39 protein-coding genes and 5 pseudogenes (2 of these 44 running past the window's edge) are annotated in these 57,671 nt (G+C 30.3%); 30 read left to right on the forward strand and 14 right to left on the reverse strand.

Annotated features, from left to right (window positions below):
• A protein-coding gene (locus MPTP_RS00825; protein WP_013773113.1) for a valine--tRNA ligase crosses the window boundary here: on the forward strand, positions 1-2,315 show its 3' portion. It extends 340 nt beyond the left edge of the window; only the last 2,315 of its 2,655 coding nucleotides appear in the window; its start codon lies beyond the left edge, outside the window; it ends in the stop codon at positions 2,313-2,315.
• 145 nt (positions 2,316-2,460) lie between these two features.
• Here the strand turns inward: MPTP_RS00825 and MPTP_RS00830 are convergent, their stop codons facing one another.
• Together MPTP_RS00830 and MPTP_RS00835 are read right to left on the reverse strand one after the other, a co-directional pair.
• On the reverse strand, positions 2,461-3,051 hold the full coding sequence (locus MPTP_RS00830) for a TVP38/TMEM64 family protein (RefSeq protein WP_013773114.1): 591 nt from the start codon (positions 3,049-3,051) through the stop codon (positions 2,461-2,463).
• 5 nt (positions 3,052-3,056) lie between these two features.
• Entirely contained in the window at positions 3,057-5,633 is a 2,577-nt protein-coding gene (locus MPTP_RS00835; RefSeq protein ID WP_013773115.1) for a YfhO family protein, read from the reverse strand.
• 287 nt (positions 5,634-5,920) lie between these two features.
• On the opposite strand from MPTP_RS00835, the gene MPTP_RS00840 reads away from it, so the two are divergent.
• The 4 genes from MPTP_RS00840 (at position 5,921) to MPTP_RS00855 (ending at position 9,130) form a co-directional block, all read left to right on the forward strand.
• A complete protein-coding gene (locus MPTP_RS00840; protein ID WP_041363459.1) occupies positions 5,921-7,237 on the forward strand; it encodes a bifunctional folylpolyglutamate synthase/dihydrofolate synthase in 1,317 nt (438 codons plus the stop codon).
• On the forward strand, positions 7,230-7,922 hold the full coding sequence (locus MPTP_RS00845) for an HAD family hydrolase (protein WP_013773117.1): 693 nt from the start codon (positions 7,230-7,232) through the stop codon (positions 7,920-7,922). The genes MPTP_RS00840 and MPTP_RS00845 overlap by 8 nt, the downstream gene beginning before the upstream one ends.
• Before the next feature lie 159 nt (positions 7,923-8,081).
• Positions 8,082-8,801, forward strand: a complete 720-nt coding sequence (gene radC / locus MPTP_RS00850) for a RadC family protein (RefSeq protein WP_013773118.1) — start codon at positions 8,082-8,084, stop codon at positions 8,799-8,801.
• A 128-nt stretch (positions 8,802-8,929) separates the two neighbouring features.
• Entirely contained in the window at positions 8,930-9,130 is a 201-nt protein-coding gene (locus MPTP_RS00855) for a cold-shock protein (protein ID WP_013773119.1), read from the forward strand.
• 323 nt (positions 9,131-9,453) lie between these two features.
• On the opposite strand, the gene rnjA is transcribed toward MPTP_RS00855, so the two are convergent.
• Positions 9,454-11,130, reverse strand: coding sequence for a ribonuclease J1 (gene rnjA, locus MPTP_RS00860; RefSeq protein WP_013773120.1), 1,677 nt, complete (start codon positions 11,128-11,130; stop codon positions 9,454-9,456).
• Position 11,131: 1 nt separating this feature from the next.
• Positions 11,132-11,345, reverse strand: a pseudogene (locus tag MPTP_RS00865) (DNA-directed RNA polymerase subunit epsilon).
• A 436-nt stretch (positions 11,346-11,781) separates the two neighbouring features.
• On the opposite strand from MPTP_RS00865, the gene MPTP_RS00870 reads away from it, so the two are divergent.
• From MPTP_RS00870 to MPTP_RS00890, 5 genes are all read left to right on the forward strand, one after another.
• The gene (locus MPTP_RS00870) at positions 11,782-13,512 is read left to right on the forward strand and encodes an ABC transporter ATP-binding protein (protein WP_013773122.1); all 1,731 of its coding nucleotides are present in this window, start codon (positions 11,782-11,784) and stop codon (positions 13,510-13,512) included.
• Positions 13,509-15,269 (forward strand): ABC transporter ATP-binding protein, encoded by a 1,761-nt coding sequence (locus MPTP_RS00875; RefSeq protein WP_013773123.1) that lies wholly within the window; start codon positions 13,509-13,511, stop codon positions 15,267-15,269. Before MPTP_RS00870 ends, MPTP_RS00875 begins: the two co-directional genes overlap by 4 nt.
• A 443-nt stretch (positions 15,270-15,712) precedes the next feature.
• Positions 15,713-16,228 carry a gamma carbonic anhydrase family protein gene (locus MPTP_RS00880; RefSeq protein ID WP_013773124.1) on the forward strand — a complete coding sequence of 172 codons (516 nt, stop codon included), beginning with the start codon at positions 15,713-15,715 and terminating at the stop codon, positions 16,226-16,228.
• Complete coding sequence (gene wecB, locus MPTP_RS00885) at positions 16,215-17,243, forward strand: non-hydrolyzing UDP-N-acetylglucosamine 2-epimerase (RefSeq protein ID WP_013773125.1); 1,029 nt, start codon at positions 16,215-16,217, stop codon at positions 17,241-17,243. Before MPTP_RS00880 ends, wecB begins: the two co-directional genes overlap by 14 nt.
• Positions 17,206-17,508 (forward strand): iron-sulfur cluster biosynthesis family protein, encoded by a 303-nt coding sequence (locus tag MPTP_RS00890; RefSeq protein WP_048589691.1) that lies wholly within the window; start codon positions 17,206-17,208, stop codon positions 17,506-17,508. The genes wecB and MPTP_RS00890 overlap by 38 nt, the downstream gene beginning before the upstream one ends.
• A gap of 860 nt (positions 17,509-18,368) precedes the next feature.
• Here MPTP_RS00890 and MPTP_RS00895 read toward each other — a convergent pair.
• The gene (locus tag MPTP_RS00895; RefSeq protein WP_013773127.1) at positions 18,369-19,550 is read right to left on the reverse strand and encodes a hypothetical protein; all 1,182 of its coding nucleotides are present in this window, start codon (positions 19,548-19,550) and stop codon (positions 18,369-18,371) included.
• Positions 19,551-19,904: 354 nt separating this feature from the next.
• Positions 19,905-20,501 (reverse strand): recombinase family protein, encoded by a 597-nt coding sequence (locus MPTP_RS00900; protein WP_013773128.1) that lies wholly within the window; start codon positions 20,499-20,501, stop codon positions 19,905-19,907.
• Positions 20,502-22,133: 1,632 nt separating this feature from the next.
• On the opposite strand from MPTP_RS00900, the gene MPTP_RS00905 reads away from it, so the two are divergent.
• The 7 genes from MPTP_RS00905 to MPTP_RS00935 all read left to right on the forward strand — a co-directional run bounded on the left by MPTP_RS00905 (position 22,134) and on the right by MPTP_RS00935 (position 31,583).
• Positions 22,134-22,709 carry an Ig-like domain-containing protein gene (locus MPTP_RS00905; protein ID WP_013773129.1) on the forward strand — a complete coding sequence of 192 codons (576 nt, stop codon included), beginning with the start codon at positions 22,134-22,136 and terminating at the stop codon, positions 22,707-22,709.
• Complete coding sequence (locus MPTP_RS00910; RefSeq protein ID WP_148267220.1) at positions 22,669-23,484, forward strand: hypothetical protein; 816 nt, start codon at positions 22,669-22,671, stop codon at positions 23,482-23,484. Before MPTP_RS00905 ends, MPTP_RS00910 begins: the two co-directional genes overlap by 41 nt.
• Positions 23,485-23,580: 96 nt before the next feature.
• On the forward strand, positions 23,581-25,539 hold the full coding sequence (locus MPTP_RS09545) for a Cna B-type domain-containing protein (RefSeq protein WP_231849648.1): 1,959 nt from the start codon (positions 23,581-23,583) through the stop codon (positions 25,537-25,539).
• A 31-nt stretch (positions 25,540-25,570) separates the two neighbouring features.
• Entirely contained in the window at positions 25,571-25,993 is a 423-nt protein-coding gene (locus MPTP_RS09550) for a Cna B-type domain-containing protein (protein WP_231849667.1), read from the forward strand.
• Positions 25,994-26,378: 385 nt separating this feature from the next.
• Positions 26,379-27,650, forward strand: a complete 1,272-nt coding sequence (locus MPTP_RS00925; RefSeq protein ID WP_013773133.1) for a PcsB-like coiled-coil domain-containing protein — start codon at positions 26,379-26,381, stop codon at positions 27,648-27,650.
• A gap of 221 nt (positions 27,651-27,871) precedes the next feature.
• Positions 27,872-30,523 carry a glycoside hydrolase family 127 protein gene (locus MPTP_RS00930; protein ID WP_013773134.1) on the forward strand — a complete coding sequence of 884 codons (2,652 nt, stop codon included), beginning with the start codon at positions 27,872-27,874 and terminating at the stop codon, positions 30,521-30,523.
• A 73-nt stretch (positions 30,524-30,596) separates the two neighbouring features.
• Positions 30,597-31,583, forward strand: coding sequence for a family 20 glycosylhydrolase (locus tag MPTP_RS00935; protein ID WP_013773135.1), 987 nt, complete (start codon positions 30,597-30,599; stop codon positions 31,581-31,583).
• Positions 31,584-31,765: 182 nt separating this feature from the next.
• Here MPTP_RS00935 and MPTP_RS00940 read toward each other — a convergent pair whose 3' ends face one another.
• Positions 31,766-32,542 carry a glycyl-radical enzyme activating protein gene (locus tag MPTP_RS00940; RefSeq protein ID WP_013773136.1) on the reverse strand — a complete coding sequence of 259 codons (777 nt, stop codon included), beginning with the start codon at positions 32,540-32,542 and terminating at the stop codon, positions 31,766-31,768.
• Between the two features lie 155 nt (positions 32,543-32,697).
• Between MPTP_RS00940 and MPTP_RS00945 the strand changes: the two genes are divergently transcribed.
• The 6 genes and pseudogenes from MPTP_RS00945 to MPTP_RS09820 all read left to right on the forward strand — a co-directional run bounded on the left by MPTP_RS00945 (position 32,698) and on the right by MPTP_RS09820 (position 41,131).
• Positions 32,698-33,441 (forward strand): DeoR/GlpR family DNA-binding transcription regulator, encoded by a 744-nt coding sequence (locus MPTP_RS00945; protein WP_013773137.1) that lies wholly within the window; start codon positions 32,698-32,700, stop codon positions 33,439-33,441.
• Positions 33,442-33,604: 163 nt separating this feature from the next.
• Positions 33,605-35,978: pseudogene (locus tag MPTP_RS00950) on the forward strand (glycyl radical protein).
• Between the two features lie 210 nt (positions 35,979-36,188).
• Positions 36,189-36,875: a fructose-6-phosphate aldolase gene (locus MPTP_RS00955; protein ID WP_013773141.1), complete on the forward strand. Its 687-nt coding sequence runs from the start codon at positions 36,189-36,191 to the stop codon at positions 36,873-36,875.
• Positions 36,876-37,237: 362 nt separating this feature from the next.
• Positions 37,238-40,363 carry an endo-alpha-N-acetylgalactosaminidase family protein gene (locus MPTP_RS00960; protein ID WP_231849649.1) on the forward strand — a complete coding sequence of 1,042 codons (3,126 nt, stop codon included), beginning with the start codon at positions 37,238-37,240 and terminating at the stop codon, positions 40,361-40,363.
• A 15-nt stretch (positions 40,364-40,378) separates the two neighbouring features.
• Positions 40,379-40,957 (forward strand): annotated as a pseudogene (locus tag MPTP_RS10330) (endo-alpha-N-acetylgalactosaminidase family protein); the annotation flags it as partial.
• A 27-nt stretch (positions 40,958-40,984) separates the two neighbouring features.
• Entirely contained in the window at positions 40,985-41,131 is a 147-nt protein-coding gene (locus MPTP_RS09820; RefSeq protein WP_013773142.1) for a hypothetical protein, read from the forward strand.
• A gap of 398 nt (positions 41,132-41,529) precedes the next feature.
• Here the strand turns inward: MPTP_RS09820 and MPTP_RS00965 are convergent, their stop codons facing one another.
• The 4 genes from MPTP_RS00965 to MPTP_RS09330 form a co-directional block, all read right to left on the reverse strand.
• Positions 41,530-43,122, reverse strand: a complete 1,593-nt coding sequence (locus tag MPTP_RS00965; protein ID WP_013773143.1) for a response regulator transcription factor — start codon at positions 43,120-43,122, stop codon at positions 41,530-41,532.
• 29 nt (positions 43,123-43,151) lie between these two features.
• Positions 43,152-43,817, reverse strand: coding sequence for a sensor histidine kinase (locus MPTP_RS09320; protein WP_013773144.1), 666 nt, complete (start codon positions 43,815-43,817; stop codon positions 43,152-43,154).
• Between the two features lie 121 nt (positions 43,818-43,938).
• Positions 43,939-44,256, reverse strand: a complete 318-nt coding sequence (locus MPTP_RS09825; RefSeq protein ID WP_013773145.1) for a hypothetical protein — start codon at positions 44,254-44,256, stop codon at positions 43,939-43,941.
• On the reverse strand, positions 44,244-44,567 hold the full coding sequence (locus MPTP_RS09330) for a hypothetical protein (RefSeq protein ID WP_013773146.1): 324 nt from the start codon (positions 44,565-44,567) through the stop codon (positions 44,244-44,246). Before MPTP_RS09330 ends, MPTP_RS09825 begins: the two co-directional genes overlap by 13 nt.
• Before the next feature lie 1,096 nt (positions 44,568-45,663).
• On the opposite strand from MPTP_RS09330, the pseudogene chvE reads away from it, so the two are divergent.
• From chvE to MPTP_RS10165, 6 genes and pseudogenes are all read left to right on the forward strand, one after another.
• Positions 45,664-46,723, forward strand: a pseudogene (chvE, locus tag MPTP_RS00975) (multiple monosaccharide ABC transporter substrate-binding protein).
• Positions 46,724-46,872: 149 nt separating this feature from the next.
• On the forward strand, positions 46,873-48,411 hold the full coding sequence (gene mmsA, locus MPTP_RS00980) for a multiple monosaccharide ABC transporter ATP-binding protein (RefSeq protein WP_013773150.1): 1,539 nt from the start codon (positions 46,873-46,875) through the stop codon (positions 48,409-48,411).
• Positions 48,411-49,613, forward strand: coding sequence for a multiple monosaccharide ABC transporter permease (gene mmsB, locus MPTP_RS00985; protein ID WP_013773151.1), 1,203 nt, complete (start codon positions 48,411-48,413; stop codon positions 49,611-49,613). The genes mmsA and mmsB overlap by 1 nt, the downstream gene beginning before the upstream one ends.
• A 269-nt stretch (positions 49,614-49,882) precedes the next feature.
• Positions 49,883-50,818, forward strand: a complete 936-nt coding sequence (locus MPTP_RS00990) for an ABC transporter ATP-binding protein (RefSeq protein WP_013773152.1) — start codon at positions 49,883-49,885, stop codon at positions 50,816-50,818.
• A complete protein-coding gene (locus MPTP_RS00995; protein WP_013773153.1) occupies positions 50,811-51,581 on the forward strand; it encodes an ABC transporter permease in 771 nt (256 codons plus the stop codon). Before MPTP_RS00990 ends, MPTP_RS00995 begins: the two co-directional genes overlap by 8 nt.
• A gap of 788 nt (positions 51,582-52,369) precedes the next feature.
• Positions 52,370-52,498, forward strand: coding sequence for a hypothetical protein (locus tag MPTP_RS10165; protein ID WP_013773155.1), 129 nt, complete (start codon positions 52,370-52,372; stop codon positions 52,496-52,498).
• A gap of 104 nt (positions 52,499-52,602) precedes the next feature.
• On the opposite strand, the gene MPTP_RS01000 is transcribed toward MPTP_RS10165, so the two are convergent.
• Positions 52,603-52,851 carry a DUF1648 domain-containing protein gene (locus tag MPTP_RS01000; protein WP_013773156.1) on the reverse strand — a complete coding sequence of 83 codons (249 nt, stop codon included), beginning with the start codon at positions 52,849-52,851 and terminating at the stop codon, positions 52,603-52,605.
• Between the two features lie 486 nt (positions 52,852-53,337).
• On the opposite strand from MPTP_RS01000, the gene MPTP_RS01005 reads away from it, so the two are divergent.
• A complete protein-coding gene (locus tag MPTP_RS01005) occupies positions 53,338-53,649 on the forward strand; it encodes an SdpI family protein (protein ID WP_013773157.1) in 312 nt (103 codons plus the stop codon).
• Between the two features lie 2,039 nt (positions 53,650-55,688).
• Here the strand turns inward: MPTP_RS01005 and MPTP_RS09830 are convergent.
• Together MPTP_RS09830 and guaA are read right to left on the reverse strand one after the other, a co-directional pair.
• Positions 55,689-56,010, reverse strand: a pseudogene (locus MPTP_RS09830) (IS30 family transposase); the annotation flags it as partial.
• Between the two features lie 446 nt (positions 56,011-56,456).
• Positions 56,457-57,671, reverse strand: partial view of a glutamine-hydrolyzing GMP synthase gene (gene guaA, locus MPTP_RS01015; protein WP_013773159.1) — the 3' portion only. 351 nt of this gene lie beyond the right edge of the window; only the last 1,215 of its 1,566 coding nucleotides appear in the window; the start codon falls outside the window, past its right edge — the gene reads right to left on this strand; it ends in the stop codon at positions 56,457-56,459.

Consider the following 57,671-nt stretch of genomic DNA (forward strand, 5'->3'; position numbering starts at 1 on the left):
ACTTTATTGAAAAAGTTTGGCAGTGGAAAGACGAATACGCAGAACAAATTCATGAACAGTGGGCAAAATTAGGTCTTTCGCTTGATTATAGGCGCGAAAGATTTACCTTGGATGAAGGTCTTTCTCAAGCTGTTCGTAAGGTATTTGTTGATTTATATGAAAAAGGATTAATTTATCGAGGCGAGTACATTATTAATTGGGATCCAAAAGCATGTACTGCTTTATCGGACATTGAAGTTATTCATAAAGATGTTGAAGGAGCCTTCTATCACATTCGCTATCCACTGGTAGATGGCGAGGGCAATGATGCGGTTGAGATTGCTACAACCCGTCCAGAAACAATGCTGGGAGACGTAGCTATTGCTGTTCATCCTGAGGATAAAAGATATCAAACCTTGATTGGTAAAAAGGTAATTCTTCCTTTATTAAATAAAGAGATACCTATTATTGCTGATGAGTATGTGGATAGGGAATTCGGAACAGGTATAGTTAAAATTACACCTGCACATGATCCAAATGATTTTGAAGTGGGTAATCGCCATGGATTACCTCGTATTAATGTTATGAATGCAGATGGTACTATGAATGAACTAGCTGGCGATTATCAAGGAATGGATCGTTTTAAAGCAAGGAAAGCAATTGTTGCTGATTTAAAAGAGCAAGGATACTTAATTGAAATTGAGACAATGACACATAGTGTAGGACATTCAGAACGTACAGATGTGATTGTTGAACCACGTCTGTCTACACAATGGTTTGTCAAAATGGCTCCCTTGGCAAAACAGGCAATTGAAAATCAAGCGACAGGAGATGCCGTAGCCTTTTATCCACCACGATTTAATCAAACTTTTTTACGATGGATGGAAAATATTCATGATTGGGTTATTTCTCGTCAATTATGGTGGGGACATCAGATTCCTGCATGGTATCATAAAGAAACCGGTGAAATGTATGTAGGCATGGAAGCACCGAAAGATAATGAAAATTGGATACAAGATGAAGATGTATTGGATACTTGGTTTAGCTCTGCTTTATGGCCATTCTCGACATTAGGATGGCCGGATACAAATAGCGAAGATTATCAACGATATTTTCCTACAAATACATTGGTTACTGGTTATGATATCCTACCATTTTGGGTAAGTAGAATGATTTTTCAAAGTTTGGAATTTACAGGTAAACGTCCATTTGAAAATGCTCTGATTCATGGATTGATTCGAGATGAAAAAGGCAGAAAAATGAGTAAATCTCTAGGAAATGGCATTGATCCAATGGAGGTAATCGAGAGTTATGGTGCAGATGCTTTACGTTGGTTTTTATGTACTGGATCTTCACCTGGTCAAGATACACGTTTTAGTTATGAAAAAATGGATGCTGCTTGGAATTTTATTAATAAAATATGGAATGCTAGTCGTTTTGTTATTATGAATATAGAAGAAGAGACGAGTTTTACAGATATTGATCTTAGTGGTCAAAAAACAATGGCAGATCAATGGATTTTGACACGTTTAAATGAAACGATTGAACGAGTAACCACTTTGTCTGATCAATTTGAATTTGGTGAAGTTGACCGTCAATTATATAATTTTATTTGGGATGATTATTGTGATTGGTACATTGAAATGAGTAAAGAAGTTCTCTATGGGAATGAAGAAGAAACAAAGAAAACAACAAAGAATATTTTAATCTATACATTGGATCAAATTTTACGACTATTACATCCAATCATGCCATTTGTGACTGAAGAAATTTGGTTAACGATTCCTCATCAAGGCGAATCATTAGTTCTTGCTTCATATCCGGTTATTAAGAAAGAATTAATGAACAAAACGGCCAAAGAGGGAATGGAAATTTTAAAAGAAGTGATCCGTTCAGTAAGAAATATTCGATCAGAAGTGAATACACCTCTATCTAAACCAATTACCTTATTAATTAAAACAACAGAAACAACAGTTAATAGGTTCCTAGTTGAAAATAAAACCTATCTTGAACGTTTCTGTAATCCAGAAGAGCTAGTCATTAGTAGTGATATCATTCCGCCAGAACTTGCAATGTCTACTGTAGTTACTGGTTGTGAAATCTACTTACCTTTAGCTAATTTGATTAATGTTTCAGAAGAAATTACACGTTTAGAAAAAGAACTAGCAAAATGGACAAAAGAAGTGCAACGTGTCCAAGGAAAATTAGCAAACGAAAAATTTGTTGAAAATGCACCAAAGGCAGTAATTGATACAGAAAGAGCTAAAGAAAAGGATTATCTAGAAAAAGAAAGAAGTGTTACTGAAAGGATTCAGCAATTAAAAACTATTCAGTAAATAAGGTGATTTTTAGTAAATTTAGTGGAAATAATTTTAAGCTCTCTAGACAAATTTTATATAAGAAAAAATAAAGTATCCACCAGCCATTAAGCAAAAATATAAATGGTTGGTGGATACTTTGTTGATAGATTATTTTAATTAATTATAGAGCAGTTAAAAAATAAAAAATGATATAACTGTAAGTAGTTACAGACCAAATTTTTAATAATAAAATAATTTTAGTATATTCTTTTAAAGAAATATTTGTTAAACCAGCAATTAAACAAACCAGATCATCTGGTGCAAAGGGAATTAGCATTGTTACAATGAGTAATCTTTTGATATTGCGACCTTGTTGTTCTAATAACCTTTCAAATTTATTATATCTACTTGGAGATAGAACGATTTTAACGAAGTTCCTTCCATAATGCCGAACAAGTAAAAAACCTAAAATTTCACCAATAATCAAACCAATATAACTATAAATTAGGCCTTGAACATTGCCAAACATTAGCATACCAGCAACAGATGAAATTCCACCCGGTATAATTGGAATGATGACTTGAATGATTTGTAAAATAATGAAGAACAAGATTGCATAATCATTAAACTGTTTAATAAAATCCTGTAACGAATGAACAGAACGAAAAATTCCTAAATAATAACCATAAATAACTAATATAGCAAAAAAAGCAATACCAACTATAGGTAGAAAATGAATTATTTTTTGTAAAAGGTTAGTTTTTTTATTCATTTGTATTATCTCCTTTGTTGGTTGTTTTTTCGTCGTTTGGCTAATTGATAATAAAGAATGCCAACAAATACAGTTATAATAACGGTAACGCCATAATAAAAGCTTTTTGGTTGATAACCAAATGTAATTGTATGTTTTCCACCTTTCACATTTATTCCAATAAAATTATTTAGTATTTTCTGTGCTTTAACGGGTTTGCCATCAATAAAGACTTGCCAATTTTGATTATAAGGAATTGAGACATATAATAATTGTTTTTTCTTACCTTTTACCTGAAGTGTACCTTCATAATTACTCCCCCGTTGTCTGATTAACTTTAAAGATTGCTCTTTTAAAGAAGACACTAAGGTATCAAAAGCTTGTTGATCCAATGTTTTTAATTCTAATGTATCTAAATCAATAGGTTGATTTGTTATAAATTCAAGTTGAATAGGTGTATTTTCTTTATAATATCCTAAATTTTCCAATTGGTTTGTATGAATGGCAATTGGATGAGTAATTTTCTTACCATTTACTTTTATTTTTTTCATATTATCCCATGAAAAGTTTGGGATATACAGATGTAAATCACCAGTAGTAGTGGTTCGGATAGATAGTTTTATATGATTCTTAGTTTGTTTATTTACTTTCACGATCTTTGCAGATGGAAAATAAGGTTCATCAATTTCTTTAATTGATTGAAGTACATGCTCTTGATTTAATAAAGGTTGTTTACTGATCAGATTTAATTTTTTAAAATTAGGATCTACCAAAAAGCCCATACCAATTGCTTCAGGATTTTTATAGATATATATATTATCTTGAAGCATGGGTTTAATTCTTCGTTGTTCTTTTTTAAAAGAAAATTGGTTTTTAACATTAAATAATAGATTTACAACTTTCGAATTGTCCACATAAGTTATTCGACGACCATTTTTGGAATAAAGTCCTAAATCGGTGAGTGAACTTTGCGTATTAGCATTTAATGTTGAAGAGTAGCTAGATATTCCTGCATAGTTATAAAGTAAGGGATCATTATACCCATTATTAATCTCACGAAATCCGGTTTTTTTGGTATTTAGTGTTTGTTTTAACCGAAATAATGATGGATCTTCTTTAAAAGTTTGTTGAATCAATTTTTGCTGTGTTTTATAAGTCTTAGAGAAAAGTGCTTGATCGCCATAAGGAGTATTTTTAAAGGCAATCCAAAAATTTCCACCCAGTTCTAAAAATACAAAGAAAAACAATAAAATAATTTCTATGCTGTGTTTATAATTCTTCTTTGGTGTCATGAATAAAAGATTTATTAAAAAATAAAAACACCAAATAAACAAAATACTTATCCAAAGAAAATGATAAGACAACACAAATTCTAATCTATTTTCATAAAGTAATGACCAAATTCCAACAATTAATAACAAGGTAATAAGTATTGGAGCTTTGATGGATATCTTTTTTTCTTTTTGCATTTTTAGAAACCCTTTATAAGCAAATGAAATAACTAAAAAGCTAAAAATAAATGAATTACGATAAGGAAAACCGGCAGGTAATTGAAACATATGCCAGATAGTATTCATATTTTGTAACCAAAAACTAATAAAAAGGGTTAAGATCAATAAAAATGCTGCCCATTTTTCCTTTTTTGTCTCGTTAGGTACAAAGAAATAAGCAAAACAAAGCAATGTCATCAGTAAACCAGAAAAGATAGAAGGTAAATGGTTTAAACGTATAGCATAATCAAGTGTACCTAAGCCAAATTGTGAGAAGAAAGCTAAATTAAACTTAGGAATGAAAGCAAACGAACTCAGATTAAATTCAGTTTTCTTTGTTTGGAGCATTTCTTCCAATGTAGGTAGTAAAACAAAACAAGTAGAAATACCTGATAAGAAAGAAGAAACGATAAATAAGCGACTATTTAATAAAAATTTTTTAAGCAGTTGCGTCCCCTTTTCAACATGAACTTGTTTGAAATACCAATAGACACTATAACAAACAGAAAAAATGCAAAGCATGTATCCCATATAATAATTGGTTATAATGGCAGCTGTTAAGCTAAAGCTATAAAGCCAATATCGTTTGCTATCCCAAAGTATCTGAATTCCTAAAGTAATCAATGGAAGTAAAATCAAGGCATCTAACCACATAAAATTTAAACTATAGATTGTGACAAATCCACAAAAACTATAGGACGTAGAAAATAGAAGGGTAAAATAAGTCATTGAACGATAAGTCTTCGTTAAATAGTACATCATAGATGTTCCCATCAACGAAATTTTTAAAGTAATAATGAGCAAAACTGCCAATGGCAATTGATCATAAGAAAACAACATGGTAATAAAGTTAAAGGGACTTGAGAGATAATAAGCACTTAAAGCCAGGATTGAGTCTCCAAGTCCATTAAAAAAAGAATAAGTGGAAAGAAAATTCCCCTGATATAAATGCTTAAGCAAACTTAAAAAAGGCATATATTGTGTGCCTAAATCACTAATTAATAAATTATTATTACCAAAAGGTGCCAGATGTAAAATGATCCAAAGAGTTGTCAATAATCCACAAGGAATTAAAAAACTCATACACCAAAGAATCGATTTTTTATTGGACAAAATAACATTCACCTCATACGAATTATCTTCATTTTTTATAAATTATAAAAACAAGTTAATATTAGTTTAACCGATCATACTAAACTTTTCTAAAATAAATATTTTGAACAACTAATGTAATTAATAAAATTTCTTTCAAACAACTAATTTACCATATTTTTAATCATTTATACACCCTTAATAAAAATTTAATAATTGTCCAATTGCTAGACAAATGAGAGCAACCCATATTTATGGATGAAAATAAGCAAGGAATTCGATATAATATGATAAAAGAGGTGAAAAGGATGGAATTAACGATAGAACAGACGCTTGAATGGTTGCATAAACGATTACTCTTTGGCCCGAGACCTGGATTGAAAAGGGTAGAAGCCTTACTTGAAAAGCTAGATAACCCACAATGTAAAGTATCGACTATTCACATCGCTGGAACAAATGGAAAAGGATCAACAGTAACCTATCTGCGTTGCATGTTAGAAGAATTAGGATTGAAAGTTGGAACATTTACCTCACCTTATATTGAAACTTTTAATGAACGTATTTCGGTGAATGGACAACCCATTTCAGATGAAATTTTAATAAAATATATAAAAAAGTACCAACCAATAGTTGCATCTTTAGACCAAGAGAAAGAAACAACTGGCATAACAGAATTCGAAATTTTGACAGCATTAGCTATGGATTATTTTTTGGATGAAGCTGTTGATATCGCAATTATTGAGGTTGGATTGGGCGGCCTTTTAGATAGCACAAATATCGTTCATCCAATGTTGACAGCAATTACTACTATTGGTAAGGATCACACAGAAATATTGGGAGATACACTAGAAGAAATTGCTTATCATAAAGCGGGAATTATAAAACAAACGATTCCATTGGTAACAGGAAATATTGAACAGGCAGCCTTACAATCTATTGAACAAGTGGCACAGGAAAAAAATAGTCCCATTTATCGTTATCAAGAAGAATACCAAATAAATTATGTAGGGCCAACAAAAGATTGGCAAGAAGTTTTTGATTTTTACGGTGAAATGGGCAAACTTGATCGGTTGAAAATTCCTTTATTAGGAAAACACCAAACAGAAAACGCAGGCGTTGCCATTCAACTATTTTATCTCTATTGCCAAAAACAATCACTCAATTTTCAAGAAAAAGATGTCTATCAAGGTCTACTAAATGCAAAATGGCCAGCACGTATGGAGCGAATGAGTGAAGAACCATTAATTATAATAGATGGGGCACATAACGTACATGCAATGAAACAGCTTGTAGAGAATTTTAAAAGAGAATTCACCGGGTATTCTGTTCATATCTTATTTTCCGCATTGGCAACAAAGGATATTGAGAAGATGATCTTTTATTTAAAACAAATACCCAACAGTCATTTATCTATTACTAGTTTTGATTATCCAAAAGTACTTGAATTATCAACAATGGAAAAGTATGTAGATGAAAAAACAGAAGTAGTTTCACTTTGGCAATTCGGGTTAGGCGAAATATTAGAAAAAATGGCAACCGGAGATATTTTGTTGGTCACTGGTTCCCTTTATTTTGTTTCACAAGTCAGAGAATTATTATTATCTATAGGAGGCAATAATGAATAATATAGAAGGTATTATTTTTGATATGGATGGTCTACTTTTTGATACGGAAAAGATGTGTTATGAGATAACACAATCAATAGCTGATCAATTAGAACTACCATATACAAGAGAACGTTATTTAAATTATATCGGTGTTTCAGATAAAGAAATACAAGCAAGTTATTATGAAATTTATGAAAATTATGATCAAGAGATAGTTACAAATTTTATTCGTTATACCCATGAGCAGATTCATCAACAATGTGAAAGAGGAGATGTCCCTTTAAAACCAGGTGTTTTAGAGTTGTTAGATTATTTGAAAGTAAAAAATATTCCAATGGTTATTGCTTCTAGCAATTTGCGTCCAATTATCAAACTGTTAATTCAAAAGGCAGGTATTGATACTTATTTTTCAGCAATTATTTCTGCCGAAGATGTTCAATTGGCAAAGCCAAATCCAGAAATATTTCAAAAATCGGCTGGTATTCTAAAAAAACCATTGGAAAATATTTTGATCTTTGAAGATTCTTTTAATGGCATTTCTGCTGCCTATCAAGCTGGAATACCAGTCATTATGATACCTGACTTGATTAAACCAACCGCCGAAATAGAAAAGATGACAGTGGCAATTCTTGATAGTTTGTTACAAGTACCTGCCTATTTAACAGAAAATTTAAAAACAAAAAATAATAAGATTGAAGCTTAGTTTAATGACCATTTAACATTACCTATTTAATTTTTATAACAGAAATTTATAAAAATAGTTTGCTTTTTATTTGATCATCTAAAATTAATTAAAATTCTTTCTCTTTATTAAATACATAAAAAATGTTTTTACGTATTTTAATGATAGAGAGGTGAAGAAATGAATTTTTCGAAAAAATTACTCGTTCGTGAAGTTCCAAAAGATTGTTTACCAAGAGAACGAATGGAAACAGTTGGTGAAAAGTCTTTATCCAATCAAGAGTTATTAGCTATTTTATTAAGAACAGGCTCAAAAGATAAACATGTAATGAAACTTTCCTTGGAAATCCTAACTTATTTTGAACATATGCATCGACTAAAAGAAGCCAGTTTAAATGAAATGATGAAAATTAAGGGTGTTGGAAAAATAAAAGCTATTGAACTTCGAGCAGCCATTGAATTTGGTTGTCGTATTTATCAAAGCACACAGATAAAATATGGTAAAATTTCTTCTAGTCATCAAATTGCTCAGGTGCTAATCCATGAACTAAGAGGAATGCAACAGGAACATTTAATTTGTATGTATTTAAATACAAAAAACGAAGTAATCAAAAAGGAAACTATTTTTAAAGGTTCATTGAATCAGAGTATTGCTCATCCAAGAGAGGTTTTCAAGGGAGCTATGAAATATTCTGCAGCGAGAATTTTAATTGCTCATAATCATCCTTCTGGCGATCCGGTTCCTTCAAATCAAGATATTCAATTTACAAAAAGAATTGAATATTGTGGAAAAATGATGGGTATTGAGTTATTAGATCACTTAATTATTGGTGAAAAAACATATATCAGCTTAAGAGAGGAACAATTTTTTGGAGAAAAGCAACAATTCTTGCAAAATTAAAAATCCACGTGTAAAATAAATATGTAATTTTGTTTGGAACTACGTAGAATTTTTAACTTTTAATTAAAAATCCTCTATCCAATGAGCAAGTTACAATTATTTAGTGCATAGCACGAGGAGGAACAAAAATGGAACATGGAACAGTAAAATGGTTTAATGCAGAAAAAGGATTTGGCTTCATTTCACGTGAAGATGGAAGTGATGTATTCGTTCATTTTTCTGCAATCCAAGGAGATGGTTTTAAAACATTAGAAGAAGATCAACCAGTGACTTTTGATGTTGAAGAATCAGAACGTGGACCACAAGCAGTAAACGTTCAAAAAGACTAATAGACCATTCAAAAACATCTAGTTAATTTGCTAGGTGTTTTTTTTGAAAAAATGTTTATTATTCATAAACGGGTAACATGATACAATAATATATCATTCACTCTATTCATATCTAAATGGATCGATCATTATAAGATTATTGTAATTGGTAATAGTATATAAAAATTAATTATTTTCCAATAGAATGTTTGATTAATTTTGAATAACCACGTATAAGAACACAGAATAATTATTCTGTGTTCTTAATTGAATTTATATCAAAAAATATAACAAACAAAATTAACAGGTAGATTATTCATATTGTTTTTCTGTTTAGAATCCCATTATTTTTTGGCTGACATAACCATTGGTAAAATCATTGGATGACGTTCTGTTTGTTCAAATAAAAAAGGTTGCAGAGTAGTCGTCATGGCTTCACCAATTTTTGATTCAGTACAATGTTTATCTCTCATAGCTTCCCGAATTGCATTGAATAATAAACGCTGGCCTTCATGAATCATATCACCAGATTCACGCATATAAACAAAACCGCGAGATAAAATATCTGGACCAGCTAAAATCTCTTTATTTTTAATATCAACAGTGGTTACAGCAATGACTAGACCTTCTTCTGAAAGAATCCGACGATCACGCAAAACAACACTACCAATATCACCAACACCACTGCCATCAACATAAACATCATTGGCATTGAAATGACCAGCTAGACGAGCAGTATCTGCCGTCAAAGCTAATACATCACCATTTTTCATAATAAAACAATTTTCAGAAGGTACACCAATATCTTGTGCCAACGATGCATGAATTTTCAACATTCTATACTCTCCATGAATTGGCATAAAGAATTTAGGCTTAATGAGACTTAACATTAATTTCTGCTCTTCCTGACCGCCATGACCAGAAGTATGAATATTATTGATTTTTCCATGAATGACTTCTGCGCCTGCTTCAGACAATAAGTTAATTAACCGATTTACGCTTGTTGTATTTCCAGGGATTGGTAAGCTAGAAAATATTACCGTGTCACCAGGATGTACACTGATTTGTCGATGTGTACCATTAGCAATCCGGCTTAAAGCTGCCATAGGTTCTCCTTGAGAGCCTGTACATAAAATCATTATTTCATTTGCGGGTAGTTGGTTTAATTCAGATGCTTCAACAAAGGTGCCATCAGGAACATTTATATAGCCTAGTCGTTGACCATTAACAATAGCATTTTCCATACTACGTCCAAAAACAGCGATTTTACGTCCGGTATTCACTGCTGCTTCTGCTGCTTGTTGTAAACGATAAATGTTTGAAGCAAAACTAGCAAAGATAATTCTTCCTTCAATTTTTTCAACGATTTTTAAAATAGAAGAACCAATCGTCTTTTCAGATTTCGTAAAGGTTGGAATTTCCGCATTGGTACTGTCAGATAATAGGCAGAGAACTCCCTCTTCACCTAACTTTGCCATACGATGCAAATTGGCAGGTTCACCAACTGGAGTAAAATCAAATTTAAAGTCACCCGTTTGAATGATATTGCCAGAAGGCGTTTTAACAACAATTCCTAAGGCATCAGGAATACTATGAGTGGTTCGGAAAAAACTAACGGCTGTTTTTCGGAAACGTATTACTGAATCTTCATTAATTTCATGTAGTTCGGCATCACGTAGTAACCCATGTTCGTCAAGTTTATTGGTGATAAGAGCTAGTGCTAAAGGCCCAGCATAAATTGGAATATTTACCTGTTTTAAAAGATAAGGGACACCACCAATATGATCTTCATGTCCATGAGTAATCACAAGAGCTTTGACTTTATTAATGTTTTGTACAATATAACTATAATCTGGAATAACATAATCAATACCTAAGAGGTCATCTTCAGGAAATTTTATTCCTGCATCAATTAAAATAATTTCATCTTGAAATTGCACACCATACGTATTTTTTCCAATTTCTCCTAAGCCGCCTACAGCAAAAATGCCAGTTTCGTTATTTTTAATGTTTACCTTCATATTAAAACTCCGTTAAAGAAAAATCGGCGTTCTCTTTTTCGTAAGCTAGATGATTTTCTTCTAATAATTGAACATATTCAATATTATATGAAGTATTTTTTTCAAGAATACTTCGAACAGCTACTTCGCTTTCTGCTTCCATATAAAGAGATTTTGTTTCTTCGCGTTTTTGGATTTCTAACTTTTGTTTCTTGATAATAAACTTTAAATATCATATAGATATCTCCTTTTATATATTTTAATAAATTAATTTACCTGCAAAATTTTGAACACAACAAAATTAGGTGGAAAACCACCCATTAAAAAACAATGTTCAATTAGAAACAAAAGTTACTAATTGAAATGAAGTCTAGCCGTTACTTCATCTTTGCTTTAGTAAAAAGTACCTCAATTGTGTTGTAGCTTTAAACGTTGTGTTAGATAATAATTAAGATCATTTTATCACAGAATGAATAAGAAGTATAGGAAGAGAAACCTGACTTTGAAATTTTATGAAGAGCTTCTTTTTATATTATCAGGTATACTAAAGAAAGAAGATACAAATATTGGTTGATAATATAAAACAACTTTTTTCTAAAGACCTTATTGTATTAAAGATTGCTTTTTGATACAGTGAAAGAACGAAATGATAGAAATGAAGGAGATGATTGAGTGAAATTAATCTGGCAGTATACAATCAAATATAAAAAATTATTACTTGCAGATTTTATCTGTGTATTTGGTTTTATACTTATTGAATTGGGGTTACCAACAATTTTAGCTCGAATGATTGATAAGGGAATCGCAGAAAAAGATTTTAACTATATCAAACAACAGGGCCTATTAATGATCATTATTACCATAATCGGTGTAGCCTTAGATATTTTCTTAGGATATTTTTGTGCAAGAATTACAACAAATATAGTACGTGATATTCGAGATGATTTATTTGAAAAAATTCAAACTTTTTCACATAGAGAATATGAAGCAATTGGCGTATCTTCCTTAATTACTAGAACAACTAATGACTCTTATCAAATTATGCTTTTTATGAATACTGTTTTACGTATTGGATTTTTGACGCCAATGATGTTTATAACAAGTTTATTTATTGTTCTAAAATCAAATCTAATATTAGGTCTATATGTATTAGGAGCTTTACCTTTATTATTACTTGCAATTATTGCTATTACTAAAATTTCTAATCCCTTATCAAAAAAGCAACAAAACAATTTAGATGGTGTTAATGGTATTTTAAGAGAAAATCTTTCAGGTTTACGAGTAATTCGAGCATTTGTAAATGAAAAATTTGAAGAAAAACGATTTTCTAAAGTAAATGAGGCATATACCAAAAGTTCACAAAATCTATTTCGTTTAATGGCAGCTGCACAACCAGGTTTTTATTTTTTGTTCAATATTGTTATGGTATTAATTATATGGCATGGCTCCTTACAGATTAATTCTGGTTCTTTACTCGTCGGAAATTTGATTGCATTCATTGAATATATCTTTCATGCTTTATTTTCCTTTATGATGTTTGCTAGCGTTTTTACTATGTATCTACGTGCTGCCGTTTCGGCTAAGCGGATTCAGGAAGCTTTCGATCTGACTCCTGAAATTATGGAAAATAATCATGGAGTTACACAAACAAAAACAAAGGGCTATCTAGAGTTTAAAAATGTTACGTTTGCCTATCCGGGACATGCTGAAAGTCCTGTTATTCGTAATGTTAGTTTTACTGCATCACCAGGTGAAACGATTGCCTTTATAGGAAGTACTGGAAGTGGTAAATCAACATTAATTCAATTAATCCCACGTTTTTATGATGTATCTGAAGGACAAATCTTGGTTGATGGGATAGATGTTCGTGATTATCGTCTAAGTACATTAAGAAGTAAAATTGGTTATATTCCACAAAAGGCTTTATTGTTTACAGGAACTATTGCTGATAATCTACGTTATGGTAAAGCAGATGCTACCTTGGAAGAAATGAAAAAAGCTGCAGAGATTGCACAAGCGACCGACTTTATTTCTAAAAAACCAGAAGGATTTAATGAACAACTATCCGAAGGTGGAGCAAATTTTTCAGGTGGACAAAAGCAGCGTCTGGCAATTGCTCGAGCAGTCATTAGACAACCGGAAATTTATATATTTGACGATAGTTTTTCCGCTTTGGATTATCAGACAGACGCAAAACTTCGTGCCCGTTTAAAAGAAGTGACGCACCAGTCTACGGTTATGATTGTTGCGCAGCGTGTTGGAACAATTATGCAAGCAGATAAAATTATTGTTTTAAACGAGGGGGATATTGTTGGTATTGGTACACACAAAGAATTACTTGCAACATGTCCAATTTATTATGATATTGCGGCATCTCAACTATCAAAGGAGGAATTAGCATGAAAAAAGCAATTTCTTCGATGGAACGTTTAGGAAAATATATTAAGCCATATAGACTAACTTTTTATTCAGTGATCTTTCTAACTATCTTAACAACTGTATTCAATGTTACCATTCCCTATGTTACCGGACTTCCAACAACTCGAATCAGTAAAGATATTGCTCAGGGAAAACCATTAGAATTTACGTACATTTTTTGGTGCCTTTTTTGGCTACTGATTATTGGTATTGGTTATTGTGTTTCACAATTTTTATCGAATTACTTAATGACAAATGTTGTTCAGAATGCTATGAGAGACCTACGAAAAGATATCGAGGAAAAAATTAATCGATTACCCGTTTCTTATTTTGATAAAAATCAGCAGGGAAACATTTTATCTCGGGTAACCAATGATGTTGATGCTGTGAGTAACGCATTACAACAAAGTTTTATTAATATCATTTCAGCAATATTAGGTATAATTATGGCCGTTGCTATGATGTTTTATATTAATACTTTAATGGCACTATTTTCTATACTGATGATCCCATTGTCTATCGTTATTTCGCAAACTCTTATCAGGTTTTCTCAAAAATATTTTTATGGCATGCAAAATACCTTAGGAGAATTAAATGGTTTTGTTCAAGAAAACATGACTGGGTTTAGCGTTTTAAAACTATATGGACGTGAAAAAGAAACCTTAAACAAATTTAAAAAGGTAAATCATAAATTAAATCAACTTGGATTCAAAGCAACCTTCATCTCAGGTATAATGATGCCTTTAGTACAACTGACAGCTTATAGTACGTATATAGGAATGGCTGTTCTAGGAAGTTATTTTGCCATTACAGGTATTATTGTTGTTGGACAGCTTCAAGCATTTATTCAGTATATTTGGCAGGTCAATCAACCCATGGGAAATATTACACAACTTGCTACAGCATTACAAAGTGCTTCCGCTGCAACAACTCGTGTATTTGAAATTTTAGATCAACAAGAAGAACCATTAAATGAACAAGATATTCCATTACCAGAACCTATTCATGGTAATGTTGAATTTGATCATGTAAGTTTTAGCTATGATCCAAAGAAACCGTTGATTAAGAATTTAAGTTTTAAAGTAAAAGCCGGACAAACAGTGGCAATTGTCGGCCCAACAGGTGCAGGAAAAACCACTTTGATTAACTTATTGATGCGTTTTTATGATGTCAATTATGGAGCAATCAAGATAGATGGAATAGACACAAAAAAAATGAATAGAAGTGATGTTCGTTCAGTTTTTGGTATGGTTTTACAAGATGCATGGCTATATAAAGGAACTATTGTAGATAATATTCGTTTTGGGAAATTGGATGCTACGGATTATGAAGTCGTTGATGCAGCTAAAACGGCAAATGTAAATCACTTTATTCGAACAATGCCAAATGGTTATGAAATGGAAATTAATGCAGAAGGAGACAATATATCTTTAGGGCAAAAACAATTATTAACTATTGCCCGGGCAGTTATTTCAGATCCAAAAATTTTGATTTTAGATGAAGCAACGAGTTCTGTAGATACCCGTTTAGAAGCATTAATCCAAAAAGCGATGGATCAGGTCATGAGAGGACGTACTAGCTTTGTAATTGCTCATCGGCTCTCGACTATTCGTGAAGCTGATCTTATTTTGGTAATGAACCAGGGAGAGATTATTGAAAAAGGTACCCACATAGAATTATTAGAACAAGGTGGTTTTTATGAGAAGCTTTATAATAGTCAGTTCGCCGAAGAAAGTGAATAAAGTAAAATTGATAAGTAAAAAATAATTATCTTTCAATTTTATTGAAACAAAGGATTGAATTTTGTTAGAATTCAATCCTTTTCAATTATAAGTACATTTTTACATATTAGAACATCATATTTGCAAATAATATTTATTGATGATATTTTTTAGTCAATATATAGAAAATTAAGAAAGATTGTTGAGATTGTTTTTTTTTAACTTTTAATTTTAAAAATCAATTGATTAGTAATTTTTATTATGATATTTTATATCTGCTTTAAAGCAGAATCAAGAAGGCTAAACTAAGAAAATTTTTGATTGCTACTAATTTTTTAAAGAATAGTTACTTAGTTATTTTATTCAATATTTTCAGGATTGATTATTATGTTTATTCTGATAATATTGATTTATTTTTTCTTATTACTTTTTTATACTAAATTGATCAAGTCGGGTGGATATGAGTGGAAAAATATTTTATTGCAGATAGTGCAGAGCTTTATGGCGACGTAACTTTAGGAGAAAATACAAACATTCGGTTTCAAGTAGTTGCAAGAGGAGATAGCAACATTATTACAATTGGTGATAATACAAATATTCAAGCTGGTTCCATTTTACATGTTGATCATGATGCACCTTCAAAAATAGGTAAAAATATAACTATTGGTCATTTGTGTTTATTGCATGGATGTCAGATTAAAGAAGGTGCCTTAGTAGGCATGAATACAACGATTCTAAATCATGCAGTTATTGGTGAAAATAGTATGATTGGTGCTGGCTCACTAGTTACAGAGCGAACAATAATTCCACCTAATGTTTTGGCATTCGGTCGACCAGCACGTGTCATAAGACCATTAACAGAAGAAGAAATTGAAAAAAATTTGTTAAATATTTGGCATTATACGCAATTGGCCAGGGAGTATCAAATGGGTAAGTATATTCGTATAAATGGGGGGCATGCAAGTAATGAAAAAGATTAAAGTAATGACAATTTTTGGGACACGTCCGGAAGCGGTAAAAATGGCGCCATTAGTGAAAAAATTGGAGGATTACCCAGAATTATTTGAAAGTATTGTTACTGTTACTGCCCAACATAGAGAAATGTTAGATCAGGTTTTAGCAGACTTTTCAATTGTTCCTAATTACGATTTGGATATTATGAAAGAAGGGCAAACACTAACAGAAATTACTAGTCGGGTGTTAGAGCAGCTAACAAAAATAATAGAAGAGGAGAATCCAAAAATTGTTTTAGTCCATGGTGATACAACCACTTCTGTTGCTGCAGCTCTAGCTGGTTTTTATGAAAAAATTGAAATTGGTCATGTTGAAGCAGGATTACGAACATGGGAAAAATATTCACCATTTCCAGAAGAAATGAATCGACAATTGGTTGATACCTTATCAGACATTTATTTTGCTCCAACAAAAACAAGTGAAGAAAATTTATTAAAAGAGAATCACGCTAAAAAAAAGATCTATGTAACGGGAAATACATCTATTGACGCTATGAAGTATACAATTCAGAAAGATTATCATCATCCTACGCTTGATAAGATACCTAAAAAACAAAAAATTATTATGTTAACGATGCACCGACGAGAAAATTGGGGCGAATCTATTGTGCAAGTCTTTAAAGCAATCAAACAAGTAGTGGAAAACTATTCAAGTGTTGAGGTTATTTTTCCAATGCATAAAAATCCACTTGTTCGTCAGATCGCTGAAAAATATCTATCAGGAAATAAACGTATTCACCTAATTGAGCCTTTAGATGTTAAAGATTTTCAAAATTTTATCGCACGCAGTTATTTAATATTAACTGATTCTGGTGGTATCCAAGAAGAAGCTCCCTCTCTAGGAGTTCCTATGCTAGTGTTACGTTATACAACTGAACGTCCAGAAGGTATTGCTGCTGGAACGTTAAAATTAATAGGAACCAAAGAAAAAACTAGATGTATATATGGAGGAAAATATTGTGCCAATTTTGGATTTGGATGATAGTGTTGGTGAATTTTCATCTGTTGGAAATTGTTCCCTGGGAACGAACTTTCGTTTATTACTTTTAGATAAAAATCAAAACCGACAATCTTTTAATGCTAAGTTAGATTCAGATATAGGTGAAATTTATATTAAGGACTACTCAAAAAAATATTTAGATGAAGAAATGCTACTTATGATAAATCCTAGATTACAATCATTGCAGCTAAGTGGACCAAGTGGTGTCCTAAATAGTAATCTACCAATTGTAGATTTACGAACCTAAAAATCAGAAAATAAAAATCAATAAAAAAATTAATTATTTCAACTAATCGTTGAACTGATAAAAGAGTTAAGTAAGATATTCAGTTAAAAATAAGAAATTTAAAAGATAATTTTAATAGTAATAAGAATTTTTTGTTTATAAAGATAGTTTCAATAATTATCTATTTGACTTAAAACTGTGGAAGATAGAGCAATCATCTATCTTCCATAGTTATTTTATATTAGGAAATGTAATATTTGTTTTTTATTTTTTTATCATTATCGGTCGCTTTCATGGACAATATCCTAATGTTTTTCAACTAGTAGGATAAATTTATTAATTTTCTCGTTTGATGTTTATAAATTGGTTAGTAAAGTCAATTTGCCAGTAGTATATTCGAATATTCTATTAATGAAAAGCTAATTATAAATTTTATCTATTCTTTATGTTGGATAGTTGAATGGTTAATAACTACAATTGGTTCATTACATAATCATTCAATGTATTAAATTAAAAAAGAAAATTTAGTAATTGGTTGATTTTTTTCTGGATGCGCTTATTAAGATAAATATTTATATAAAATATAAAAAATAGATGGCTATTAATAATGTAGATAGAATATTTTTTCAGATAAAGAATTTATTGAATAACATAAACAAGTTAAAAATTTTTGATCTGTCATATAAATTTAATGAACATTCAAAATTAATGAGATAGGTACAATTGTTGGTATGACAATTGTATTTTTAGTTTAATTAATTAAATCTTCATTTGATTGATTATAGCAAAAAAGATAGAGAGAAAACCAATTTCAATAAATAGATCAAAAAATTATTAATTGAAATGGTGGTCATTTCTATATCTTTTTCATTTTCCTATTATTATTGTTTTTTGGCTTCCTTTATTACCTGATCTAACGTTTGATCAAGTTTCTTCATTTGTGCTTCGTTAAAAACTTTTTTGCCCTCTTCATGTAAATTTTTAATATCTTCATTGGTGATCTCAGTTTTATTTTCTTTAATCTGTTCAATGAGATAGTTTAATTGTGCATCAATCGTTTTATCAATCATTTTTTCATTATCATAATTTGGTGTAAAGGATTTAGAATTTTTGATCGAAGTAACATGATTAAAGAGTTCTTCTAATTTTTGTTTTGAAATAATTTTCTTTTTATCAGGCAATTTAATAGTTGCTTTTTGTTTTTTAGGTTGTGAGGATAAAACAAAATTTATTTTTGTCTTTTGTTTTTGGTTGTCTTTTTGTTTTAACGATAAAAGGACACGGGTAGTAGATTTATAATTTTCTTTATTGATAGAATGAGTTATTTTTAATTCATCAACATTCTTTTTTATAGTTTCTTTCAGATTTTTTAGCTGTTGTGCTGTTGTGTGTTGATAATTTTGTTTTGTTTTCTTATCTTCTTTCATTAATCGATCATAAGTATCTAAAAATGTTATACATTCTTCTTTAGTAATTACATGACTTAATGTATTATCTTTTTTGGTGAATAAATCTTTATTTGTTTTTTTCAATGTTTGTTTGATTGCTTCATTCATTTTATTTTTTTCAAAGTAAATCATTGTATTTTTTTGATTTTTTGATAAAAGTTGGTTTATATCAAAGTATTTATCGTCTAGCTGTTTTAGATCAACTGGAGATATGGGTGCTGGTTTTCCTAGGGAAGAAGCAAGTGCAGCAATATCAGAAAAGAAGTTAGTAGACAAGTAGGTTTTATCTTTTTTTCCAATCAGTTGGATTGAGAATTTCTGGCTAAATAATTTTCCATTCATTGTTAAATCATATAGATTGGACTTTTTATTGCATGTATAGTGACCATTAATATGTAGAGACTGCAATTGGTCGATAAATATTTTTGTATAAGCTTGTTCTTTTAATTCAGGAATAGTTAATTCTTTCATGGTTAATTGATAATTTCTATTTTGTATAGATGGTTGATCAAGTTTTTCTAATGTGTCAATGTAGGATTGTCGCGTACCACATGCAGTGAATAGAAGAAGCATTATTCCTAGTGTTAGTAATAGATACAATTTTTTCTTTGTCATGTCATTACCCCTTTCTTATAGTTAATAGTTTACATGTAATGAACAAACTATTAAATATAAATCAAAATAAAAATTAAAAAATTTATTTATTAATGAATGTAATATTGCTAATAATATGAATTGAAAAAATTAAGTATACACAATATATTAAAAAACAATCTATAATTTAGGATCATAAGGAAGATTTATTGTTAATTATTTTTATAGTAGAAGCAAATTTATAACCATATGCCTTATTCTTACTCTGAATAAATAGGTGGTTAAAAATATTTTTATTTCTATGTGTAATTTGCTATGTAGATATAAATGATATATTTTGTATTTTTATGTATATGTTGAATAGTAATTAAATAGCTATTTACAAATCTGAGAAGTAATTTCTTGTTGCGTTGATTTTTTTTGTTCAGCTATTTTTCTATAGAGTAAGGATTTGCTAACACCTGTTAACTGGGTAATTTCTTTAATTGAATACTGTTTTGATTGATATAAATTTAATGCTTTTTCGATCACCTGACTATCTTTTGGCGGTCTACCACCTAATCTTCCTCTGGCTCTAGCAGCGATTAAATCTGCGTTTGTTCGTTCAACAATAATATCTCTTTCCAATTCTGCAATGCTTGCCATCAAACGAAAAAAGAATCTGCCCATTGAGGTAGATGTATCTACGTTATCCTGAATAGAAATGAATTGGATATTATTTTCAGAAAAATATTCAGCTAGTTCAATTAAATGTTTTGTTGAAGGAGAAATACGATCAAATTTATAAACAGCTATTGTATCACCAGGGGAGAGAATATTCAAAAGAGCTTGTAATTCTTGACGTTCACGTTTTTTGCCTGAAGCTTTCTCTTTATAGATGATAATTGCACCTAACTTTTTTAAAGCATCAATTTGCAGTTCTAAATTTTGATCTTGTGTTGATACTCTGGCATATCCAAATATTCTTGCCATATTTCTAGGTTCTTTTCATTAATTTTGTTAATATTATAGGTTATAAAATATTTTATTTAAAGGTGAAATTATGTTATTTAAAAATAATTAGATGAAAAAATAATTAAAATTGTATAAATAAATCATAAAATAGATATTAATGACTAGGAATTAATATCTATTTTTTATTTTGTTGAATTAATTTAGATATATATACGCAAAAATAGTTTAAAAGATACTTATTAATGAAAATAATTTATAGGTGTCTTTTTCAATTAAATTTATTAGACAGTTTTTTGTTAATTCCATTAAAATTTAAATTTTTGGAAAATCCTTCTAAAAGTGTTTATTGATGTATTTATCTAGGAAAAAAGAATGAAGGACTGTCATTAAATAACAGTAATAACCATTATGGGCATTACTTAGTAAATTATTTCAAATAATACTCCTATTTAAGATTGGAAAATTATTCTAAAAGAATGGTATAGGAAGGAAGAATTTTTTTAAACTAGCAACTGATAAGACTCACATTTATATCATTTAATTGAGGAAGATACTTTTTGAACTACATAAAAGTTGTATATGTTATAAATAATTTCAATATTATGAATTGAACTTTTATTAAATAGAGAAGAAGTAAAGAAGATATAATGCCTAAATAATGAAACAGTTAATTAAAGAAAAATATATAAATATTTGAACTCTCAATAAGGAATGGAATAATAATTATTTAGGATGAAATAAATAACTATAATTTGAATAAATTTGATAACTAAATAGATAATATTTTTTATTGTTTAAAAATATTTTAAATTAACTATTTATTTAATTGTTCAACTTATTATTTTTAATTAAAAGAATCCGTTTTGTACTATTTGATAAACTATAGCTAGATTTCTTTCAAAATCAATTACGATTTTATATATACAAACAATATAAAAAAAAATTATTTATAGAAATTATTTATATATAATTGAAATTTATCTTACAAATATAAAAAATAAATAGTTATTTTGTTTTTATAAGAGTAAATTTTTTAAATCTAGTAATGTTGTTTAAAAAACGTTCGTTTTAAGGACAATTTTTTATTTTGCTGACAAGCATTTAAATATTACAAAATAAATAACATAATGTCAATATATATTTTTATTTGAATTGTATTTTTATACTTTTAAAATATAGATAATATAACAATAATTATTTAATTAAAAAGTTTACGTTACTGATCAGTCTCTAAAACGAATGTTTTAGAGACTGATCAGTAATTGCTTAGGCAAGATTACTTACTTAAAAGTAAGGATTTTTTAGATAGTATTAGCATTCTTAATAGCTAACAGATAATAGGAAAACTAGGTAATTTATTTTTATGGCTAGAAAAATTTGAAAAAGTACAGTTAAAAATAAAATACAATTATTCATTTATTTTTGAATAGCATTTTGTGAATAGATTTCTTGATTATTTTTAAAATTAGATCTCTAAAACAAGCTATACAATTGATAATTATTATTAATAATATTTTTTTGAAATGTATTTATTTTTATTATTACTGATTCAAATTTTAAACTAAATTTATATTTTTAGGGAGGGAAAATTCATGCTTAGTTGATTGAAAATTTAGAAAATTAGAATAAAAATTATTTAGGAGGAATCTAATGAGGATAAGAAATAAAATAACAAAATGGTTCACTTTTATTTATATTGTATTTAATATATTAAATCCATTACATACCGTTTATGCTATGGAAATAGAAAATTTTCAAACCTACGAAAATGGAAATAGTTATATTACTAATAGTCATTTAGAAAAAAATAGTAAGGAAGTTGTAAATGGTGATACATTAAATCTTTATGACCAACTAAAATATAACGTTGATTTTTCAATTGATCATAACAAATTTAAACAAGGGGACATACTTGTTTTTGACATTCCAAAGGAATTAGATATTACAGATAATTTCAAATTTACTTTAGGAACACCAGATGGTCGTTCTGAAGTTGGTAAAATGGAAGTAAAAAAAGATCTTTCTGGTAAATATAAAGCCTATTTAACATTTACTACAGATTATATTGAGACCCATTCATCATTTAAAGGATCATTTGTTTTAATGTGTACATTGAATAGTAGATATGTAAGTGGAGGCAGCAACATAATTCCACTTCCGGACGGGTCTATTAATATTAATGTTGATGTACCAGTTAGACCAAGTAGCAGTAGTGAATCTAAGTAGTACACCTCCTTCAAGTAGTAGTAGTAGCAGTGAAGATAAAAGTGATGGTGATTTAAGTAAAATTGCTTATCAGGAAAAAAGCAAGGATGGTACAAAGTATATTCGTTGGATTGTAGATTTTGGCGAAAATACATTAATGGAAAAATTGGGTATTCATTCTTTAGACGAATTAGATTCTCTATATATTGAAGACACTCCTAAGGAACAGACATTTATTGATCATTCAACAGTTGATAATAAAATTCCACAGGGAACCTATCTATCTATGAATATACGAGATAAATATAATAAAAGTTGGGAAAAATACCTGAATGAACAGCAAGCTGGAATAGCAGCAGACAAGCGATCGATGAAGGTTAATATTCTTCCAACCTTACTAGAAGAAAAAAATGATAGAAATGAAGATGGGAAAAAACCAGTTTCGTTAATTTATACAACAAAACCAGATGACCCTTCAAAAACAACAAATTATACTAATCATGTTAAAATCATTGCTCATTTAAAAAAAGATCCCAATAATCCAAAGGAAGAATCAAAAGATGGTATCGTTAGTTGGGACGGTAAAGATGACAGTCATGGCAATAAAGAAATAGTAAAAACTGGCCGACAAGTGAAGGCTTCTGATAGCAATCAATATATCAATTGGAACATTTCATTTGGTTACAAGAAATTATTTGAGAAACTAAATATTCACTCTCTTGATGAATTATCTTCTTTAACGATCAGTGACTCACCTGAAAATCAAACTTTTAAGACCTTATTTAATGGTTCATGAGGTGGACTACAGGTATCTAGAAATGCGAACCCAGGGAGAGATTGGAACAAAGATCTATCATTCAATGAGATGGGAATATCGGCCGATAAAAGAACTATGTCTATGGATCTTTTACCTCATTTATTAGGTGAAATGAAAGAGTCAGGAAATGATAGTGGCAAGGAAGCAAATCTTTCCTATGCGACAATTCCAGATAATCCAAAAGAAAGCAGGAAAGTAAATAATAAGGTAAAGATAACTGCTCACTTTAAAAATAACTCTAAACCAACTGATATAGATATAGAAGGCTCAACTCCATGGGAGGGGTTTACACCTCCAGGAGATAGAGAAGAAATACCTACAAAGTCAGGAACACAAAAAGAAAATAAAAATCATGATAGGTACTTGCAATGGCAAGTAAAAATGCATATTCCTTCAATCAAAAAATTAGCGGGCGTTGAAAAATTAAGTGACCTGAAGGCCTTATATTTTGAGGATACACCAGAAAAACAAAAATTTATTCCGTTTGATATTACTTTTCCATCTGGTTATATCCCAAAGGATACCTATTTACGAATGGATACTCCAAACAATTCATCAATTAAAGTTACATATTTAAATGATAAAGATGCTGGTGTATCACAAGATAAAAAAATATTGAAGACTGATCTCCTACCTCATTTATTAAAAGTAATGAGTGGATCAGAGGAGCAACTAGATAAAAATACTTTTCTTTACTATACAACAACGCCGGATGTTTCATGGATCAATCAAGTAGTAAAGAATAATGCAAAAATAACTGCTTATACTAAAGCTAATCCAGACAGACCAGTGAGCTGGGAATTAAAAGAACAAACGCGTTGGGACAATGGTGGTGGAAATATCTATGGTTCGACAGCTGGAATAAAGATCTCAAAGGTTGATGCAGAAACGAAAAAAGCATTGGCCGGTGCGCAATTTGATATTTATAATAGTGACAATAAAAAAATAGGCAGTCTAACTACTGATCAAAATGGACAAGCACAATACCCACAAAAATCTACAGATGTTACTGATGGTCTAATTATTGGTGATTATTATTTAAAGGAGACAAAAGCACCTAGTGGATATCAAATTAATTCAAACAATACTTATAATTTTTCTATTACAAAAGATGATTTAAAACAGTCTACCTTTGAAAATATGTATTACAAACAAAAAACAATTGAAAATCAGCGTCAAGATGAAAAGATTGATATTAATGGAACAAAAACCTGGGAAGATAACAACGATCAAGACGGCAAACGACCAGAAAAAATAGTCATTCACCTATTAAAAAATGGTAAAGAGATTGATTCTAAAGAAGTGACAAAAGCACAAAACTGGCAATATAGTTTCAAAAATCTGCCTAAAAATGAAAATGGCAAAGAGAATAACTATGCAATCACAGAAAACGTAGTGCCAGGCTATGAAGCAATACCAAATGGCTATAATCTAACAAATAAACATACACCAGAAAAAACAGAAATATCCGGAACAAAAACCTGGGATGACAACAATAACCAAGATAGGAAACGTCCGGAAAAAATCACCGTTCATTTAATGAATGGTAACAAAGAAGTAGCGACTAAAGAAGTAAGTGAAAAAGATGGCTGGAAATACAGCTTCACTGGCATACCTGTTTACGAAAACGGCAAAAAAATCGAGTATACTTTAAAAGAAGATCAAGTACCAGGCTATACTACTAAAGTAGATGGCTATAATCTAACAAATAAATATACGCCAGAAACAACCGAAGTATCCGGAGCAAAAACCTGGGATGACAACAACGATCAAGATGGCAAACGTCCAGAAAAGATCACAGTTCGTTTAATGAATGGTGACAAAGAAGTGGCAACCAAAGAAGTAAGCGAAAAAGAGGGCTGGAAGTATAGCTTTACTGGCCTACCTGTTTATGAAAAAGGTCAGAAGATCCATTACAGTATTAAAGAAGACAAAGTAGCGGGATATACGACCTTGACGAAAGGCACTGAACCTTGTCAACACCCATGTACCAGAAGTAACAGAAGTATCTGGAACAAAAACGTGGGAAGATAATAACAACCAAGATGGCAAACGCCCAGAAAAAATCACAGTTCGTTTAATGAATGGTGACAAAGAGGTAGCGAGTAAAGAAGTAAGTGAAAAAGAAGGCTGGAAGTACAGCTTCACCGGCCTACCTGTTTATGAAAAAGGTCAAAAGATTTCCTACATGATCAAAGAAGATAGAGTAATGGGATATGCGACAGTAATAAAAGGATACAATTTAATAAATATATATAAACCGAACAAACCAAATGAACCTAATAAACCAAACAAACCAACCAAACCAAACAAACCAAATAACCCAAAAGGTGGTCATGAAAAACCAAAACAACCAACTCCTAATGGAAAAGAGGTTTATCCGAAAACCAATGAACAAACTAGTTTTAGTTGGTTAGCGGCTGGATTGGTGCTTATTTCTGCGACTGATTCAATATTTTGGCGAAAAAAAGCACGAGCTAAATTGTAATCATTTATTATAATTTTATAAATGGATTATCTAAAACTTCTTTATTAATTGTTTATAAACAATTAATAAAGAAGTTTTAATTTGTATTGAGTCGTTTTGTTTTGTAGTTGATTATAAATTAGTTTAAAATGTAAATAAATATTTGTTATAAGCTTTTTATATTTTACAAGGATATATGTTATAATTAGTTATTAATTATTTAATAATAATGTCTTTTTGTATAATTTTTAAGCTTAAAATTTTGTTATTTTTTACTTGAAATATCATATGAAATATTTTTGTAATACTTTTAAAGTATAATTGCAATATAACTATGTTAAAATTTAATCACTTATTAAGAAATTATTAAAATTTTACCAATATAAAATAATTTGGAGGAATGAAAGTGAAAAAACGTGTTTTAATGTCATGTTTGTTAGTTGGTATAATCATATTTTCCACTACTACCATACCAGCTATTGCTTTGGCTGAGAACGTTGATAAAAAAATTGAACAAAAAGAAAATGAAATTTCAAAAATCAAAAATAAAAAAGCCTCTCTTGTTAGCGAGACGGCTACATTAGAAGCTAGTATTTCTTCTATCTTTGACAAGGGACTAAAATTAAAGAAACAACAGTCCGATTTAGAATTAAAGTCTAAACAGCTAAATCAAGAAATTAATTTATTAAACGAACGTATTAAAAAACGTTCTATAGCGATTAAAGACCAAGCACGTGATGTTCAAGTTAATGGGCAGAGTACAACATTTATTGATGCAGTAATAAATGCTGAATCGGTTTATGATGCTATCGGACGTGTACAAGCTATCTCTACGATTATGGGTGCAAATAATAAGTTAATTACACAACAAAAAACAGACAAAGAATTAGTAGAGAAAAAACAAACTGAAAATATAGAAAAAATTCAAAAACTTAAAGAAACAAAATTAGCAATGGAAGCAGAAAAGAAAAATCTTCTTGCTAAACAATCTCAGTTTGATGAATTAAAGGCTTCGCTTGACTCAGAACAAGCAACTGCTGAGAAATCAAAATCTACTCTTAATAAACAGAAAGATTTAGATAAGGCAGCTAAAGATAAACAAATACACATTGCAACAGCACAACAAGCGAAAAAGAAAGAAATTGCAAATAAAAAAGTTGAAAATGTAAATCCAACAAAAGAAAGTCAAGAGAAAAAACAAGAAGTTCCAAAAGTAGTTAGTGAACCAAAGAAAACAAATGTGGAGCATACTAATACTAGTAATGATGAACAAAATAAACCAAAGGAACCTGTTCATAAACCAGAAAAAGATCCTAAAATTCCAACACCACATGATAATGATTCCTCAGATGCAACATTGCAAGCATTGAATGCATTACGTACATCTCATGGATTAAAGCCTGTAAGTTGGGATGGAGGATTAGCAGCTTCAGCGGCAGGAAGGGCTGCATTGGTTGAAGGATCAAATTGGACAATTCCTTCAGATCACTGGTCTAGAGGGGATGAGGTAATCGCAATGATGTTTGCACCGGGAGAATCTGTGATTATGGCTTGGTACAATGAAACCAATATGACAACGTCATCTGGAAGTGGACATCGTGATTGGGAAATGAATCCATCAATTACACGGGTTGGTTTTGGTTATAGTGGTAGTACAATTGTTGGACATTCGGCATAATTTATATTACTTATAATACAATACAGTCATTCTTTTGAAGAATGGCTGTTTTTTATCTAAATAACAGAATAATTTATCTATATTGATAATTTTTATCTAATATGGAATGAAAGTAGATTTCTCTAATAAAATCTATTTTTTTTCCATGATTTTTTAAAAGGATTGAGTTTGATGTGAATTTAATTTATATTGAAAGTGGTTACATAAAAAGGAGGGATTAAATGAAACCAATTGATACAAAAGCAATAACAATACAAGATCCATACATTCACAAGGCACAAGAAAATGTTATTCATTATTTATTGAGTTTAGATGTCCAAAAGTTTCTTTTTGAATTTTATAAAGTTGCAGGGATGAAACCATTAACTGAAAGTGGCTATCAAGGATGGGAACGAAGTGATCAAGTTAATTTTAGAGGTCATTTCTTTGGCCATTTTCTATCAGCTTTAGCATTATCTTATCAAGCTGAAAAACAACCTATTTTAAAGAAAAAAATCCATCAACAAATAAAGACAGCAATAACAGGATTAAAAGCTATTCAGAAAAATTATGCAAAACAACATCCAGAACATGCCGGTTATATTTCAGCATTTAAAGAAGTAGCTTTGGATGAGGTAGAGGGAAAACCGGTTGATCCAAAAGAGAAAGAAAATGTCTTAGTGCCATGGTATAACCTGCATAAAATTTTAGCTGGATTATTAGAAGTGAATATTTCTTTAAAAGAGGTAGATTCACAATTAAGTAAGGAAGCTTTATTTATCGCAAGTTGGTTTGGTGATTATATCTATAAACGTATGATGAACTTGACAGATAAAAATCAAATGTTAACTATTGAATATGGTGGTATGAATGATGCATTGTATTATTTATTTGAATTAACACAAAAAAAGGAACATGCAATTGCGGCAACTTATTTTGACGAAGATAACTTATTCAATCAGCTAGCTAATGATGAAAATGTATTGCCTGGTAAACATGCAAATACAACGATTCCTAAATTGATTGGTGCATTAAAACGCTATATGGTTTTTCAATCAGAAGATCTATCTGCATGGTTGTCAAATGAAGAAAAGGAACATTTAATGAGCTATTTCAAAGCAGCGGAAAACTTTTGGCAGATCGTTGTTGACAATCATACCTATTGTACAGGTGGAAATAGTCAAAGCGAACATTTCCATGGACCAAATGAACTTTTTTACGATTCGGAAATTCGTCAAGGTGATTGCACATGTGAGACTTGCAATACACATAATATGTTAAAATTGACAAGAAAACTTTATGAATGTACGAAAGATCCTAAATATCTGGATTATTATGAAACAACCTATATTAATGCTATTCTGGCTTCACAAAATTCTAAAACAGGGATGATGATGTACTTTCAACCGATGGGAGCAGGTTATAATAAAGTATATAATCGGCCTTATGATGAATTCTGGTGTTGCTCTGGTACCGGGATTGAAAGTTTTTCTAAGCTAGCTGACACCTATTATTTTAAAGAAAATAATCGCTTATTTGTAAATTTATATTTTTCCAATACTTTAAAATTGAAAGAGAATAATTTAAAAATTATTCAGAAAACTGATCGTAAAAATGGAAATGTAACTATTGATTTGAAGACATTAACAGATAAAAATATTATTCAGCCACTTCAATTAGCATTACGATTACCAAACTGGGCGAAGCAAGTAACGATTAAAAAAGGTAAAAAACTATTAAACTATAAATCACATTTAGGATTTGCCTATTTATCAGGATTAGTTACAGCAAATGATCAAATTATATTAGAAATGGAACAAGAACTTCAGTTACTAGATACTCCTGACAATACAAATTATATTGCTTTCAAATATGGACCCTATATATTAGCAGGAGAACTAGGGACAGACCGATTAGAAGAAGATAATCCAAATGGTATTTTAGTACGTGTTGGGACAAAACATCCTTTATTAGCGGATACGTTAACCGTAGCAGATGATGAAGAATGGCGAAATAATTATAAATCATATCTAAAACCAATCGAAAGACCAAATAAATTGATTGCTTTTTCTATTGAAAATACTAATGAACAGCTTACCTTTTCACCTTATTATGAGTTACACGATCAGCGATATGGAATTTATTTTAAACTACAAAAACAGGATTCAAAAGAAATGCAGACAGCAATTAAAGAAAAGAAAAGAATTATAAGAGAAAACGATCAGTTGCTTGATGAATTGCATAACTTTGATGGAAATAATAGTGAATATGGGAAAAAATTAGCTTATCAACGGTCAAGCACTGGGAATTTTTTAGGGAGACGTTATCGAATCGCTCAAAAAGAAGGTTGGTTTAGTTATGAATTTTCTGCTAAAAGTTTTGGAAAAATTTATCTTGAAATCACTTTTCATAGTCAGGATGTTGGAAAAGAATGTTTGCTCATTTTGAATAACAATAAAAATGAACGTCAATTACTTTCAGTTGAAGACTTTGCTGAAGAGGGATTTATTACTAAAACCTTGTTAGTTTCTGAGGATCAAATTATTGAAGGTAAATTAAATTTAATGATTAAAGCAACGATGGCAGAAACACCACCTATTTTCTCAATTAGACTTTTAAAAAATGTCACTTATAGTGAAAATGCTTACTTAGAAACTGTTAAGGTTACTAATGGACAGTTATTAAGCTTTGCTGATCATCAGATTGAAATTAAAATGACTCCAGAAACAGTTGTATCTTTTACCTTACCAAATAACGGTGGCTTAGTTTACCTAAACGATGTTCTAATATATGAAGGCATACCAAGAAAGATAGCTAGAGGAGACCACAAACTCACGGTTTTTGCTGAAGACCATCTTCATCAAAAAGATTACTCACTCTCTATCATTGAATAAATAAAGGAGTTAGACAACGAAGCAATTAAATCAAGAAAAAAATGACTTACCTGTACAAACAGAACGGGGGGTTATGATAGATATCGGTAGAAAGTTTTATACGATTGAAATGTTGCAGGCGTTAATTGATTATATGGAAACTTTAAAAATGAATGTTCTACAATTACATTTTTCGGAGAATGAAGGATTTCGATTAGAATGTCAAACTATGCCAGAATTGACTTCAAAGGAATACCTAACAAAGAAAGATATTACTAGCTTAATTCATTATGCTGATGTTCGAAATATTATGATCATTCCTGAATTTGATAGTCCAGGCCATTTAAAAAGGTTGCTGACATTACATCCAGAATTCCAAATGAGTACTTTTGCTCACAATAAAGGATATTTAGATGATCCACTATTTGATATTACAAATCCACAGGCAGTAAGATTAATCAAAGAAATTATTCAGGAGTACATTGAACTGTTTTCTACTACACATTATTTTCATTTGGGTGCAGATGAATATCTGAATTTTAACGAATTAGCAAATTATCCACTCCTACAAGCAAATGCTCAAAAAAAATATAAGAATAAAGAATTAGGTTATGATTTATTTATTGATTATATAAATGAACTAGCAGATAAGGTAGAAGAAAACGGTTTGATCGCTAGGGTTTGGAATGATGGTTTTTATAAAACAGATGAATTATCAAAAAATAAATTAAAATCAACGATCCAAATTACCTACTGGACACATTATCAAAAGCAAATGGCGACTGTTCAAACGTTTATTGAAAAAGGACATAAAATTTTGAATTTTAATGACAATTTTTTCTATTTTGTTTTGGGAGAAGAAGCCGGTTATAAATATTCAACTGGCGAGAAAATCAAAGAAAACTGGACAATAAATGTGTTCTCAGGAAACCAACAACTTTCTAAAAGAGACATGCGGCAAGTTATAGGCACCTATTTTGCAATTTGGAGTGACAATTCAGATGCATTAACCGAGACAGAAGTATTAACACGTATTAAAGAGCCTTTAAAAGAACAACAAAAAAAGATTTGGCAGTATTAAATAGGATAAAAAATAAACAAGGTATTGAAGTGAAAGAATAGGCAGAAAAAGTTTATTTATTTACGTGAATACTTTGTTTTATTTTTGTATGTTCAAACAAATTAATAAAAAAATAATTACATAAGAACAAGTAAGACTATTTTCTTTCAATAAGCTATTTCCATTTTTATTAAGTAAAATTGTTATTGAACATGACAATTTATTTGATGAGATTCCAAAATTTCTTTAAAATAATTTAATTCTTCTGTGTGTAATTGAGGTATATTTTTAAATAGGTAGTTACGATTTAGATGGCTATATTTTTCTTCACCAAATTGATGAAAGGGTAAAAGCTCTACTTTTTTTATTCCAAATAGATGAAATAATTCAGCAAAGTTTTTTGCATCATCTATACTATTATTGAAGTTTGGAATAACAGGAATTCGAATGATTAAATTTGTGTTATTTTCTAAAGCAATTTCTAAATTTTTTAAAATTTGTTTATTTGATACACCGATATTTTGTTGGTGTTTCTTAGAATCATAGTGTTTAACGTCAAAGTACAAAAGGTCAACATGTTTAATAAAATCTGCAAAAATCTTGGGTTTTGCATAACCAGTTGTTTCGCCCGCAGTATGAATTTTCTTTGCTTGTAGTTCTTTTAATAGCTGAATAACAAATTCAGACTGATATAAAATTTCTCCACCGGATAGAGTCACACCGCCACCGGATTCTTCATAAAAAGGTTGATCCTTTATAATTTCTTCCATAATCTCTTCTAATGATTGATAATTACCAATTAGTTCATATTGGTGTTTTTTAGTATCCCACATTGGTTCTTGAGAACCATTTTGTGATTCTGGATTAGAACACCATTGACAATTTAGCGGACAACCCTTAAAAAAAACAACAGTTCGAATACCCGGACCATCATGAATGCTAAATTTTTGAATATTAAAGATACATGCTTTGTTATTCATAAAATTTTCCTCCTTATTTTGTCTATTTCATTATAGCATTTGAATATTCGAACGTAAAAAAAATAGTTATGAATGAAAACAATAATATAAATGAATTGTTCCTTTTATTTATTCATGGTATCTTTTGGTAAACCACAAATGAATGGGAGATAAAAATGACAAGAGAAGAAAAAATTATTTCTATCGTTAGTAAAAGTAAAAAAATTACCGTTAATGCTTTAGCTCAATATCTGGGCGTATCAAAAGTAACTATTCGCAAGGACTTAGATAAGTTAGAAACAAGAGGAATTATACATAGGCAACATGGCTTTGCTCTTTTAAACAGTCAAGATGACATGAATTATCACCTAGCACAAAATTATGAACTTAAAAGAAAAATTGCTCAAACAGCTGCTTCACTTGTAAAAGATGGCGATAGTGTAATGATCGAATCAGGTGCTACTTGTACACTACTTGCCGAAGAATTGGCGTATCATAAAGATGAGGTAACGATTATTACAAATTCCTGTTTTATTGCTGCTTATATTCGAAAAGCTAAAAATGTAAACATTATTCTTTTGGGAGGAGAATACCAAAAAGAATCCCAGGTAAATGTTGGACCTTTGGTAAAAAAATATGTTGATGAATTTTATGTAGATAAATTATTTGTAGGTATTGATGGTTTTGATGAAAAACGCGGATTTACTAGCAATAATCTTGCAAGATGTGACGCTTCAAAAGCATTGGTACAAGCAGCTAGAGAGACAATTATTTTAACGGATTCAACCAAATTTAATCAAACAGGGATCATCTCTGGCTTTTCTTTCGGTGAAATTACCAAACTGTACACAGATAAGAAAATAAATGAGACGACGGCAAAATTTATCAAATCAAAAGGAATTGAATTGGTTCTTTGTTAATTTTATTTATATTGATTTTTTCATATTACTAGTGATTGATAAATATTTATGCTACAATTTTTTCAAAAGAAACTAAAATAATTTCGAATGAAAGAAAGGGAATTGATATGAAAATGAAACAGACAACCATTCAAACCCTTTTTTTGGTGAATTAACACTACGTATGAAAAAGTATAGAGAAAACGTGTTATCACAAAAATCCTATGTTTGTGCTGAACGAGCGACTTTAGCAACAGCAGCTTATAAGAAACACTTAGCACAACCAACAGTTTTAAAGCGTGCTTATATGCTTGAAACAATTCTAATGAACATGCATATTTATATTGAAGAAGAATCTTTGCTAGCGGGAAATCAGACGATTGCCAATCGCTGTGCACCAATTTTTTCCTGAATATGCTATGGATTGGGTGATAGATGAGTTAGACGATTTTGAAAAAAGAGATGGTGATATTTTTTATATTACTGAAGAGACAAAAAATGAACTTCAAGCCATTGCTGAATTTTGGAAAAATAACACAACAAAAGACAAAGGATTGGCGGCTATTCCACCAGAAAGCCGTATCTTTTATGATCTTGGTATTATTAAAGCAGAAGGGAATATAACTTCTGGTGATGCCCATATTGCTGTCGACTATAAGTCTGTTTTAAAAAAGGGCCTAGTCGATTATGAACGACGTGTGAATGAATTAATGAAAGGGCTTGACTTAACCAAGGTAGATGAACAGGAAAAATTATATTTTTATGAAGCTGTTTTAATTGTTATTCAAGCAGTGAGGAATTTTGCCAAGCGATATGCCAATCTAGCTAGAGAACAAGCGCATCATGCTTCTCAAGGTCGTGCAAAAGAATTAAATGCAATGGCAGTTATTTTAGATAAAGTTCCTTATTACCCGGCAGAAAATTTTTATGAAGCGGTTCAATCTCTTTGGTTGATTCAGCTGGTTTTACAAATTGAATCGAATGGTCATTCACTTTCTTATGGTAGAATGGATCAATATTTATTTCCCTATTTAGAGAATGATCTGAATTGTAAGCGAATAACGGAAGATAAAGCAACAGAATTATTGACAAATTTATGGATTAAAACAATGACAATTAATAAAATTCGTAGTTGGTCACACACACAATTTAGTGCAGGTAGTCCCCTATATCAGAATGTAACAATTGGCGGACAAACACCCGATAAGAAAGATGCTGTTAATGCTTTATCCTATTTAATTTTACGTAGTGTTGCACAAACAAAATTACCACAACCAAATTTAACTGTTAGATATCATTCCAAATTGGATCATTCCTTTATGCGTACTTGTGTTGAAGTGATTCGCCTTGGTATCGGGATGCCGGCTTTTAATAATGATGAAATTATTATTCCTTCCTTTATTGAAAAAGGAGTTAAAGAAGAAGATGCCTATAATTATAGTGCCATTGGTTGTGTCGAAACAGCTGTTCCAGGGAAATGGGGCTATCGTTGTACATGGATGAGTTTTATTAATTTTCCAAAGACTTTATTGATTACTATGAATGATGGTGTAGATCCAGAAAGCAATACTAGATTAATAAAGGGATTTGGTCACTTTAAAGAAATGCATTCTTACGAAGAATTACAGATTGCTTGGGACCATACAATTCGTGAATTCACTCGCCATAGTGTCATTATTGAGAACAGTTGTGATAGTGTTTTGGAAAAAGATGTTCCAGATATTTTATGTTCTGCCTTAACTGAGGATTGTATCGGACGAGGTAAAACAATTAAAGCTGGTGGTGCAATTTATGATTATGTTAGTGGACTTCAAGTTGGCATTGCAAATTTGGCAGATTCATTGGCTGCTATTAAAAAGCTAGTTTTTGAAGAGAGAAAAATTACGACAATTGAATTATGGGAAGCTCTAATGAATAATTTTGCTGGTAAAAGGGGACATCAAATTCAAAACTTATTATTACACGAGGCACCAAAATATGGGAATGATGATGATTTTGTTGATCAATTAATAGTGACAGCCTATGCCAGTTATATTGATGAAATCAAAAAATATCCGAATACACGTTTTGGACGTGGACCAATTGGAGGTGTTCGTTACGCTGGAACTTCTTCCATCTCGGCGAATGTTGGACAAGGAAAAGGAACGTTGGCAACACCCGATGGTCGAAATGCAGGTATGCCTTTAGCGGAAGGTTGTTCACCCGCCCATGCCATGGATAGACATGGACCAACAGCCGTAATGAAGACAGTAGCAAAGTTACCAACAAAAGAGATTACAGGTGGTGTTTTGTTAAATCAAAAAATAACACCACAAATCCTTATGAAAGAAGAAGATAAAGATAAATTGATACTACTATTACAAACATTTTTTAACCGCTTACTTGGCTATCATATTCAATACAATGTTGTTTCAAAAGAGACATTAATAGATGCACAAAAACACCCAGAAAAACATCGCGAGTTAATTGTTCGGGTAGCAGGTTATTCAGCATTCTTTACCGTACTATCCAAAACAACACAGGAGGATATCATTGAACGAACAGAACATGTACTTTAATTAAGTTATTATTCTTAATAATATGGTTAAGAAAATCCTTCCATTAGAAAATGATTTGGCAGCTAGATTTAATGGAAAAAATCTAAAATAAAAATTTATTTATTCTCAATTCGTTAAACATCTGATAGGAAACAACCTATCAAAAATACTATAATTTAATTATATTACCTAAATTAGTAAAGAAAGTTGAATTAAAAGGAGCTTTTAATCATGGAATTTATGCTTGACACAGTAAATATTGAAGAGATTAAGCAATATCAAAAAATAATTTCCTTAAGAGGAGTTACGTCAAATCCATCTATTATAAAACAAAGTGGGAAAATGAACTTTTTTGAACGCATGAGAGAAATTCGGGAAATTATTGGATACAATTCATCATTACATGTTCAACTTGTTGCTACTGATTATGATGGAATGTTAAAAGATGCGGAAACACTCTTAAATCAGATTGATACAGATCTATTTATTAAGTTACCAGTGAATGAAGTAGGATTAAAAGTTATGAATGAATTAAGGGAATGGCCTTGTCATATAACAGCTACAGCAATCTATACAAAGTTTCAAGCTTATCTAGCAATTGCTAACCATGTTGATTATGTTGCTCCCTATTTTAATCGGATGGAAAATCTAGCGATTGATCCTCAAGAAACCATTCGCCAAATTGCCAATATTATTGAGCAAACAGGAAGCAAAACAAAAATTTTGGCGGCAAGTTTTAAGAATGTTTCACAGGTAACTACTGCTTTAGAAAATGGTGCTCATGCGGTTACTATTAATACCAATATTATTCAACAAGTATTAGAAATGCCGGTTATTGAAAAAGCAATTCAAAATTTCTTAGAAGATTGGATTGCAGTTTTTGGTGACAAACAGACCATTGCTGCTTTGAATGGTTAAATTAATTGGTTAATTTTATGAGTATTAATTTTGAACTGGTTAATTGCTCTGAAAATAACTATTAAAAAATGAATAACTAAATAAAAACCAGATGATTCTTTTCAAGTATTGATTAAGAATTGTTTGGTTTTTGAATTATAAAAACATTTTTTATTGATAGATTTTTAATTTATTATTTAAATTATTATTTTTTTATTTGCTAAATAGGTATATGATAAGAATAAGGGGGGAAGTGTTAAGAAAGGAGAGAATAGTTAATGAGGACTTATTAGTATTCATTCTTCTTTGAATAATTTTAATTTATTGATTTATTTTTAAAATTAAATAAATATTCTAAATAAAACTATAAAGGAGGATTAAAAATGAAAAAGAAACAGATATATAACTTGTTCATTGTATGCGCATTATTTTGTATTTTTATAGGTGAATTGTCTGCTAAAACTGTCTGGGGAGAAAAAAACCAGATAGGGAATAAGCAATTGGCTAAAAAAAATGATCAGCAAAATGAACAAGCAAATTTGTGGGAATTAGATTTTTCTAAGGGGGTTATTGGTAATTGGCAAGATATTGTTGGTCGAACGAAGCGAGAGATCGTAAAAGATACCTTGCAGATTTCAAGAGATACAGCAGTCGATAATAATGCAGTCACCATTAATACGGATTCACCAAAATTGGCAGATGGTGAAGTAGAGACAAAATTTAAAATGATGAATGGTAATGCTCGAATTGGTGTGGTGATCCGATCAACTCTAACAGGAAACTGGGTATTTGTTGGTTATAATAATGGAAATTGGTTAGTGGAAAAACCAGGTGCCTGGAATGATATAATCAAGGGACCAACGTTAAATGAGAACACAACCTATATTTTCAAAGCACGCTATGAAGGTACAAAGATCACTATGTGGTTAAATGGAGTGGAATTTTATTCTGGTAGTCCTGTTTTAAATGATGGTAGCAAATTACAAATAAATGCCGGTTATATCGGTGTCCGTACTTGGTACGATAATAAAATTATTCAATTCGATCAGGTACCTATTTTACCTGAAAAGGTAAAAGCACATTATAATACAGGCACAATCAAGGAAGTTGGTGTTAAATGGGAAGCCATCGATCCAAAACTATATGATCATGCAGGAGAATTTGAAGTCACAGGTCAGGTAGAAGGAACAACGATTCCAGCAAAAGTACTCATTCGTGTCATTAATGATGGAGAAGTAGAGAAAGGCAAAGAAATTCATTCAAAAGATTTGGCAGCAATTATTGATCCAAATTTTCCAAGAATTTTACGGTATGTTGATCCAAAAGATCAATCATTAATCTTTAATGAACAAACGGAAAAAATAAATAAAATTGTCATTGATGGTACTGAGTATGCTGCAACTGCCTCTATTCAAAATAGTACAAATGATAGTGCTACCTATACCGTTCAAATCCCTAAAATAAATGTCACTTTTGATGTAGTATTTACTGTTTCAGAAGGAAAAGAAGTAAAAATGGAAATTACGCATGTGAAAGAATCCGATTCACTTATTCATACCATTTTAATACCAGAGCAAGGCCTACTTTCTTTAAATGGTATGGAACCTGGTGCTGCCTTTGCTGGAGAGACAATGTATACGGGAAAGAATACAAGCAATTATAATAAAACAGGTGACGTTTTTGAGGATTTAATAACAAATACAAAAGTAGAAAAAAAGAAATATCATTATGCTTTTCTAAATACAACTAAATATGCAGCAAGCATTTGGACAAATGCCTATGGTGATGACAAAAATGATAATGAAGACGACGCACGAATTTATAAGGAAACTAAAGAAACAGAGAAAGGATATATTACAACCCTTTCTAGTGGAACATTTACTTATCGACCTTATGATGGGACAACTACTTCACTGACAAATGATAAATCAACCATTAAAGTTAAATTTTCTGGCGATTTAAATGGAGATAATCGGGTAGATTGGCAAGATGCAGCAATTAATTATCGTTCAATCATGAATAATCCCAAGGGTGGTGAAAAGGTACCGGAATTGGTTAATCAACGTATTCCCTTCAATTTTGCTTCACAAGCAACAAATCCATTTTTAACTACATTAGATGAAACGAAACGAGTTTATAATTTAACTGATGGTCTAGGACAAATGGTTTTACTCAAAGGCTACCAAAATGAAGGACATGATTCTGCTCACCCGGACTATGGTTCAATTGGTTTAAGACCGGGTGGAAAAGAAGCAATCAATACGTTAATTAATGAAGGACATAAACTGAATGCAATTTTTGGTGCACATATCAATGATACAGAAGCCTATCCAGAAGCTAAAAGCTTTAATGACAAACTCGTTGATTTCTCTCAAAAAGGCTGGGATTGGTTAGATTCTTCCTATTATATCAACCAACGTTTTGATGCCTTAACCGAAAGCCGTGTGAATCGATTACAGGAATTAAAGAAAAATGTTCCCAATTTAGATTTTATCTATGTAGATGTTTGGGGAAATCGTGGTGAATCAGGTTGGAGTAGCAGGAAATTTGCAAAAGAAATAAACCAGAATGGCTTTATACTCACAAATGAATTTCCAAATGCTTTAGAATATGATTCTATCTGGAATCATTGGTCAGCTGATAAAAACTATGGTGGCGATAATCTAAAAGGATTTAATAGTACCATTGTTCGCTTTATTCGCAACCATCAAAAAGACACCTGGGTAATCTCTGATAATCCATTGCTAGGTGGTACGGAATTAGAAGCTTATGAAGGTTGGATTGGAAAAATAAATTTTAATACCTACAAAGAAAAAACATTTTCTATTAATATACCAACAAAATTTTTACAGCATTATCAAATTATGAAATGGGATACAAAAACAGCAGAAGATGGACAAATTCATGGAACGATACAATTATATGATCATTCAAATAAGGTGACAGTGACAGACAATAATAACAGCCATGAACGAATCATAACATTAAATGGTATAAAAGTTTTACAAGGAAAGAACTACCTATTACCTTGGAAGATGAATGGTGAAGCTAAATTTTATCATTGGAATGAAACAGGTGGAGAAACGACCTGGCAATTACCAAATAATTTTTTGGGACAACCCTTACATTTATATGAATTAACCGATCAAGGTAGGATCGATAGAGGAATACCTACAATTATTGGTAATCAGGTGCATATCAATGCTAAGGCAAAAACACCTTATGTATTAACGGCCAACAAACAAACAAAAGAGATAGAATTTGGTAGTTATACACCAATAAAAGATCCCGGATTTAATGCAAAGGATACCTTAAAAAATAATTGGAAAGTTGAGAAGGGAGATCCTAAAATTATTAAAGATTCAAATGGCACGAATGCTCTTGTAGCTGGACAACAAGCGATGGTAGTATCACAACACTTACAGCCATTGGCTATTGGAAAATATAGTGTTTATATAAATACAGAAACGCATAATCGTCAGGTCAATATGAGATTAGCTGTTGATTGAAAAGAATATTCAAGTAATTTTAATCGTTCGCTCGTTCAAAATTATATTCAGGCGGATGCCAATCATACACAAGGATCTTTTCCTCAATATATGCAAAAAACGCGGATAGATTTTGAAATTACTAAAGATAATCCAAATATTATTTTATATTTAGAGGCAGAAAAACAACCTAAAGAGGCAACAATGGCGACAAAATTTAATGCTATTCGGGTAGTTACCAGACAAACAGACATTACAAATAAGGAACCAAAAATAGTAATAAAACAGGATTTTGAGGATACACAAGCTATTGGTCTTTATCCATTTATCAAAGTAGAAGCGGGTGTGGTAGAAGATCCACGTATCCATTTATCTGAAAAACATGAACCATATACCCAGTATGGTTGAAATAATAACAAGATATCGGATATTTTGAATGGCAATTGGTCTTTAAAAGCGCATAAACAAGCTAGAGGAATGATGATTCAAACAACGCCTCAAACCATTAAATTTCACCCTAATGAAAAATATACAATTAGCTTTGACTATCAGACAGATGGATCAAATAACTTTTACTATGGAGTATTTGATAAAGAATTTAATAATCAAGAATAAACAACTTGGAACCAAAATCATTGGCTGTTGGCTCCAGCATCGACAGATGGGAAAACAAAACATATTACCTATTCAGTTACTGGAACAGCAAATGGTGATATGATGTTTGGTTTTTATACAGCAGGTGGTGCATACGACCTAATTATTGATAATTTTAAAGTCTCAAAAGATTGAGAGATGATTATTGTAAGAAGTGCTTATCTCTATTATCTTGCATAAAAAATTAACGAGGCGATTTTGTACAGATGATTCAACAATCTAATGATTAATCAATAGTTTTGGCTAACCTATTGATAAAATGAGAAGACAATGAATAAAATAGTTTAATTAAGAATTATTTTTGGTAAAAATCAAAAGAATTTTTCATTATTAGTTAAATATATTTATCAAAAAACAACACAAACAGAAAATATTAACAAAATTTTTCTATTTGTGTTGTTTTTTTATTTGATTAATTTTTTAATTAATTTTTGATCATCTATAACTAGATAGTGAGCTTTTTAAAAAATACATAAATCAATAAATTATTTATCAGGAATGAATAATACATTATAAACCCTCTTTTATTTTATCTATGATGATGCATTCAATTGAGTTAACCTATAGTGCTTTCGATACTCATTCGGTGAAATCTTTTCTTTTTTCTTAAATAAATAACTAAAATAATTTGGATCATTATAACCAATATCTATTGTAATACTGGCCAGTTTATCATCTGTTTCTTTCAATAATTTTTTTGCATAAGAGATACGTTGATTAATTAAATATTCAATAAATGTACAATTCATCGATTGAGAAAAAATAGTACTAAAATGAGATGGACTTAAAGAAACTTCATCTGCAACAGAATGCAAGGAAATGTCTGGATCATTAAAATGAGCTTCTATATAGTCAAGTGCTTTTTGAATGATGGGTTTATATTTAATCATAGATGGGTTTATTTGATTGGTCATCAAGTAATCAAATAGTTGAGTTAATAATGCTTGATAATCATCAATAGAAACGGATAGAGAAGAAAGATAATCCATATTGCTTAACTTATCTAAATTAAAAGGACATTGCTCATTCGTCCTTTTTTGTAGGAGGTTAATAAGCTCAGTTAAAATAAAAAAGCGGTAGAGCCGATTTTGCTCATCTGTTTCTCCTGTTTGGCCAGTCAATTCAACAATTAAAGCATTACGATTTTCTGGTTTTAGAGAAGCGATTTTATTAGCCAAATCTATTTTGAATAGATTCACTGATGAAATGGAATTGTCTTTTATATCATCTTCGTAACTAATGACTTTATCTATTCTAAGATTGCTATGTGTATGAATCAATTGTTCAGTAATTATAAAAGATGTTTTGATTTCACTGATACGTTCAACCACCGATCTGAAAGCGATAACAATTTCATAGGTACTTTCTTTTTCCAATTCGTGAATTAAGGTATTTGCCAGCTGATAACATTTTCCCAATAGTGACTTTTTATTCGAATGGCTAACTAGGAATTTTATATAATTTGATGAGATACTAGAAAAGATTAAGTGTTCATCATTTCCAAATAGATAGTTTAAATATTCAGAAAAGCGATAATAGTCTGCGAATTTTACGTCATATTTATTGGTAGCTAGCAAAACAGTATATTTTTTCCCTACAAAATTTCGTTTGAAATTCTGACTTTCCTCTAAGAACTCTTGCATGGATAACTCTCCCTTAAAAAGGCCATTAAGAAAGTGATTCTTTTTAATATCTATTATAAAATTTTGAGAATAATCAGCTGGATGAATCATAGTATTCTTCAGGCTTTCCAGTTTTTCAATCCCCTTTTTTAAAGAAAAGTATAATTCTTCCTTTTTAATTGGTTTAAGTAAATATTCATCGACACCTAGTTGAATGGCTGTTTTTGCATAGTCAAAATCATTAAAGCCACTGATAAAAATAATTCTTAACCAAGGAAAATATTTTTTAGCTTCTTTTGCTAAAAGTAAACCATTCATAAAAGGCATGCGAATATCTGTAATTAGAATATCTGGTTTTACATCTAACATCATTGCAAGACCCATCTCACCATCTGAAGCTTCACCGGCAAAACGAATCGGCAAGTCAGATTTAAAGGAAAGTAGTAATTTTCTTAAATGGTCACAAATCAGGTGTTCATCTTCTACAATAAAAACTTTATACATAATTTCAACTTCTTTCACTTATTGCTAGTTTAAATTTTTGGTAAACGAAGAGTCAGGATGATCCCTGTTTGATAGTTGCTTGTTATAGTAAGCTGAGTTTTTCTATTGTAATAAAGTAACATTCTTTTATTCACATTATAAAGTCCATAACCTTCCTTAAAATCTGTATGGATTCCTTTAGCAAGTTCATTTTGGACTTGTGCTAAACGAGATTCTGTCATACCAATACCGTTATCTTTAATGGTAAAAATAATGGCATCTTCTATTTTCCTACCAACGATTTCGACCAGTCCCTGTCTACGAACAAACTTTGTACCATGATAGACAGCATTTTCTACTAAGGGCTGTAAAATCATTTTTAAAATCATATCATTTAAGATATCTTCAGAAACATCGATAGAATAGTCTAACATTTCGCCATAACGGATCTTCAGAATGGTGAGATAATCTTTAATATGTCTGATTTCTTTATCGACAGTAATCCAGTCTTTGTCATGACTCAGTGAAATTCGAAAGTAATCTGAAAGTGCATAGATCGTTGTTTTCACCTGAACATGCTTTCCTTGTTCTTCTAATGCCAAAATAGCATCCAAGCTATTATAAAGAAAATGAGGCGTGATTTGAGCTTGTAACACTTTTACTTCGCTTTTAGATAACAGTTGTTGTTTCTCTGCATTTTCATTTATTAAAGTCATAATATTTTCTGTAATGCTATTTAAATTGTTTGTTAAATCAGTTAATTCAGAAATATCAGATGGTATCGTCTGATAAGATAAATGACCTTCAGAAAGTTGTTTTGTTAGTTGAACTAGTTCATCAATTGGTTTTTTTTATGTCTTTATTCATTTGGCGTCGATTTTTATTGGTAAAAATCAGAATAGCAATCATAAGAAATAATTGAAAGACAGTTAGAAGAGCAAATGAATGAATGATCGTATCGCTTTTTTTATTAGCGAGATGGATTTCAAGTTGAACAAATTCTTGTAAATAATTGTAAAGTAGCTGATCAATAGATTCAGTTTGTCTCATACTTTTCTTATTTGAATGAACGAATTGCCTATTCTGAGTGTTTTCAGTAATTTTATTTAAAGAATTTTGCTTCATATTGATGGCTTGAAGTGTCATATCAAGCATTTTAATTTCTTGCTTGGAGTCTGTCTTTTTTTAATTTTATTCAGTTTAGCTTGGATATTTTTTAAATCATTTTTTAATTTAAAATTATTAATGCTTGTTTGACTGATACTGGAATCTTTTATATTGATGAATTCATCTTTAACAAAGATTGCTACATTGTTTATTTGATTGATATTTTCAATCATATGCTGGTAAGTTAGGATGGAACGTGTATAGAAAAGAATATTAAGTAACAAGGGCAGTAATATTACGAATAAAATAAATAGCGTGGAACGCTGTAAAATTTTCTGAATACTTTTTGTTTTAAACATATAGATGACCTCAATCATTTCGTAACTAAATACTAGCTGAATTCGCTTAATCTGAAAAAATAGTTTTTTTATCTTAAAAATATAAACATTTCTAAAAATATGTTTACTATCCAAATAACGAGTGAACAATCTTGCCAGATAGTGTTTTAAGAATGATCTTTAGCAATAATATCCATATGGTTATATTTAAGTTCAGAAATACTATTTTTTATCTATCGGTATCTAATGACAATCAAACTTTTTTAAGTGTAATACTTATCTAATCCAGTATTCTCAACATATAAATTATTATTTTATTGCTAGGCTACAAAAAATAGTACTCTTTTTTAATCTAACCTATGGTCTTTAGGAATAATTTGAATACTTACTTTACTTTTACTAAGTGTATAATCATCTAAATTATTTTTATAATTCCAAAATTAGATTTATAATTTATAGTATCTAAAATACTTTATCCTTTAGCATAATTGTCTTCATTTCTATTGATTTATCTAATTTTAAATTTAAATAAACCAATTCAATTGTTTGTTAGATTTATTTGTTCTATAGCCAATATAATTATCTTTAACTGTCAAGCTTAATTAAAAATGTCAAATATAAACGTCTATCAGGTTCCTTGATGTCATAATTAATTAAAATAATAAAAATTTTACTATTTATTCTTTTAAAATAAGTTACCGTCTATTTACAATGCTAGATTTAGAACATCAATAATAGTTATTTTTTCTCCTTAAAAATTTCTATTTTACAATTGATGGGTAGATATAAAGATAAGATAAATAAAAATAGAAACACTCAATTTTTATTGTTCAAAAGTTACCCTTCTTTCTTAATCTCTTCTCTATTAGTTTAGCAAACAAAACCATAATAAAACACCGCTTACAAAAAAAATTAAAGATTTTTCAAAAAAAAAATCAAGCTTTTTTGTCGGACTGTCAATTTGTCGAAAAAAAATAAAGCAATTTAGAAATAAATTTTATGTTATCGCTTTCTTATTGTTGTTATCATAATTTATATACTACATGTAACCATTATCTAGGGGGAGGAAAAGTTGAAAAAATATATTAAAAAAGGAATTCTTTTATTTTTCTCATTCATGGGCATTATGATGTTAACTGCCTGTAATAGCAGTAATGGCAAATTGGGTGCAGGTTATAAAGGATATGTTGGGATTGTCATGCCAACAAAATCTGCTGAGCGTTGGATTACAGATGGAAACAACATGGTTAATTCTTTAAAAGCAAAAGGATATAAAACAGATTTACAATATGGTGAGGATAAGCTGGAGAATCAAGTAGCACAAATTAAGAATATGATTACTAAAGGGGTCAATATTCTTGTTGTTGCTTCAATTGATGGCTCTGCCCTAACCGATGCATCAGAAAAAGCACATGAACAAGGAATCAAGGTCATTGCTTATGATCGTTTGTTAATGAATTCTAGGTATGTCGATTATTATTCAACGTTTGACAATTTTGCAGTAGGCGTTTTACAAGCAAGTTATCTTGAAAAGAAACTAGGATTAAAAGAAGGAAAGGGACCTTTCACATTAGAATTGTTTGGTGGTTCACCAGATGATAATAATGCAGTAATTAACTACAAAGGTGTTATGTCTGTTTTGCAACCTTATATTGATAAAAAACAATTAGTAGTTCCTTCAAAATAAACAAAATTCAGTCAGATTGCTACTTTACGTTGGGATGGTTCAACGGCTCAAGCGCGTATGGATAATCTTTTAAGTGCAAATTATACAAAAAGAAAGTTAGATGCAGTTTTATCACCTTATGATCCAATTAGTGTCGGAATTGTTTCCTCATTAAAGGGAGTTGGTTATGGATGGTTATGGAACAGACGATAAGCCGTTACCGCTTATTACGGGACAAGATGCTACCATTGTCGGTGTTAAGTCAATTATTTCTGGTGAACAGACACAAACGATTTTTAAAGACACAAGAATTTTAGCTAAAAATACAATTGAAATGATTGAAGCAATCACAAATAAAAAGAAGGTACCTGTTAATGATCAAAAAACCTATAATAATGGCGCAAGAATCGTTCCTACGTATTTAGCTACACCCGTCTCTGTCGATAAATCGAATTATAAATCTGCGTTGATTGATTCAAAATATTATACAGAAAATGATTTAAACGAATAGTTATTCGATACTAAGAAAACTATTTTTGCAAGGTAAAAATTTAGGTAAAATGAATCAATTTTAGCGGGTAGAAAAACCAACTTTACAGGCTCAAATCTTTTATCTTAATTGCATATGAGTAGATTATTTTGAAAGTTAGGAGGGAAAAAATGGCTGAATATATTTTAGAGATGAAAAACATTGTAAAAGAGTTTTCAGGTGTTCGTGCATTGAATAATGTTAATCTGAAAATTGAACAAGGAGAAGTCCATGCGTTATGTGGTGAAAATGGGTCAGGAAAATCAACGTTGATGAATGTCTTGAGTGGATTATATCCCTTTGGTAGTTATGAGGGTGAGATTATCTATAAAGGAGAGACCTGTAAATTTAAAAGTATTCGGGACAGTGAGGAAAAAGGCATTGTTATTATTCACCAAGAGTTGGCTTTAAGTCCCTATTTATCCATTAAAGAAAATATTTTTTTAGGAAATGAACAAGAAAAATTGGGAGTTATTGATTGGGACCTAACAGAAAAAAAGACGATTGAACTATTAAAAAAAGTTGGTTTAAAAATAAATCCTAACACACTTGTCTCACAAATTGGTGTTGGACAACAACAACTTGTGGAAATTGCTAAAGCATTTTCAAGATCTGTTCAATTATTAATTCTAGATGAGCCAGCGGCTGCCTTGAATGAAGCAGAAAGTGAAAATTTACTAAAATTAATTAAAGAATTTCAACGTCAAGGAATTACTTCCATTATCATCTCACATAAATTAAACGAAATTGTTGAAGTGGCTGATCGTATTACGATTATCAGAGATGGACAATCAATTGAAACCTTGCCAAAAGAACATATAACTGAAGAAAAAATTATCAAGGGAATGGTAGGTCGTGAATTAACGAATCGTTACCCTGAGCGTCATCCTAAAATTGGAAAGACCTATTTTGAAGTACGTGACTGGACAGTTCATCATCCCATTGATACAAATCGAATAATCAATGATCATCTTAACTTTTCTATCCATCAAGGAGAAATTGTTGGTATAGCTGGATTAATGGGAGCCGGGCGAACAGAATTTGCCACAAGCATTTTTGGTCACTCATATGGCAGTGCCATTTCTGGTCAGGTGTTTAAAGATGGGAAAGAAATTTCAGTTAATAATGTGCCAAATGCGATTCATAATGGAATTGCTTATGTTTCTGAAGATAGAAAAACATTGGGATTGGATTTATTGATGGATATTCGGGAGAATACAACTCTTGCCAGTTTAAATAAAATTAGTCATACAGGTGTGTTAAATAAGGAAAATGAAATCTTAGCAGTTGAAAAATACCAAAAGAAAATGCATATAAAAACAAATTCTATTTTTCAAAATGTCAGCAGCCTAAGTGGTGGTAACCAGCAAAAGGTCGTTTTAGCTAAATGGTTAATGACAGAACCGGATGTTTTATTTTTAGATGAACTGACAAGAGGGATTGATATTGGTGCAAAATATGAAATTTATACCATTATTGAAGAAATGGCGGCCTCTGGTAAATGCGTTTGTATTATTTCTTCTGAACTACCTGAAGTATTAGGAATGTGTGATCGTATCTACACTATGAACGAAGGTCGTTTTACTGGAGAAGTCTTACGAAAAGATGCAAATCAAGAAGTATTAATGAGTCTTATGACAGCTGAGGAGAAGGAGAAAGGGGTAAGCTGATGGAACGTCTTAATGGCAATGTAGATAAAAAAAATAATTTCAATTTAAAAGAAAAAGCATTAGATATTTTTAGCAAGTATAGTATGGTGATCATCTTAATTGCAGCATTGATTGTCTTTCAATTCTTGACAGAAGGAATTTTTTTGAGGTCATTAAATATTACCAATATCATTTTACAAAATAGTCATATTCTAGTCTTAGCCGCTGGCATGTTATTAGTTGTTCTATTGGGACATGTAGATTTGTCTGTTGGTTCAGTCATGGCCTTTGTTGGAGCCATTGCTGGATTTATGATGGTCAATTATAAGATGAGCCCAATTATCGTGGTACCGGTATGTATTTTGATAGGAGCTTTGATAGTGGCTTGGCAAGGATTTTGGGTTGCCTATGTTGAAATTCCAGCATTTATTGTTACATTAGCTGGATTACTGATGTTTCGAGGTTTAACGCAGGTTGTATTAGGTGGTCAATCATTAGCACCCTTCCCAAAAATTTTTCAAAAGATTTCTACTGGTTATTTGCCAGATATCATGAGCGGTACGCATATTCATTATTTAACAATGTTAATAGGAATTATTTTGACATGCTTACTTATTTTTAATCAATGGCAAGCCAGAGAACGAAGAAAAAAGAACTTATTTGAAGTTGAACCAATGAATATGTTTATTTTAAAAGCGCTTTTAACCGGTATTGTTATTTTAGTCATTAGTTATGTTTTTGCAGCTTATAAAGGCTATCCGGTCATCTTAATTATCCTTGGTGTGATTGTCGCTGTTTATTCATTTTTAACCAACAAAACAGTCGCAGGTCGTCAAATTTATGCAACTGGTGGTAATAAAAAAGCCGCTAATCTTTCAGGAATCAAAACTAAAAAGATTACTTTTTGGGTTTTTGTCAATATGGGAGCAATGGCAGTATTAGCTGGACTCATTTTAACCGCTCGTTTAAATGCTGCAACATCACAGGCAGGTACGTCGATGGAACTTGATGCAATGGCCGCTGTTTACTTTGGTGGTGCTTCAACTTCTGGTGGGATTGGAACCATTATGGGTGCCATTGTCGGTGGTCTTGTTATGGGTGTTTTAAATAATGGTATGTCTATTCTAGGTGTTGGTGTTGATTGGCAACAGGCAATCAAAGTGTTAATCTTATTGCTTGCTGTTGTTTTAGATGTTTATAACAAAAGGAAAAAAGTTGCTTAATTCGTTTCGTTTACATTATTTGAAAACCAAGACGATATTAAAAAATCACCAAAATAACTGTTAGATAAAATTAAGATTGAAAAAACACAACGAGATAGCATAAAAAACAATCCAATGAACGATAAATTTTATCGGTGAATTGGATTGTTTCTCGTTTTATGGGTAGATGAGCTGATTTGAATTTAACTCAGATAAAAAATTACGGATGTTTATCTTTATAAATAAATGGTAAAATAAAGAAATCACATCTACAAGGAGATAATAATGAAATGAGTTATGCACTTGAAATAAAAAATTTAAAAAAAACCTACGAATCAGGTGTTGAAGCATTACGTGGCATTGATTTAGTAGTTGAAGCAGGGGACTTTTATGCCTTGTTAGGTCCAAATGGTGCAGGAAAGTCAACGACAATTGGCATTATTACTTCTCTTGTTAATAAAACATCAGGAAAAGTAAAAATTTTCGACTATGATCTTGACACAGAATTAGAACGAGCAAAACAGCAGATTGGACTTGTTCCCCAAGAATTTAATTTTAATCCATTTGAAACAGTTCAACAAATTGTTGTAAACCAAGCTGGATATTATGGTGTACCTAGAAAAGAAGCATTGAAACGTAGTGAAAAATATTTAAAACAATCAAACCTATGGGAAAAACGCAATGTTCGTGCCAGAATGCTTTCTGGTGGGATGAAACGTCGATTAATGATTGCTAGGGCATTAATGCATGAACCCCGTTTATTAATTTTAGATGAACCAACAGCAGGTGTAGATATTGAACTTAGACGTGAGATGTGGACATTTTTAAAAGAATTAAATGATGAAGGAACAACGATTATTTTAACCACCCATTATTTAGAAGAAGCAGAAATGCTTTGTCGGAATATTGGTATTATTCAATCCGGTGAATTAATTGAAAATACAAGTATGAAAAAATTGCTTGCAAAACTACAGTTTGAAACTTTTATCTTTGATTTAGCTCCCTACAAAATAAAACCAACAGTAACAGGCTATAAAAATACTTTTGAAGATGATCTCACCTTAGCTGTTGAAGTAGAGAGAAATCAAGGCGTCAATGAAATATTTGAACAATTCAGTAAACAAGGAATAAAAATTTTATCTATGCGTAATAAATCGAATCGATTAGAAGAATTATTTCTAAAAATAATGAAAGAAGAACGGCCAGTGGGGGAAAATAATGTTTAGTCTTTATTTAACAGCTTTAAAAAGTTTAGCGATAAAAGAAACAAATCGTTATTTACGAATTTGGGTGCAAACACTTGTACCGCCAGTCATTACTACTTCACTATACTTTATCATTTTTGGGAAAATGATTGGTGGACGTATTGGTGAAATGAGCGGTTTCTCCTATATGGCATTTATCGTACCTGGATTAATTATGATGTCAGTGATCACTAGCTCCTATTCAAATGTTTCTTCTTCCTTTTTTTCTCAAAAATTTCAAAAAAATATTGAGGAATTATTGGTTGCACCTATACCCACTCATATTATCATTTGGGGATTTGTAATTGGTGGTTTAGGAAGAAGTATTCTAGTAGGAGCACTTGTCACTATGGTTTCCTTATTTTTTGTTCCCTTACATGTTTATTCCTGGTTTATTGTAATAATAACATTACTAATGACAGCTATCTTATTCTCATTGGCTGGATTAATCAATGGTGTTTTTGCCCAATCTTATGACGATGTGTCCATTGTGCCGACTTTTGTTTTACAACCATTAACTTACCTAGGTGGTGTATTTTATGCTATTTCAATGTTGCCACCATTTTGGCAAACTATTTCAAAAATCAATCCAATTGTTTATATGATCTCAGGATTTAGATATGGATTTCTTGGAAAAACCGATATACCAATTCTGGTTTCTCTACTTATCCTTCTTCTTTTTAGTCTTTTTCTTTATGCCATTTGTTATTATTTAATCAATAGGGGTAAGGGATTAAGAAGTTAATTGAACGGAATTACTTTTTGGAAAAAGTACATAATTAATGTTCAAAAATTAAAATAGAAGATATTTCCTCATAATGAGGAACGATCAAATATAGGTTGTTTAAATCTTCTAAAACAAATAAATAGTAAACTGTTTAAGTATTAAATGAGATTATAAGTTATCTATAATAGAAATACAGTTATCTTAGGTAAACTTGATTTTAACTATTACGTTGATGAATGAAGAAGAAAAAAACATAGAGTGAGGGAAACATACCAGATCCTTCGGTTAGAAAAGCTTATTTTACATGATCAATAGATGTAAGATCAATGGCTGGGAATATGTAACCACTGATATTCTATGTTATTTCTATGAGAGATTGCTATGAAAAAATTCTACAATAAAGCTAAAATTGTTAGGTAATAAAAATCAGCATTTGTTTTATTATTTAAAAAATGAGAATATTTAATACATTTCTATAGTTACCGATATAAAGATGTATAAAAAATAGATGATATTTTTATAAAGAAGCATTAGAATTGCCTATTGTTAGGCTATCTAATGCTTCTTTGAATTATTTATTTCAATTTTGTTAGTATTGTTTCATAGTAATGCTATTTGTTATATTGATAACCTTCTGGCTAGCTTCTTATTTTGATAGGGAAATGGTAACATTCGTTTTTTAGCTACCTGATTTTCATGAAGGATGGTAATTTTAAAAATCTCTAAATACATTGCTAGAAAAAAATTATTCATAAACTGATTTAGTTTTATTTGTTGCTGATAAAATCAGATAGGAACGAGAAGATATGCTACTTTACTTAACTGGATTGTTAGAAGCTTTAGCTTTGTTTATTAGAAGAGGCAACCAATTACTATATAAATATATCGTAAATAATGATATTAAAGTAACCATCCTTGGTTATGGGAAGCAATAAACAACCACTAATGGATTAAGGAAAAGTAATAAAAATAAGTATGCAAAATAGATATCCAAAAAATTATCTGAAGAATTACAAAAACATTTTTGATTAAAGTAGCTTTAGTAATGGGAAAAAACTGAAGAGTGTTTTTCATTAAACGCTACATGAAAGACAATAAAGATTAATGGAAATACCCAGATAATAAAACGTCCGCCAAGATCATTAGGAATGCCATTCCATCGAAAATGGATTGGGACAATTGTTGGCAATTTTGGATAAAGGTAGAAGTTACAGATAAAAGAAAAGAATGCCCATAAAAAATTAAGATGAATAATTTTTTGATATTTTTCAGAAATATAATTGAACATAAAGCAAAGACTTCCAATTTGGATTAACAATATGCTAAGATAAATCGACTTTATTTTAATTTTATATAGTAATTATGAAGAAGGAGATGAATAAGCATAATGAAAAAAGTCATAAGCAATGTAAATTGAATAATAGATTTGTTATCTAATAAGGTAGGTAAAAAAGAAAATGACTCTCTCAATTTCTTTTGTAGCAATAAAATTATTGTTTTATATATTGTCTTTTATTGTATCTAGTTCAATGAAACTAAAAATTATATTTGATAATTACATGGTTAGATAAGATGATATACTTAATCTAAGTACATTAAAAATTATTCTATAAAAATTATACAATTTAAATGGTCATTTAAATAGAGATTTTTAAAATAAAAAAATCTTTAATTGTGCTATTTAAACTTTCAATTTTATTAAAATAGCATTGATTAAAAGAATAAAAATACCTAGGATTATTTGAATAATCGGGAAAGAAGAGAGAGAAGTAAGGTGAATAGTTATAATTATATTATTTTCATTATTTCAATACTATTATTAATAAATGTATGCTTTTTTGATCATGGTCAAAACGCTGGACTAGGTTTTCAAACCAAAAGAAGTATGGCTTCAAAGAAAGCCTGGGTTTATTCTCAAAAAATTTTTTATGGAACGATTATTTTGATATCAGCAATATCAATAATTTTGAATTATTTTAATATCATTTCAAATACCATAGCAATTTTTTTATCTATTATAGGAATAATCTTAGCAGGTGGACTTACTCAGTTTAGTTTAATTTATAATCAGGTGAATGAAAAATAAGATGAAAAAAATAGTGAATTATATATTCCCATGATGCTGGAATTGTAATTATATATCACAGTATATAGCTGAATAGGAAGGCCGTTGTTCAAATGTTTTGAGGAGTAAATTTATAATGACATCATCTGAAAGAGGAATATAGAATCTTTATATTTAAAGATTTTTAGGTTCTTTTTGTTATTTCTCTACTTTCTATTTAAAAATAAATTCAAAGTTAATCTAATCAATTTCTTAATTTTGAAGACTTTAAATATTTAAACAGACTTAAGTGGTAAATTTTATGGGCAGTTATCAATTGAAATAGATTTATATATAAGAATTAACCGCTAATTCGTAAAGGAAATTTGAAAAATATGACTAAAAGCATAAAAATTAAAAGTAATATTATTAAGATAATATAAAAGATTTTTCCATAAAAATTTTTATTGTTGATTGTCCATCCGTGAATACTTTGAACCCAGAGTGGCGTATACTTGGCTGTGATTTTATCTGTTTTACCAGATTTGAGAATTTTTATTAGTAAATAGATTAGTATGATGCATGTAACTATAGCATAGGGGATTGAGGGTAATCTTTTTTGTTTGTATAGAATTGTACATGTAGCTAGAGTAAAGATACCTATCCATATTTTTTTTAGGCTAAGACTCATAAGAAATACTCCTTTGCTATAATTTCTTTATTTTCTACAGTATAACATCTATTGACTGACATTTCATTTGCGAAGTTATGATTAACATTAACGATTGTAATGTCAATGAATTTTAGTTTAATGTTCACTATAATAAAATTCACCTTCTTTTATACAATGTTAGAGAGAACTTTATCTGATATAAGGATATCTGGTTTTTTTATTAAAGCACACACTATTCTTAATGATTGTACTTGTCCAGCACTATATTATTATTTAAAAAATTTCTTTGAAAATTTGAGATATCAGTTTTCATGTCCAGTCCCACAATATTAAAGAAATAGTTTAAGTCTATTTTATAAGCGTTAAGCATGTCTATTTCTTGATAGAAATTTTCTAATACAAAATTTTGCTGATTATCAATGTGTAATATGTTTTACTGTTGTAGATATATTGAGAATGAGATGAAAAACTAATAAATTAGGAAACATTGTTGATGAACTAATAAAATTAAGTTAGATATACCAAAAAATTTATTATTAAAATATCTTATTTTTAATCGTTTACATATTTACAAAAAGTTTATATAATGAAATGAAAAATTGTTATTATTAACAGAATTAAAGATTATATTTGTTTATGATAAATACACAATTGAAAAACCTAACTTTAGTGAGTGGATGGAATAATTATAAAAGATTGATGCCTTATCATCTAATGTTAATAAAGAAAATTCAATGAATTAAATCAAATATCAACAGTAAAACCTATCAAAAAGTTTAGTTAGGTTTTTTATTTTATTGAAAAAATAGATAAAAATAATAAATGGATTAATAATTTAAAATGTTAATAATTATAATAGTGAGCAAGAAAGTGAATATCTTATAAAAGTAAACAGTACTTCAATATTAGGAGACAAACTTGTCGATGATATATATATAAAATAAGATAAAAATTAATAATTTCATTGCTATTCTAACTGTTTCTATCATATTAATTATCCCTCAAATAGTGACAAAAAATATGATAATAGGTTCAGACTCAGTTTTCCACTTCAATCGCTTTTACGGAGCGGCAGGACAAATTAGAAGTAGGAATTTTAGTTATTTTATTAGCTTGTATGAATTTTAATAGTCAGGAAGAATTGTCAATGCTTTTTATAGTCCTTTTTTTGTATATCTACATGAAATAATTGTTCTTCTAAGTAGAAATTGGTTTGTGTATCAAGTCTTGTCAAATTTTATATTATTTATTATATCTGGCGCTTTAATGAATATTTTTCTTAAAAAAGGTAGTTTTAGTTATATAAAATGTTTGTTTGGATCCATAGTATTTATGACCACCTTTTCTATTCAGTAGGGGGTGACTAGACAAAAATTTTCTAGTTGGACAGATGAAATACGCCAGTCTAAAACATTCTATAAAGTGTACGAACAGAACAATCAATAGGGAATGCTGCACGACCGATAACCATATCTGGCCCTCATCCTTGAACAACTTTTGTCCGAATGTAGGCTTCTTGTTTCGCTGGTAAAACGATGGGATGTCTATCACATTGGCTTTTTTCCTATATTGGTTGAAATAATCAAAAGTGGTATACCCCATTTTAAAATATAGATATACTTTATGAATTGTTTGTCTTGAACGTTTTAAGCAACGTGCTGTTTTAAGTACCGATTGATTGATTTTGCTATCATTACCAGTTTGTCTGGTGTAAGATGGATATATGGCATTTGTACTCACTCCTTATAATTTTTTCAAGGGAACTATTTTGAATGTAGCACAAATGACTTTTTTAGTTGTCTAGCTTAATTTTACAATCGGCGATATATAAATGCTTATTATTCTGATATGCAAGATATTTATTTTGGTTACAAATATTGGTTGTAGGCATCTGAGATTCAATAAAATAAAGTAAAGTAAAACTCTTTCTTTAGAAAATTCACTCACAAGGTAGATATGATAATTTTTTATAATACTATCAGACTACAGATTAGCAAACTAGGTTATAAGAAAGATAACGATATAAGTAAAAATCCCTTGTCAAATATTAATCTGACAAGGAATTTTTGGTAGGGGAAATGGTAGGGAACCATCTTATTTTTAATGAAAATTAAGTACCTTAGCAATTGAAGAATGTTGATTTATAGGCATTCCCCATCTATATTATGTTAGCCTTTTATTCCCACTCAACAGTTGCAGGTGGTTTAGAAGTGATATCGTACACAATACGATTAACATGAGCCACCTCGTTAACAATGCGGACACTGACCTGTTGAAGAACGTCCCAAGGAATTCTGGCAAAGTCGGCAGTCATGCCATCAATAGAAGTTACTGCCCGGATACCGACAGTATAATCATAGGTACGTCCATCTCCCATGACACCTACACTGCGAATGCCGGGTAGTACGGTGAAATATTGCCAGATTTCTCTATCGAGACCGGCTTTTTTGATTTCTTCTTGTAAGATAGCATCTGATTCACGTACAATTTCCAGTTTATCTTCTGTAATTTCACCAATGACACGAATACCTAAACCTGGTCCAGGGAAAGGTTGGCGCCAAACGATGCTGTCTGGCATACCTAATTGGGTACCTAATTCACGTACTTCATCTTTAAATAAAGTGTTCAAGGGTTCAATCAACTCAAAATGCATATCTTCTGGTAAGCCACCAACGTTGTGATGTGACTTAATTGTTTGGGCAGTCTCTGTACCACTTTCGATAACGTCTGTATATAAGGTTCCTTGAGCTAAAAAGTCAATGCCTTTTTGACCTGCAAGTTTCTTCGCCTCATCATCAAAAACATAGACAAATTCATTTCCAATAATTTTGCGTTTTTTTTCTGGGTCTTCAATTCCTTTTAATAGGTCTAGGAAACGTTTTTGAGCGTCTACTTTGATGATGTTTAATCCAAATTTTCCGCCTAAGCTTTCCATTACTTGTTTGGCTTCATTTTTACGTAGTAAACCATGATCAACAAAAATACAAGTCAACTGATCACCAATCGCTTTTTGTAAAAGAACACCTACAACACTAGAATCAACGCCACCAGAAAGGCCAAGTAATACACGTTTATCTACAACTTTTTCTCGAATTTTTGCAATTTCCATTTCAATAAAGTTGTCCATTGTCCAGTTGCCTTGACAATGACAAACATCAAAAGCAAAATGGCGTAATAATTCTGTACCATATTCAGAATGACGAACTTCCGGATGAAATTGCACACCATGAAATTGTCGCTCATTATTTTGAATAGAGGCAATTGGACAATCTTTGCTAGTAGCAACGGTCACAAAACCAGGTGCTGTTTTTGTGACTAGATCGCCATGACTCATCCAAACGGTTTGTTGTCTAGGTGTATCACTAAATAAATTCGCTGATTTTTCAAAAAT

The sequence above is a fragment of the Melissococcus plutonius ATCC 35311 genome, assembly GCF_000270185.1.
GTDB classification, from domain to species: domain Bacteria; phylum Bacillota; class Bacilli; order Lactobacillales; family Enterococcaceae; genus Melissococcus; species Melissococcus plutonius.

Excerpts from the sequence above, each read along its gene's own strand:
- MPTP_RS00830 (WP_013773114.1), bottom strand. The coding sequence starts at position 3,051 with ATGAATAAAAAAACTAACCTTTTACAAAAAATAATTCATTTTCTACCT.
- MPTP_RS00840 (WP_041363459.1), top strand. The coding sequence starts at position 5,921 with ATGGAATTAACGATAGAACAGACGCTTGAATGGTTGCATAAACGATTA.
- MPTP_RS00845 (WP_013773117.1), top strand. The coding sequence starts at position 7,230 with ATGAATAATATAGAAGGTATTATTTTTGATATGGATGGTCTACTTTTT.
- radC (WP_013773118.1), top strand. The coding sequence starts at position 8,082 with ATGAATTTTTCGAAAAAATTACTCGTTCGTGAAGTTCCAAAAGATTGT.
- MPTP_RS00855 (WP_013773119.1), top strand. The coding sequence starts at position 8,930 with ATGGAACATGGAACAGTAAAATGGTTTAATGCAGAAAAAGGATTTGGC.
- rnjA (WP_013773120.1), bottom strand. The coding sequence starts at position 11,130 with ATGAAGGTAAACATTAAAAATAACGAAACTGGCATTTTTGCTGTAGGC.
- MPTP_RS00875 (WP_013773123.1), top strand. The coding sequence starts at position 13,509 with ATGAAAAAAGCAATTTCTTCGATGGAACGTTTAGGAAAATATATTAAG.
- wecB (WP_013773125.1), top strand. The coding sequence starts at position 16,215 with ATGAAAAAGATTAAAGTAATGACAATTTTTGGGACACGTCCGGAAGCG.
- MPTP_RS00890 (WP_048589691.1), top strand. The coding sequence starts at position 17,206 with ATGGAGGAAAATATTGTGCCAATTTTGGATTTGGATGATAGTGTTGGT.
- MPTP_RS00895 (WP_013773127.1), bottom strand. The coding sequence starts at position 19,550 with ATGACAAAGAAAAAATTGTATCTATTACTAACACTAGGAATAATGCTT.
- MPTP_RS00900 (WP_013773128.1), bottom strand. The coding sequence starts at position 20,501 with ATGGCAAGAATATTTGGATATGCCAGAGTATCAACACAAGATCAAAAT.
- MPTP_RS00905 (WP_013773129.1), top strand. The coding sequence starts at position 22,134 with ATGAGGATAAGAAATAAAATAACAAAATGGTTCACTTTTATTTATATT.
- MPTP_RS00910 (WP_148267220.1), top strand. The coding sequence starts at position 22,669 with ATGTACCAGTTAGACCAAGTAGCAGTAGTGAATCTAAGTAGTACACCT.
- MPTP_RS09545 (WP_231849648.1), top strand. The coding sequence starts at position 23,581 with ATGTCTATGGATCTTTTACCTCATTTATTAGGTGAAATGAAAGAGTCA.
- MPTP_RS00930 (WP_013773134.1), top strand. The coding sequence starts at position 27,872 with ATGAAACCAATTGATACAAAAGCAATAACAATACAAGATCCATACATT.
- MPTP_RS00935 (WP_013773135.1), top strand. The coding sequence starts at position 30,597 with ATGATAGATATCGGTAGAAAGTTTTATACGATTGAAATGTTGCAGGCG.
- MPTP_RS00940 (WP_013773136.1), bottom strand. The coding sequence starts at position 32,542 with ATGAATAACAAAGCATGTATCTTTAATATTCAAAAATTTAGCATTCAT.
- MPTP_RS00945 (WP_013773137.1), top strand. The coding sequence starts at position 32,698 with ATGACAAGAGAAGAAAAAATTATTTCTATCGTTAGTAAAAGTAAAAAA.
- MPTP_RS00955 (WP_013773141.1), top strand. The coding sequence starts at position 36,189 with ATGGAATTTATGCTTGACACAGTAAATATTGAAGAGATTAAGCAATAT.
- MPTP_RS00960 (WP_231849649.1), top strand. The coding sequence starts at position 37,238 with ATGAAAAAGAAACAGATATATAACTTGTTCATTGTATGCGCATTATTT.
- MPTP_RS00965 (WP_013773143.1), bottom strand. The coding sequence starts at position 43,122 with ATGTATAAAGTTTTTATTGTAGAAGATGAACACCTGATTTGTGACCAT.
- MPTP_RS09320 (WP_013773144.1), bottom strand. The coding sequence starts at position 43,817 with ATGACTTTAATAAATGAAAATGCAGAGAAACAACAACTGTTATCTAAA.
- MPTP_RS09825 (WP_013773145.1), bottom strand. The coding sequence starts at position 44,256 with ATGCTTGATATGACACTTCAAGCCATCAATATGAAGCAAAATTCTTTA.
- MPTP_RS09330 (WP_013773146.1), bottom strand. The coding sequence starts at position 44,567 with ATGTTTAAAACAAAAAGTATTCAGAAAATTTTACAGCGTTCCACGCTA.
- mmsA (WP_013773150.1), top strand. The coding sequence starts at position 46,873 with ATGGCTGAATATATTTTAGAGATGAAAAACATTGTAAAAGAGTTTTCA.
- mmsB (WP_013773151.1), top strand. The coding sequence starts at position 48,411 with ATGGAACGTCTTAATGGCAATGTAGATAAAAAAAATAATTTCAATTTA.
- MPTP_RS00990 (WP_013773152.1), top strand. The coding sequence starts at position 49,883 with ATGAGTTATGCACTTGAAATAAAAAATTTAAAAAAAACCTACGAATCA.
- MPTP_RS00995 (WP_013773153.1), top strand. The coding sequence starts at position 50,811 with ATGTTTAGTCTTTATTTAACAGCTTTAAAAAGTTTAGCGATAAAAGAA.
- MPTP_RS10165 (WP_013773155.1), top strand. The coding sequence starts at position 52,370 with ATGCTACTTTACTTAACTGGATTGTTAGAAGCTTTAGCTTTGTTTATT.
- MPTP_RS01000 (WP_013773156.1), bottom strand. The coding sequence starts at position 52,851 with ATGTTCAATTATATTTCTGAAAAATATCAAAAAATTATTCATCTTAAT.